At 61.0% G+C, this 56,521-nt stretch carries 52 protein-coding genes and 1 pseudogene; 25 read left to right on the top strand and 28 right to left on the bottom strand.

Annotation, left to right across the window (positions count from 1 at the left end; translation table 11 throughout):
- Positions 1-142: 142 nt before the first annotated feature.
- A complete protein-coding gene (gene tyrS / locus ACIPL0_RS29220; RefSeq protein WP_400602342.1) occupies positions 143-1,342 on the bottom strand; it encodes a tyrosine--tRNA ligase in 1,200 nt (399 codons plus the stop codon).
- A 210-nt stretch (positions 1,343-1,552) separates the two neighbouring features.
- Between tyrS and ACIPL0_RS29215 the strand changes: the two genes are divergently transcribed.
- A complete protein-coding gene (locus tag ACIPL0_RS29215) occupies positions 1,553-2,998 on the top strand; it encodes a peptidoglycan DD-metalloendopeptidase family protein (RefSeq protein WP_400602224.1) in 1,446 nt (481 codons plus the stop codon).
- A 3-nt stretch (positions 2,999-3,001) separates the two neighbouring features.
- Positions 3,002-4,093, top strand: coding sequence for an anhydro-N-acetylmuramic acid kinase (locus ACIPL0_RS29210; protein WP_400602226.1), 1,092 nt, complete (start codon positions 3,002-3,004; stop codon positions 4,091-4,093).
- 64 nt (positions 4,094-4,157) lie between these two features.
- Here ACIPL0_RS29210 and erpA read toward each other — a convergent pair whose 3' ends face one another.
- On the bottom strand, positions 4,158-4,508 hold the full coding sequence (gene erpA, locus ACIPL0_RS29205) for an iron-sulfur cluster insertion protein ErpA (protein ID WP_400602228.1): 351 nt from the start codon (positions 4,506-4,508) through the stop codon (positions 4,158-4,160).
- Between the two features lie 179 nt (positions 4,509-4,687).
- Entirely contained in the window at positions 4,688-5,722 is a 1,035-nt protein-coding gene (argC, locus tag ACIPL0_RS29200; RefSeq protein WP_400602230.1) for an N-acetyl-gamma-glutamyl-phosphate reductase, read from the bottom strand.
- A 133-nt stretch (positions 5,723-5,855) separates the two neighbouring features.
- Here argC and hemJ point away from each other — a divergent pair, with 133 nt between their 5' ends.
- From hemJ to coq7, 5 genes are all read left to right on the top strand, one after another.
- A complete protein-coding gene (gene hemJ, locus ACIPL0_RS29195; RefSeq protein WP_400602232.1) occupies positions 5,856-6,278 on the top strand; it encodes a protoporphyrinogen oxidase HemJ in 423 nt (140 codons plus the stop codon).
- 46 nt (positions 6,279-6,324) lie between these two features.
- The gene (locus ACIPL0_RS29190; RefSeq protein ID WP_400602234.1) at positions 6,325-7,227 is read left to right on the top strand and encodes a DUF805 domain-containing protein; all 903 of its coding nucleotides are present in this window, start codon (positions 6,325-6,327) and stop codon (positions 7,225-7,227) included.
- Positions 7,228-7,284: 57 nt separating this feature from the next.
- Entirely contained in the window at positions 7,285-8,070 is a 786-nt protein-coding gene (locus tag ACIPL0_RS29185) for an SDR family NAD(P)-dependent oxidoreductase (RefSeq protein ID WP_400602236.1), read from the top strand.
- Between the two features lie 89 nt (positions 8,071-8,159).
- On the top strand, positions 8,160-8,498 hold the full coding sequence (locus ACIPL0_RS29180; RefSeq protein WP_166595575.1) for a histidine triad nucleotide-binding protein: 339 nt from the start codon (positions 8,160-8,162) through the stop codon (positions 8,496-8,498).
- A 126-nt stretch (positions 8,499-8,624) separates the two neighbouring features.
- Positions 8,625-9,272, top strand: coding sequence for a 2-polyprenyl-3-methyl-6-methoxy-1,4-benzoquinone monooxygenase (coq7, locus tag ACIPL0_RS29175; RefSeq protein ID WP_400602238.1), 648 nt, complete (start codon positions 8,625-8,627; stop codon positions 9,270-9,272).
- Between the two features lie 75 nt (positions 9,273-9,347).
- On the opposite strand, the gene ACIPL0_RS29170 is transcribed toward coq7, so the two are convergent.
- A complete protein-coding gene (locus tag ACIPL0_RS29170; protein WP_108239979.1) occupies positions 9,348-9,770 on the bottom strand; it encodes an OsmC family protein in 423 nt (140 codons plus the stop codon).
- A gap of 207 nt (positions 9,771-9,977) precedes the next feature.
- Here ACIPL0_RS29170 and crp point away from each other — a divergent pair, with 207 nt between their 5' ends.
- On the top strand, positions 9,978-10,622 hold the full coding sequence (gene crp / locus ACIPL0_RS29165) for a cAMP-activated global transcriptional regulator CRP (RefSeq protein WP_400602241.1): 645 nt from the start codon (positions 9,978-9,980) through the stop codon (positions 10,620-10,622).
- Positions 10,623-10,634: 12 nt separating this feature from the next.
- Here the strand turns inward: crp and ACIPL0_RS29160 are convergent, their stop codons facing one another.
- From ACIPL0_RS29160 to ACIPL0_RS29140, 5 genes are all read right to left on the bottom strand, one after another.
- The gene (locus tag ACIPL0_RS29160) at positions 10,635-11,330 is read right to left on the bottom strand and encodes a biotin/lipoate A/B protein ligase family protein (protein WP_400602243.1); all 696 of its coding nucleotides are present in this window, start codon (positions 11,328-11,330) and stop codon (positions 10,635-10,637) included.
- A gap of 210 nt (positions 11,331-11,540) precedes the next feature.
- Positions 11,541-12,377, bottom strand: a complete 837-nt coding sequence (trpC, locus tag ACIPL0_RS29155) for an indole-3-glycerol phosphate synthase TrpC (protein ID WP_400602245.1) — start codon at positions 12,375-12,377, stop codon at positions 11,541-11,543.
- A complete protein-coding gene (gene trpD, locus ACIPL0_RS29150) occupies positions 12,374-13,423 on the bottom strand; it encodes an anthranilate phosphoribosyltransferase (RefSeq protein WP_400602344.1) in 1,050 nt (349 codons plus the stop codon). The genes trpC and trpD overlap by 4 nt, the downstream gene beginning before the upstream one ends.
- A gap of 18 nt (positions 13,424-13,441) precedes the next feature.
- On the bottom strand, positions 13,442-14,041 hold the full coding sequence (locus ACIPL0_RS29145) for an aminodeoxychorismate/anthranilate synthase component II (protein ID WP_400602247.1): 600 nt from the start codon (positions 14,039-14,041) through the stop codon (positions 13,442-13,444).
- Between the two features lie 520 nt (positions 14,042-14,561).
- On the bottom strand, positions 14,562-15,455 hold the full coding sequence (locus tag ACIPL0_RS29140; RefSeq protein WP_400602249.1) for a LysR family transcriptional regulator: 894 nt from the start codon (positions 15,453-15,455) through the stop codon (positions 14,562-14,564).
- Positions 15,456-15,614: 159 nt separating this feature from the next.
- On the opposite strand from ACIPL0_RS29140, the gene ACIPL0_RS29135 reads away from it, so the two are divergent.
- Positions 15,615-16,832 carry an MFS transporter gene (locus ACIPL0_RS29135; protein WP_400602251.1) on the top strand — a complete coding sequence of 406 codons (1,218 nt, stop codon included), beginning with the start codon at positions 15,615-15,617 and terminating at the stop codon, positions 16,830-16,832.
- A 72-nt stretch (positions 16,833-16,904) separates the two neighbouring features.
- Here ACIPL0_RS29135 and ACIPL0_RS29130 read toward each other — a convergent pair whose 3' ends face one another.
- From ACIPL0_RS29130 to ACIPL0_RS29070, 13 genes are all read right to left on the bottom strand, one after another.
- On the bottom strand, positions 16,905-17,447 hold the full coding sequence (locus ACIPL0_RS29130; RefSeq protein ID WP_400602253.1) for a carboxymuconolactone decarboxylase family protein: 543 nt from the start codon (positions 17,445-17,447) through the stop codon (positions 16,905-16,907).
- A gap of 217 nt (positions 17,448-17,664) precedes the next feature.
- Entirely contained in the window at positions 17,665-19,146 is a 1,482-nt protein-coding gene (gene trpE, locus ACIPL0_RS29125) for an anthranilate synthase component I (RefSeq protein ID WP_400602256.1), read from the bottom strand.
- A 70-nt stretch (positions 19,147-19,216) separates the two neighbouring features.
- Entirely contained in the window at positions 19,217-20,050 is an 834-nt protein-coding gene (locus tag ACIPL0_RS29120) for a phosphoglycolate phosphatase (RefSeq protein WP_400602258.1), read from the bottom strand.
- Complete coding sequence (gene rpe, locus ACIPL0_RS29115) at positions 20,050-20,721, bottom strand: ribulose-phosphate 3-epimerase (protein ID WP_400602260.1); 672 nt, start codon at positions 20,719-20,721, stop codon at positions 20,050-20,052. The genes ACIPL0_RS29120 and rpe overlap by 1 nt, the downstream gene beginning before the upstream one ends.
- A gap of 222 nt (positions 20,722-20,943) precedes the next feature.
- Entirely contained in the window at positions 20,944-22,368 is a 1,425-nt protein-coding gene (locus ACIPL0_RS29110) for a hypothetical protein (protein WP_400602262.1), read from the bottom strand.
- Positions 22,369-22,453: 85 nt separating this feature from the next.
- Complete coding sequence (locus ACIPL0_RS29105) at positions 22,454-23,602, bottom strand: iron-containing alcohol dehydrogenase (protein ID WP_400602264.1); 1,149 nt, start codon at positions 23,600-23,602, stop codon at positions 22,454-22,456.
- Positions 23,603-23,745: 143 nt separating this feature from the next.
- A complete protein-coding gene (locus tag ACIPL0_RS29100) occupies positions 23,746-25,158 on the bottom strand; it encodes a sigma-54 interaction domain-containing protein (RefSeq protein WP_400602266.1) in 1,413 nt (470 codons plus the stop codon).
- Between the two features lie 255 nt (positions 25,159-25,413).
- The gene (locus tag ACIPL0_RS29095; protein ID WP_400602268.1) at positions 25,414-26,238 is read right to left on the bottom strand and encodes an ABC transporter permease; all 825 of its coding nucleotides are present in this window, start codon (positions 26,236-26,238) and stop codon (positions 25,414-25,416) included.
- An 11-nt stretch (positions 26,239-26,249) separates the two neighbouring features.
- Positions 26,250-27,497, bottom strand: a complete 1,248-nt coding sequence (locus ACIPL0_RS29090) for an ABC transporter permease (RefSeq protein ID WP_400602269.1) — start codon at positions 27,495-27,497, stop codon at positions 26,250-26,252.
- Between the two features lie 222 nt (positions 27,498-27,719).
- Complete coding sequence (locus ACIPL0_RS29085; RefSeq protein ID WP_400602270.1) at positions 27,720-28,751, bottom strand: polyamine ABC transporter substrate-binding protein; 1,032 nt, start codon at positions 28,749-28,751, stop codon at positions 27,720-27,722.
- 90 nt (positions 28,752-28,841) lie between these two features.
- Positions 28,842-29,966 (bottom strand): ABC transporter ATP-binding protein, encoded by a 1,125-nt coding sequence (locus ACIPL0_RS29080; protein ID WP_400602271.1) that lies wholly within the window; start codon positions 29,964-29,966, stop codon positions 28,842-28,844.
- Positions 29,967-30,257: 291 nt separating this feature from the next.
- Positions 30,258-30,887 (bottom strand): response regulator, encoded by a 630-nt coding sequence (locus ACIPL0_RS29075; protein ID WP_400602272.1) that lies wholly within the window; start codon positions 30,885-30,887, stop codon positions 30,258-30,260.
- A complete protein-coding gene (locus ACIPL0_RS29070; protein WP_400602274.1) occupies positions 30,884-32,899 on the bottom strand; it encodes a histidine kinase in 2,016 nt (671 codons plus the stop codon). Before ACIPL0_RS29070 ends, ACIPL0_RS29075 begins: the two co-directional genes overlap by 4 nt.
- Before the next feature lie 183 nt (positions 32,900-33,082).
- Between ACIPL0_RS29070 and ACIPL0_RS29065 the strand changes: the two genes are divergently transcribed.
- Positions 33,083-34,054 carry an alpha/beta hydrolase family protein gene (locus tag ACIPL0_RS29065; protein WP_400602276.1) on the top strand — a complete coding sequence of 324 codons (972 nt, stop codon included), beginning with the start codon at positions 33,083-33,085 and terminating at the stop codon, positions 34,052-34,054.
- Positions 34,055-34,232: 178 nt separating this feature from the next.
- Here the strand turns inward: ACIPL0_RS29065 and ACIPL0_RS29060 are convergent, their stop codons facing one another.
- From ACIPL0_RS29060 to ACIPL0_RS29050, 3 genes are read right to left on the bottom strand one after another with little or no spacing between them, the layout of a single operon-like run.
- Positions 34,233-35,003: a DnaJ domain-containing protein gene (locus ACIPL0_RS29060; protein WP_400602278.1), complete on the bottom strand. Its 771-nt coding sequence runs from the start codon at positions 35,001-35,003 to the stop codon at positions 34,233-34,235.
- Positions 35,004-35,672, bottom strand: a complete 669-nt coding sequence (gene murU / locus ACIPL0_RS29055) for an N-acetylmuramate alpha-1-phosphate uridylyltransferase MurU (protein WP_400602280.1) — start codon at positions 35,670-35,672, stop codon at positions 35,004-35,006.
- Between the two features lie 36 nt (positions 35,673-35,708).
- Positions 35,709-36,737 (bottom strand): aminoglycoside phosphotransferase family protein, encoded by a 1,029-nt coding sequence (locus ACIPL0_RS29050; protein ID WP_400602282.1) that lies wholly within the window; start codon positions 36,735-36,737, stop codon positions 35,709-35,711.
- Between the two features lie 129 nt (positions 36,738-36,866).
- On the opposite strand from ACIPL0_RS29050, the gene ACIPL0_RS29045 reads away from it, so the two are divergent.
- The 11 genes from ACIPL0_RS29045 to ACIPL0_RS28995 all read left to right on the top strand — a co-directional run bounded on the left by ACIPL0_RS29045 (position 36,867) and on the right by ACIPL0_RS28995 (position 50,942).
- Positions 36,867-39,650 (top strand): LPS-assembly protein LptD, encoded by a 2,784-nt coding sequence (locus ACIPL0_RS29045; RefSeq protein WP_400602284.1) that lies wholly within the window; start codon positions 36,867-36,869, stop codon positions 39,648-39,650.
- Positions 39,631-40,953, top strand: a complete 1,323-nt coding sequence (locus ACIPL0_RS29040) for a peptidylprolyl isomerase (RefSeq protein ID WP_400602286.1) — start codon at positions 39,631-39,633, stop codon at positions 40,951-40,953. Before ACIPL0_RS29045 ends, ACIPL0_RS29040 begins: the two co-directional genes overlap by 20 nt.
- Positions 40,950-41,939: a 4-hydroxythreonine-4-phosphate dehydrogenase PdxA gene (gene pdxA / locus ACIPL0_RS29035; RefSeq protein ID WP_400602288.1), complete on the top strand. Its 990-nt coding sequence runs from the start codon at positions 40,950-40,952 to the stop codon at positions 41,937-41,939. The genes ACIPL0_RS29040 and pdxA overlap by 4 nt, the downstream gene beginning before the upstream one ends.
- Entirely contained in the window at positions 41,936-42,742 is an 807-nt protein-coding gene (rsmA, locus tag ACIPL0_RS29030) for a 16S rRNA (adenine(1518)-N(6)/adenine(1519)-N(6))-dimethyltransferase RsmA (RefSeq protein WP_400602290.1), read from the top strand. Before pdxA ends, rsmA begins: the two co-directional genes overlap by 4 nt.
- Before the next feature lie 115 nt (positions 42,743-42,857).
- Complete coding sequence (gene apaG / locus ACIPL0_RS29025; RefSeq protein ID WP_400602292.1) at positions 42,858-43,238, top strand: Co2+/Mg2+ efflux protein ApaG; 381 nt, start codon at positions 42,858-42,860, stop codon at positions 43,236-43,238.
- Positions 43,238-44,107, top strand: coding sequence for a symmetrical bis(5'-nucleosyl)-tetraphosphatase (locus ACIPL0_RS29020; RefSeq protein WP_400602294.1), 870 nt, complete (start codon positions 43,238-43,240; stop codon positions 44,105-44,107). Before apaG ends, ACIPL0_RS29020 begins: the two co-directional genes overlap by 1 nt.
- Before the next feature lie 54 nt (positions 44,108-44,161).
- A complete protein-coding gene (glpE, locus tag ACIPL0_RS29015) occupies positions 44,162-44,482 on the top strand; it encodes a thiosulfate sulfurtransferase GlpE (RefSeq protein ID WP_400731750.1) in 321 nt (106 codons plus the stop codon).
- 288 nt (positions 44,483-44,770) lie between these two features.
- Complete coding sequence (locus ACIPL0_RS29010) at positions 44,771-46,693, top strand: PrkA family serine protein kinase (protein WP_400602298.1); 1,923 nt, start codon at positions 44,771-44,773, stop codon at positions 46,691-46,693.
- Between the two features lie 111 nt (positions 46,694-46,804).
- Positions 46,805-48,076 carry a YeaH/YhbH family protein gene (locus ACIPL0_RS29005; protein WP_400602300.1) on the top strand — a complete coding sequence of 424 codons (1,272 nt, stop codon included), beginning with the start codon at positions 46,805-46,807 and terminating at the stop codon, positions 48,074-48,076.
- The gene (locus ACIPL0_RS29000) at positions 48,073-49,635 is read left to right on the top strand and encodes a SpoVR family protein (protein WP_400602302.1); all 1,563 of its coding nucleotides are present in this window, start codon (positions 48,073-48,075) and stop codon (positions 49,633-49,635) included. Before ACIPL0_RS29005 ends, ACIPL0_RS29000 begins: the two co-directional genes overlap by 4 nt.
- A gap of 77 nt (positions 49,636-49,712) precedes the next feature.
- Positions 49,713-50,942, top strand: a complete 1,230-nt coding sequence (locus ACIPL0_RS28995) for a multifunctional CCA addition/repair protein (RefSeq protein ID WP_400602304.1) — start codon at positions 49,713-49,715, stop codon at positions 50,940-50,942.
- 140 nt (positions 50,943-51,082) lie between these two features.
- Here ACIPL0_RS28995 and folK read toward each other — a convergent pair whose 3' ends face one another.
- A complete protein-coding gene (gene folK / locus ACIPL0_RS28990; RefSeq protein ID WP_400602306.1) occupies positions 51,083-51,616 on the bottom strand; it encodes a 2-amino-4-hydroxy-6-hydroxymethyldihydropteridine diphosphokinase in 534 nt (177 codons plus the stop codon).
- Complete coding sequence (folB, locus tag ACIPL0_RS28985) at positions 51,607-51,960, bottom strand: dihydroneopterin aldolase (RefSeq protein WP_400602307.1); 354 nt, start codon at positions 51,958-51,960, stop codon at positions 51,607-51,609. The genes folK and folB overlap by 10 nt, the downstream gene beginning before the upstream one ends.
- 74 nt (positions 51,961-52,034) lie before the next feature.
- Between folB and plsY the strand changes: the two genes are divergently transcribed.
- A complete protein-coding gene (plsY, locus tag ACIPL0_RS28980; RefSeq protein ID WP_400602309.1) occupies positions 52,035-52,604 on the top strand; it encodes a glycerol-3-phosphate 1-O-acyltransferase PlsY in 570 nt (189 codons plus the stop codon).
- 54 nt (positions 52,605-52,658) lie between these two features.
- Here the strand turns inward: plsY and tsaD are convergent, their stop codons facing one another.
- Positions 52,659-53,684, bottom strand: coding sequence for a tRNA (adenosine(37)-N6)-threonylcarbamoyltransferase complex transferase subunit TsaD (gene tsaD, locus ACIPL0_RS28975; RefSeq protein WP_400602311.1), 1,026 nt, complete (start codon positions 53,682-53,684; stop codon positions 52,659-52,661).
- Positions 53,685-53,880: 196 nt separating this feature from the next.
- On the opposite strand from tsaD, the gene rpsU reads away from it, so the two are divergent.
- The 3 genes and pseudogenes from rpsU to ACIPL0_RS28960 all read left to right on the top strand — a co-directional run.
- Positions 53,881-54,096 carry a 30S ribosomal protein S21 gene (gene rpsU, locus ACIPL0_RS28970; protein WP_002551877.1) on the top strand — a complete coding sequence of 72 codons (216 nt, stop codon included), beginning with the start codon at positions 53,881-53,883 and terminating at the stop codon, positions 54,094-54,096.
- 245 nt (positions 54,097-54,341) lie between these two features.
- A complete protein-coding gene (gene dnaG / locus ACIPL0_RS28965) occupies positions 54,342-56,318 on the top strand; it encodes a DNA primase (RefSeq protein WP_400602313.1) in 1,977 nt (658 codons plus the stop codon).
- Between the two features lie 67 nt (positions 56,319-56,385).
- Positions 56,386-56,499 (top strand): annotated as a pseudogene (locus tag ACIPL0_RS28960) (RNA polymerase sigma factor region1.1 domain-containing protein); the annotation flags it as partial.
- Positions 56,500-56,521 lie beyond the last annotated feature (22 nt).

Here is a 56,521-nt window from a genome sequence, read left to right as displayed (position 1 = left end):
ATTCGAACATCTAAACCGAAGCACTTCCTCGCTGACTTATCGTCTAACTCGTTGATACTCAAGGAGTTTTCCGTTCCGTCTGCGCCGGAAGTGGGCCGAATTATAGAGACATCCGCAGGCGCGTCAAGCACTTATTTCAAATTCATTCCAAATTCAAAGTAACGCGCCCGAAAGCCTTCTTGCCGGCCTGGCAAACATGGGTCGCACCCACCTTAAAGATGAAGCTGCGATCAACCACCTCACCATCGACACGCACGCCACCGGACGCCAGCAGATCGCGAGCGACCGCCGCGTTCTTCACCAGGCCTGCTTTATTAAGGATGGCGCCGATCGGCATATCCTCAGCAGCCGACACAGTGATCTCTGGCAGATCTTCAGGAAGCTCGCCTTCCTTCATACGGTTGCCAGCCGAACGATGGGCCGAAGCCGCAGCCTCCTCACCATGGAAGCGGGCAACGATTTCTTCAGCCAGCTTGATCTTGATGTCACGCGGGTTGGCACCAGCCTCGCAATCAGCCTTGAAGCCATTGATCTCTTCCATGGAGCGGAAGCTCAGCAGCTCGAAGTAACGCCACATCAGCGAATCCGGGATCGACACCAGCTTGCTATACATAATGCCAGGCGCTTCCTGGATACCGACGTAGTTACCCAGCGACTTGGACATCTTCTTGACGCCATCCAGCCCTTCCAGCAACGGCATGGTCAGTACGCACTGCGCTTCCTGACCATAAGCACGCTGAAGCTCACGCCCCATCAGCAGGTTGAACTTCTGGTCGGTACCACCCAGCTCGACATCAGCACGCAACGCCACGGAGTCATAACCCTGAACCAGCGGGTAAAGAAACTCATGGATAGCGATGGACTGGTTCGACTTGTAGCGCTTGTCGAAGTCATCGCGCTCAAGCATGCGCGCGACGGTGTATTGCGAAGACAGACGAATGAAATCGGCAGGACTCATCTGATCCATCCAGGTGGAGTTGAACGCCACCTCGGTTTTTTCCGGATCGAGAATCTTGAAGACCTGAGACTTGTAGGTCTCGGCATAGTCCAGAACCTGCTGACGAGTCAGCGGCGGACGAGTAGCGCTCTTGCCGCTCGGGTCACCGATCATGCCGGTGAAGTCACCAATCAGGAAGATGACCTGATGCCCCAGCTCCTGGAACTGGCGCAGCTTATTAATAAGCACCGTATGCCCAAGGTGCAGGTCCGGCGCCGTCGGGTCGAAACCGGCCTTGATGCGCAGTGGCTGACCACGCTTGAGCTTCGCGACCAGCTCGGACTCTACCAGGAGTTCATCTGCGCCGCGCTTGATCAGCGCCAGCTGCTCTTCAACCGACTTCATACCCGCCTCGTAATGCCTTATTTCAAAGGGAAACAACCATACAAGATCACCGCCCAAACACAAGCTCTGACAAAAGAAGCCCGACGAATCAGGGAACGATCCGCGCGCAGACTTGCCTCAGGTGGGATTTGGTTATATTTTATACAGTTATTTCATCTTCATCATGTCATTCATCTTTTCCATTTCATCTTTTCAAAGTCAAAGTCACCTATGAACGACACTCCGCCTAAAGCGCCCCCGCTTTATCCGAAGAGCCATCTGCTTGCAGCCAGCGGTATCGCCGCCCTGCTCAGCCTGGCACTTCTGGTCTTTCCATCCAGCGATGTCGAAGCCAAGAAAACCAATCTGACCCTTGATCTGGAGACCCCGGTCGAGCAGTTCAAGCAAGAACAAGACGCTCAGGATCAGACTCAGGCCACAGAAACCTCTTCCGAATCACCGTTCGCGCAAATCGACAACGCTGACGACGACACTCAGGACACCGCAGAATCCAAGCCGGAAACCAAACCCGAGGCCAAGCCGAAAGCCGCCGCCGTGGCCGATGCCAAGGGGGCGACCCACAGAGAAGTCGTCGTTTCCAAGGGCGATACGCTTTCCACGCTGTTCGAAAAGGTCGGCCTGCCGCCGGCCACTGTTCACGAAGTGATCGCCAGCGACAAACAGGCCAAGCAGTTCAGCCAGTTGAAGAACGGCCAGGTCCTGCAATTCGAGCTGTCCCCTGAAGGCAACCTCAAGCAGCTGCACAGCAAACTGAACGATCTGGAAAGCATCAGCCTGTCCAGGACCGACAAGGGCTACACGTTCACTCGCGATGTCAGCAAGCCAAACGTCCGTACAGCGTACGTCCACGGCGTCATCAACAGCTCGCTGTCACAGTCGGCCCAACGTGCCGGCCTGAATCACAGCATGACCATGGATATGGCCAATATCTTCGGCTATGACGTCGACTTCGCTCAGGACATCCGCAAGGGCGACGAATTCGACGTGATCTATGAGCAGAAAGTCGTCAACGGCAAGACGGTAGGTACCGGCAATATCCTTTCCGCGCGCTTCACCAACCGCGGCAAGACCTACACCGCCGTGCGTTACACCAACAAGCAAGGCAACACCAATTACTACACAGCTGACGGCAACAGCATGCGCAAGGCGTTCATCCGCACGCCAGTGGAATACGCACGCATCAGTTCGCTGTTCTCCATGGGCCGCAAGCATCCGATTCTGAACAAGATTCGCGCCCATAAAGGGATCGACTATGCTGCACCTCGCGGCACACCGATCAAGGCAACTGGTGACGGCAAGGTGATTCTGGCCGGCCGCCGTGGCGGCTACGGCAATACCGTGATCATTCAGCATGGCGAGACTTACCGCACGCTGTATGGCCACATGCAGGGCTTTGCCAAAGGCATCCAGAACGGCAGCGTCGTCAAGCAGGGCCAGGTCATTGGCTATATTGGTACCACCGGCCTGTCGACAGGTCCGCATGTGCATTACGAGTTCCAGGTAAACGGCGTTCACGTCGACCCGCTGGGTCAGAAGCTGCCGATGGCAGATCCGATCGCCAAATCCGAAAAACAGCGGTTCATGCAGGAAAGCCAGCCATTGATGGCGCGCATGGACCAGGAAAAGGCCACCATGCTGGCCTCGAGTAAGCGCTGACTCATGACTTTATATGTAGGTGTAATGTCCGGAAGCAGTCTCGATGGACTCGACTTCGCGCTCGTAGAACAGGATGACCGGCCGCGTCTGCTCGGCACCCATTACATTCCCATGCCGGATGAACTGCGTGCCGAGCTGCTGGGCCTGTGCGCCAGCGGCCCGGACGAGCTGGCTCGCGCCGGCATCGCCGAGCAGAAGTGGGTGCACCTGGCCGCCCAAGGCGTCGCTGCCCTGCTCAAGCAGCAAAACGTGTCTGCCGGCGAGATCCGCGCCATCGGCAGTCATGGCCAGACCATCCGCCACGAGCCGGCCCGCGGCTTCACCGTGCAGATCGGCAACCCGGCGCTGCTGGCCGAGCTGACCGGCATCACCGTCGTCAGCGACTTCCGCAAGCGTGATATCGCTGCAGGCGGTCAGGGCGCGCCTTTGGTGCCCGCGTTCCATGAAGCGCTGTTCGACGACAACAAGGATTACCGTGCCGTTCTCAACGTCGGCGGCTTCAGCAACCTGAGCCTGATCGAGATCGACAAGCCGGTATCTGGCTTCGACTCCGGTCCGGGTAACGTGCTGCTCGATGCCTGGATTCAGGCACAGCGTGGCCTGAGTTACGATCGCGACGGTGCCTGGGGCGCCAGCGGCACGGTCAATCCCGACTTGCTGAAGTCGATGCTCAGTGACCAGTTCTTCCAGACCAAGGGTCCGAAGAGCACTGGCCGCGAAGTGTTCAACCTCGGCTGGGTGCAGCACCACATGTTCCAGTTGCCGACCCTGAAGCCTGAAGACGTGCAGGCCACGTTGCTGGAAGTGACTGCGCTGAGCATCACCGAGTCGCTGCAGTCGGCTCAGGCACAGACCAAGGAACTGCTGGTTTGCGGCGGCGGCGCCCATAACAAGGCACTGATGGCACGCCTGGCTACCCTGCTACCACAGACCAAGGTCTCCAGCACCGCGGAATTCGGTGTCGACCCTGACTGGGTTGAAGCGATGGCCTTTGCCTGGCTGGCGCATTGCGCACTGGAAAGCGTTCCGGCGAACCGTCCAAGCGTGACCGGCGCCAAAGGCCTGCGCGTACTGGGCGCCATTTACCCGGCCTGATCGCAAACGCCAGACAGCAAAACGCCGCGCATCAAGCGCGGCGTTTTTGTTTGCAGCCAGCGAATCAGATCGAGAACGACGATCCGCAACCACAGGTCGTGGCCGCATTCGGGTTCTTGATCACGAAGCGAGAACCTTCCAGACCTTCCTGGTAATCCACTTCGGCGCCTGCCAGATACTGGAAGCTCATTGGATCGACGACCAGGCTGACGCCCTCGCGCTCGACGACGGTATCGTCTTCGGCGACATCTTCATCGAAAGTAAAACCGTACTGAAAACCGGAACAGCCACCGCCCGTCACGAACACACGCAACTTGAGGCGATCATTGCCCTCTTCATCGACCAGGGTTTTCACTTTGTGGGCTGCGCCCTGCGTGAATTCCAGAGCCGTAGGAGTGAAGGATTCGACGCTCATGCTCAAAATCTCCCGGCGCTAAGCCGTCATAATGCGTAATGCCGCGCATTATCCGCTTCTCCTAGAAAACTGGTCAACTATTCTGCGAGCGGCGGCAAGCTTCAAGCGACAAGCTGTGAGCGAAATGCACGCGATCCGGCTTTCTCTTGAAGCCTGTTGCCTGGCGCTTGAAGCTGCCCTCAGGGCAGCATGCCGGCGTGGGACAGGCCCATGCGCTCATCCAGTTCGAACATGATGTTCATGTTTTGGACAGCCTGACCCGATGCGCCTTTGACCAGGTTGTCGATAACCGACAGCACGACCACCAGATCGCCATCCTGTGGACGGTGAACCGCAATACGGCAGACGTTGGCGCCGCGCACACTGCGAGTTTCCGGATGGCTGCCCGCTGGCATCACATCGACGAACGGCTCGTTGGCGTAGCGCTTCTCGAACAGCGCCTGCAGGTCCACCGACCGGTCGACCACGGTCGAATACAAGGTAGCGTGAATGCCGCGAATCATCGGCGTCAGGTGCGGCACGAACGTCAGACCGATATCGCTACCTGCCGCACGACGCAGACCCTGGCTGATTTCCGGCAGGTGACGGTGACCTTTGACGGCGTAGGCCTTGAAGCTTTCGCTGGTTTCGGCATACAGCGAACCAACGCTGGCACCACGACCGGCGCCGCTGATACCGGACTTGCAGTCGGCGATCAGGCGGGTCGGATCGGCCAGGCCAGCTTCCAGCAGCGGCAGGAAGCCCAGCTGGGTGGCGGTTGGATAGCAACCCGGTACAGCGATCAGGCGAGCGCCCTTGATCTTGTCGCGGTTGACTTCCGGCAGGCCGTAGACGGCTTCGTTCAGCAGCTCCGGTGCGCCATGTGGCTGGTTGTACCACTTGGCCCACTCGACCGGGTCCTGCAGACGGAAGTCTGCCGACAGGTCGATGACTTTGGTTCCGGCCGCCAGCAGTTCGCCGGCCAGCGCATGGGCGACGCCGTGTGGGGTCGCGAAGAAGACCACATCGCAGGCCCCCAGCACTTTCACGTCCGGCACACTGAACGCCAGGCCGTCGTAATGACCGCGCAGGTTCGGGTACATGTCGGCGACCGGCGTGCCAGCCTCCGAGCGGGAAGTGATTGCAGCCACCTCTGCCTGTGGATGCTGTGCCAGAAGACGCAGCAACTCGACGCCGGTGTAACCCGTACCACCGACGATACCGACCTTGACCATAACCTGCCCCTCAACGAAACCACTGGAAAGCCGCTGATGATATGAGCCAGACGCTTGCGTAACAACCGTGAACGTGACGTACGGGCGTGCGAGCCACTACTATTTGCGCCACCGTGATTCTGGAAAAACCAAAATGTACTTGTGGATAAAGGCACTGCACATCGTTTCCATCGTCTGCTGGTTCGCCGGCCTGTTCTACCTGCCCCGCCTGTTCGTCTACCACGCCATGAGCGAAGACAGCGTCAGCCGCGAGCGTTTCTGCACCATGGAGCGCAAGCTGTACCGCGGCATCATGGGGCCAGCAATGATCGCCACACTGGTGTTCGGCATCTGGCTGATTACACTCACTCCAGGATTTCTCCAGCAGGGCTGGCTCCATGCCAAGCTGACGCTGGTTGTACTGCTGATCGGCTATCACCACGTCTGCGGTGCGCAGGTCAAACGCTTCGCCCGCGGCGAAAACGGCCGCAGCCATGTGTTTTACCGCTGGTTCAACGAAATCCCTGTATTGATCCTGCTGGCTATCGTCATTCTGGTGGTCGTCAAACCGTTCTGACTTCAGCCGTGCGAGACGCAATTAACTCAAGACAAGGAAGCCGGGGATGGCCGAACACTTCAAGATCGTTTTCGAAGGGCAGCTACGGTTCGGGGTGGAGCTGGAAACTGCGCGCCTGAATCTGGCGCAGTTGTTCAAAAGCGATGTGTCCAACATTGACCGGCTGTTCACCGGCAAGCCGATGACCGTGAAGCGCGGCCTGACCCGTGACGACGCGCAGCGTTATCTCAAGGCACTCAACGATGCCGGCGTCGAGGCGCGTATCGAGCCCGAAGAACCGGTCAAGTTGAGCCTTGAGGAAATCAGCGAAACCAGACCGCAACCGGCCACCTTCGACCCGGCCTCTCCTTACGCACCGCCCCGCGCGACGCTGACCCATGACTGGCCCGCCGTCGGTGAACTCAATGTGTTTACCGTACAAGGGCGAATCGGACGCTTGCGCTATCTGGCCTGGAGCCTGGTCCTGGTGGCCGTGGCCATGGTCGTCGGCCTGCTGTGTGTCGGCGTCATGGGCGTGTCGCTGGTCGCCGGCGGATTGCTCGCCGCAATCGGCTTTGTCGCGCTGGTGGTGATCAGCATTCAGATCGGTGCACAGCGCCTGCATGACGCCGGCTGGTCGGCCTGGCTGCTGCTGCTCAATCTGGTGCCGGTGGTGGGCAGCTTCTTTCCGATCCTGATGATCGTGGTACCCGGGAACAGCGGGACAAATCAGTACGGCCCACCTCCACCTGCCAACGGCAAGGCGGTTAAACTGCTCGCCGCATTGTGGCTGGTATTTCTCGCCTTGGTGTTCGTCGGCGCCTTGATGGGCGGACTGGACGCCTTCCAGGAAGAAGTAGAAGCCACCACCAGCGAATACGAACAAGCCTTGCCCTACGACGATGACTCCGACGATGCCGCGCAACCTGCGGACCCGGCCGACTCATCCGACAGCGCCCAAGACCAATGACCGTCTGGTAGCAGGGACGCTGCCTCAATACCCGCAACACCCTCACTGGAGAATTGCATGACCCGTTACGCCCTGGTCACCGGCGCATCCAGCGGCCTTGGCCTGGCCCTGGCCGAAGCCCTCGCCCGCCGTGGCCGCAACCTGATTCTGGTGGCTCGCCACAGGGACATGCTGGAAAGCATCGCGCTGGAGTTCACTCAACGCTTCGGCGTGGAAGTGCTGTTCCGCGCCTGCGATCTGGGTGAGCCGTTGCGGCTGTCGGGTTTTCTGCTGGAGCTCGAAGAAGGCGAACGGCAGATCGACCTGCTGGTGAACTGTGCCGGTATCGGCAATGCCGGCTCGTTTCTCGCCCAGGAGTGGGCACAGGAACAGGACCTGCTCGACCTCAACGTACTGGCGCTGACGCGTCTGTGCCACACCGTCGGCAACCTGATGGCTGTGCAGGGTGGCGGGCAGATTCTCAATGTCGCGTCGACCATGGGCTTCCAGCCCGGCCCGTGGATGAGCACTTACGCAGCGAGCAAGGCCTTCGTGTTGCATTTGTCCGAAGGGCTGCGCGAAGAGTTGAAGAAAACCGGCGTGAAGATCTCCGTGCTCTGTCCCGGCCCGACCCGCACGGCATTTTTCCGCACCGCACAACTGAATGCCGACAAGTTCGTCCATGACAACAGCATGAGCCCCGAAGAGATCGCGCTCTATACCGTCCGCGCCCTCGACAAGAACCGCACGGTGATCATCCCCGGCTGGCGCAACCGCCTGTTGGTTCGCGTACCGCGCCTGGTCGGACGCTGGACGACACGCAAGCTCTGGGGCTCGATGCTGAAATCTCGGACATCGGTATAAGCCAACAAGCGACAAGAAACGGCTGGGCGTGCCCGACCACGCTCAGTACACTCGGGGCATTCCCCCCCTCGAAACGGAGAAACAAGGCAGTGGAAACTCTGTTCACCAAGATCATCAACCGGGAAATTCCGGCGAAGATCATCTATGAAGATGATCAAGTGCTGGCCTTCCACGACATCGCCCCCCAGGCGCCGGTGCATTTTCTGGTCATCCCGAAAAAGCCGATCGCAACCCTCAACGACGTGACCGAAGAGGACAAGGGGCTGCTGGGCCACATCCTGTTCACCGCTCAACGCCTGGCCAAAGAGCAAGGCTGCGAAGATGGCTTCCGCGTGGTCATGAACACCAATGAGAAAGGCGGCCAGACCGTTTATCACATTCACATGCACGTGCTGGGCAAGCGTCAGATGACCTGGCCGCCGGGCTGAGTCGTCATTTCAACGACTTGCACACCCGCCGACCGTCTATCACGCGCCTCGGCGGGTTGACGCAGCACAAGCCTCGTCACATTGATTGAGGTAGACTGGCCGCCGTGGATTTATCCGGAGGTGCCCATGGCTACCGAACGTCACTACTCCCCTATCGACCGATTCCTTCTGCAGGCCGATGCCGCCATGCGCACGCTGCTGCCTTCCAGCGCGCACGCTCACCGGCCGTCGCCAGCCATCGTCCAGCCCGAGACGAAGATGAGCGAAAGCGACACGAAACATGTCGCCGGCCTCATGCGTATCAACCACACCGGCGAAGTCTGTGCCCAGGCGCTGTATCAGGGTCAGGCCCTGACCGCCAAGCTGCCGCATGTGCGCAAGGCCATGGAACACGCCGCCGAAGAAGAAATCGATCATCTGGTCTGGTGCGAACAGCGCATCCGTCAACTCGGCAGCCACACCAGCGTGTTGAACCCGCTGTTTTACGGTATGTCGTTCGGCATTGGCGCCGTCGCCGGCCTGATCAGCGACAAGGTCAGCCTGGGTTTTGTCGCCGCCACCGAAGATCAGGTATGCAAGCACCTCAACGAACATCTGGAACAACTGCCGATCGAGGATGAAAAATCCCGGGCAATTCTTGAGCAGATGCGCGTGGATGAAGAGCAGCACGCCGACGGCGCCATCGAAGCCGGCGGTTTCCGCTTCCCGGCCCCGGTGAAGTTCGGCATGAGCATGCTGGCCAAGGTCATGACCAAGAGCACCTACCGCATCTGACGCTCAGCCGTTGAAGCAGTGTGGAGCGAATTCATTCGCTCCCACTGCCATCAGGCATGTGACCTGCCTGAAAAATCAGCCCAGCTCGATGATTTCGTAGTCGTGGGTGATTTCCACGCCCGCAGCGCCCAGCATGATCGACGCCGAGCAGTATTTCTCGGCCGACAGCTCGATGGCGCGCTTGACCTGGGCTTCTTTCAAGCCACGGCCTTTGACCACGAAGTGCAGGTGGATCTTGGTGAAGACTTTCGGGTCTTCAGTCGCGCGCTCGGCTTCCAGGAACGCCTCACAGCTTTCCACGGGCTGACGAGCCTTTTTGAGGATGCTGACGACGTCGAAGTTGCTGCAGCCGCCCAGACCGATCAGCACCATCTCCATAGGGCGTACGCCAAGGTTGCGACCGCCGCTTTCGGGCGGGCCATCCATCACCACCACGTGACCGCTGCCGGACTCGCCGAGGAACATGGCTTCCCCCGCCCATTGAATACGCGCTTTCATCCCCAGGACTCCACTGCTAGAAAAAAGGCGGCCAGCTTAGCACAGGGCCATGATGTCGCCGCGCCGACCGGAAATGCCGAAACGCGACAAAAATGTAGGAAATATCTGAAAAAATGGCGATTTGCCGCTGAAGAACTGTGTCAAATCGGAAATACTGCCGATACCTATAAGAATGCCTCAGGGCGCAGTTTTTTACGGGACATGCACATGGTTGCCTTGCCGCTTCCGAACAAGCTCAAAATCGCCGACAAACTTCTCCCCTACGCCCAGCGAAGGCGCTGCGCGGCCAAGAGCAACATCATCTGCGCAGGTGAACAATCCGAATCGCTGTTTCTGATCATCAAGGGCTCGGTGACGATCCTGATCGAGGACAACGAAGGCCGGGAGATGATCGTGGCCTACCTCAACAGCGGCGATTTCTTCGGCGAACTGGGCCTGTTTCAACCCAACAGCAGCGGCCCTCAGCGCAGCGCGTGGGTTCGCGCCAAGACCGAATGTGAGGTCGCCGAGATCACCTATGCCAAGTTCCGCGAACTGAGCCAGAACGACCCGGAGCTGATGTACGCCATTGGCGGGCAGATGGCCGAGCGTCTGCGCAACACCACGCGCAAAGTCGGCGATCTGGCCTTTCTCGACGTCACCGGTCGCGTTGCCCGCAGCCTGCTGGACCTGTGCAAGCAGCCCGACGCGATGACCCATCCCGACGGCATGCAGATCAAGGTCACCCGCCAGGAGATCGGTCGCATCGTCGGTTGTTCGCGGGAAATGGTCGGACGCGTGCTCAAGTCGCTGGAAGAACAGAAGCTGATTCACGTGCGCGGCAAGACCATGGTGGTCTTCGGCACGCGCTGACGCCGGCTGCGATTACAGCCGGGCGATCATGTCGGCGTAACGCTCACCGAGGCGCGCCAGAAAATCCGGCGCTTCGAACAATTCATGCAGAGCGATGTGGCTGTCGGCGCGGCAGCGCTGCTCCAGTTCGCACATTTCGTTGAAACGGTTCACGGCGTTGACCATCTCGAACCGTTCGTTATCCAGCAGCATGGCACCGTGGGCCAGCACCACCGGACGCTTGCCGCCCTGACTCTGGCGCCAGCGCTGGGCCGTGCCGACCATCTTGCGGCCATCCAGGTTGACGTTGTAGCGCCCGTCGCAGAAAGCGCCTTCGACTTCACCGAGGCTGGCAGCGCCGCCGAGTTCGACCAGTGTGTCCAGCATGGGCTGGCACAGACGCAGATAGGCTTTTTCGATGCGGTCGCGGTCGTGATCGGAAGCGGGCTGAACGTAGACCAGTGCGACATTGACCGTGGCCGACGACTGCGGCACCGGCTCACCGCCGCTTTCGCGCAGCAGCACCGGCCAACCGAGGTCGTTCAGGGTTTCACTGGCTTCGGTAAAGCCACCCAGGCGACTGAGGCGACGAGGCATGACCAGCGCATGGTCGTTGGGACGCCAGAACAACAAGCCGTGATCGGCATCGCCGGCACAGATCGATGCCAGTAGATCCTGTTCGGCCTGAAGGCCGGCTTCCACGCAGATATCCAGAACTTGAGCGGTCACGCTGACTCCTCAACGCCGAGAATCGTTGTGTTGATGGTTATGGCACGATCCTGCAGATGTTGCGATTACCTGTAGGCGCTGGCTCGTCCTGCGACCTGCCGGAAACCGGCAGCAAACCCGACACTGCGGTGTGCCGGGCAGATCGTGTTCGCTGATCTTACGACTGCTGCGCAGCCGGTCGCGGGACAAACCACACTCCTACAGGGTGAATCAATCCAGCGTATTGGTCTTGATCGCCGTGCCCTTCTCCGGGAAGAACAGCCGCTGCAGTTCCACGCCAGGTTGCTCGGCGCGCATGAAGGCTTCGCCGACCAGGAAAGAATAGACCTCGTTGATCTCCATCAGCTCGACATCGGCACGGTTGAGGATGCCGCTTTCGGTGATCACCAGGCGATCACGCGGAATGCGTGGCAGCAGGTCCAGCGTGGTTTCCAGGCTGACATCGAAGGTGTGCAGGTTGCGGTTGTTGATGCCGACCAGAGGTGTGTCGAGGGTTTTCAGCGCACGTTCCAGCTCGTCGCCGTCGTGCACTTCGACCAGCACGTCGAGACCGACACCTTTGGCGACGGAGGCCAGTTCGGCCATCTTCACGTCGTCCAGCGCCGACACGATCAGCAGGATGCAGTCAGCACCCAGGGCGCGGGCTTCGACCACCTGATACGGATCGATCATGAAATCCTTGCGGATCACCGGCAGTGCACAGGCCGCGCGCGCTTCCTTGAGGTAGGCGTCAGCGCCCTGGAAGAAGTCGATATCGGTGAGCACCGACAGGCAGGTTGCGCCGCCAGCTTCATAGCTCTTGGCAATTTCCGCCGGCTGGAAGTTTTCGCGAATCACGCCCTTGCTCGGCGACGCCTTCTTGATTTCGGCAATCACCGCCGGCTGCTTGCGCTTGGCCTGCTCGATCAGCGCGCGGGCAAAGCCACGTGGCGCGTCGACGCTGGACACCAGCGTTTCCAGCTCCGACAGGCTGACGCTGGCGCGGCGTGCCGCAACCTCTTCGGCCTTACGGGCGAGAATCTTCTCCAGTACCGTCGGCACACTCATCCTTCATTCTCCTGTTTGAATACCGCAGTGAAGGCGCCCAACTCCTCCAGTTTTTCCCGGGCAAGGCCAGTGTGCAGCGCATCATGGGCCAGTTCCACGCCTTCTTTCAGCGACGAAGCGTGGTCCGCGGCATACAGCGCGGCACCGGCATTGAGCACGATCATTTCGGCGGCTTTCTGGCCGTTTTCGGTCTTGCGCCGTCCCAGCGCGTCACGAATCAGCTCCAGCGACTGCGCCGGGCTATCGACCACCAGGCCGTACAGGCTCTGGCTCTTGATGCCCAGATCTTCCGGCTGCACCCAGTATTCGCTGATCTCGCCATTCTTCAATTCGGCGACGTAGGTCGGCGCGGCGAGGCTGAACTCGTCCAGACCGTCCTGAGAATGCACCACCAGCACGTGCTTGCTGCCCAGACGCAGCAGCACTTCGGCCAGCGGACGGCACAGGGCCTGATTGAACACACCGACCACCTGGTGTTTGACACCAGCCGGGTTGGTCAGCGGGCCGAGCATATTGAACAGCGTGCGCAGACCCAGCTCTTTACGCGGGCCAGCGGCATGTTTCATGGCGCCATGGTGAGTCTGGGCGAACATGAAACCGATGCCGACGCTGTCGATGCAACGGGCGACCTGCACCGGCGTCAGGTTCAGGTAGACGCCGGCGGCTTCCAGCAGGTCGGCACTGCCGCTCTTGCCCGACACCGCACGGTTGCCGTGCTTGGCGACCGTGCAACCGGCCGCCGCGATGACGAAAGATGCCGCCGTGGACACGTTGAAGATGTTCGCGCCGTCACCGCCGGTGCCGACGATGTCGACCACGCCGTCGAGGGTCTTGAGTTCGACCTTGTCCGCCAGCTCACGCATGACCGACACCGCGCCGACGATTTCGTCGATGCTCTCACTCTTCATGCGCATGGCCATGAGGAACGCACCGATCTGCGCCTGAGTGCACTGGCCGGTCATGATCTCGCGCACGACGTCGCGCATTTCTTCGGTGCTCAGGTCCAGTTGGTTCACAACCCGGCCCAGCGCCGTCTTGATATCCATTGCCATAACGAAGTGTCCTTAAGCCTGACGAGTGCCGCCGGTCTGTTTGAGGAAGTTGGCGAACAGCTCATGGCCCTGCTCGGAAAGAATCGACTCAGGGTGGAACTGCACCCCCTCGACATTCAGTGTCTTGTGGCGCACGCCCATAATCTCGTCCACAGAACCGTCTTCCAATTGGGTCCATGCGGTCACTTCCAGGCAATCCGGCAGGGTTTCGCGCTTGACCACCAGCGAGTGGTAGCGGGTCACGGTCAACGGGTGTTTGAGGCCGGCGAAAACGCCCTTGTCTTCGTGGGCCAGGTCGCTGGTCTTGCCGTGCATGACCTGACGGGCACGCACCACATCGCCACCGAATGCCTGGCCGATGGACTGATGGCCCAGGCACACGCCCAACACCGGCACCTTGCCGGCAAAGTGCTTGATCACGTCGATGGAAACGCCCGCCTCGTTCGGCGTGCACGGGCCCGGCGAAACCACGATGCGCTCGGGGTTCAGGGCTTCGATTTCGGCAACGGTCATTTCGTCGTTGCGGATCACTTTAACGTCGGCGCCCAGCTCGCCCAGGTACTGCACGACGTTATAGGTAAAGGAGTCGTAGTTATCGATCATCAGCAGCATGATGTGCTTAACCTCTTGAATTCACTGACTTTGCGTTGCCTAAGGCGCGACGATCATGCGGATGCCAGGGGTTCGGTCGGTGCTGAACGCTCGACTGACGGCACGGGTCGCGGTTTGCAGGCAGGGATGACGGCGCCGGTTCAACCGGCAGAGAGAAGAGTCAGGCGCGCCAACGCCAGCGGGCGTGGGCCTTGATAACGCGCATCAAGAGTTTGCTGACAGTCGTCACGGGAGGGGTCTCGTCTAAACGTTTCGGGACATTAGCGTACCGAGTCACACGGTGCAATATCATTCTACGATAGAAAAATACATGTGGATGCAATCAGAATCATGTGTTCCGGCCGGATCAGACCGACGTATCACCACGGGTTGTAAGCGCCGTCACGCGGCCGTGTAGGAGCTGGCTTGTCCTGCGACCGGCGACGGAGTCGTCGTAAACCCGGTAAACGCGGAGTGACAGACAAACCGCATCCGCAGATTTCACGACGGCTTCCCCGCCGCTCGCAGGGCAAGCCAGCTCCTACAAGGGGCGCGACAGGTGGGAAATACGCTGGCGCAGGCGCGGCATCACGAAATCCAGAAAGGCACGCAGCTTGATCGGCAACGGCGTCTGCCCCTTGTGTACCAGGCTCACCGGCAGAGCCGCCGACTCGAACGACTCCAGCACCACACGCAACTGATCTTGCGCCACGGCATCCGCGACCTGATAGGACAGCACCCGGATCAGCCCGGCATCCAGTGTCGCCGCCGTGATTGCAGCTTCTGCAGTATTGAGCGTCAACCGTGAATGAACCGGCACCGACACCGCCGACTTGCCCTCCCCGAATACCCAGGCCCGCTTGGACGCCAGCACTTCGAAGGTGATGCAGTCATGTCCGGCCAGCTCGTTGGGCGTTTCCGGTACGCCGCGCCGGGACAGGTAAGCCGGGCTGGCGCATACGACCCGACGCACCTTGCCCACTTCGCTGGCGACCAGTGTGCTGTCGGGCAACTCGCCGATACGTACCGCGACATCGCCATGCTCTTCCATCAGATGCACGACGCGGTCTGTGAGCATCAGACTGACATTGATCTGCGGGTATTGCGCAAGAAACTCCGCCACCACCGGCACCACATGCAGGCGCCCGAACACCACGGGCGCGGTGACCACCAACTCCCCCTTCGGCTCGGCGAACTCCCCCGTCGCCGCACGCTCGGCCTCACCGACATCTTCCAGAATGCGTCGGCAGGCAGCGACGTAAGAACTGCCAGCTTCGGTCAGCGCCAACTGCCGCGTGGTGCGATGCAACAGGCGGGTTTTCAGGTGCGCCTCCAATTCCGCCACCTTGCGGCTGACCGTGGCCAGTGGAATGCCGAGACGTCGCGCGGCAGCGGACAGACTGCCCTCATCGGCAACGGTGACCAGGATGGACATGGACTCCAGCCTATTCATGAAACTCTCTCGAATATTGGAAGGATGATTCCCGATCTTAGGGAATTCTCTTCATAAATACGACTGCGTAAGGTGAACGTAACCCCCGGTCCATGGCACCCCGCCATACAACCGAACAACTTCACCTCATAGGAGGGTGCCATGAGCGGCCTGCCTGATACGTCCAACAGCCCCGCGATAGCGTCGCGCGGCAAGATCGTCATGATGGCGATCATCGCCGGCGCGGTGATCACCAACCTTTATTGCGTCCAGCCGATCCTGCCGCTGATTGCCGCCAGCCTGGAGATCGACCAGACCACGGTCGACATCGTCGCCGGCATGGCATTGCTCGGTTTCGCTTTCGGCCTGGCGTTGCTGCTGCCGCTGGGCGACCGTTTTGACCGACGCAAACTGGTGCTCGGGCAGATCGTCGTGGCTATCGTTTTCGCGCTGGCAGCCGCTGCATCGCCCAGTGTCTGGACGTTGATCGCTGCGTCTTTCGGCTTGGGGATGGTCGCCTGCGTACCACAGCAGTTGGTGCCGTTCGCCGCCGTGATGTCGCTGCCCAGCGAACGTGGGCGGTCGGTCGGTACCGTGGTCAGCGGCATCATGGTCGGCATCCTGCTGGGCCGCACCCTCGCCGGGGTCGTCGGTGCGGCGTATGGCTGGCGCACGGTGTACGTCGTCGAAGCGGCATTCATGGTTCCGGTGTTCATCGCCGCTGCCTCGCTGCTGCCCAAGGGTGTGCCGAGCACCCAGCTGTCCTACGGCAAATTGCTGGCGTCGTTGTGGCCGCTGGTGCGCGACAACAAGCCGATCCGTGAGTCGATGATCATCCAGGCATTGTTGTGGAGTTGCTTCAACGCATTCTGGGTCAACCTTGCCGTGCTGCTGAGCGATGGTCCGCTGCATCTGGGCAGTGGCTGGGCCGGCGCTTTTGGCTTGATCGGCGCTGCCGGCGCCTTCGCCGCCTCGACAGCCGGTCGAGGCTCCGACAAGTTCGGCACCCGTGCGGTGATCGCTGCCAGCATCGGCATCGTGCTGCTGTCCTACCTGCTGCTGGCCGGTGCCGGGTCGTCGTTGATCTGGTTGGTCCTGGGCGTGATCGTGCTCGACATTGGCGTGCAGGCCGGTCTGGTCTCCAATCAGGCCCGCGCCTTTGCCGTCGATCCAAAAGCCCAGGGCAGGATCAACAGCCTGTACATGACCGGTACATTCTTTGGCGGTGCGGTGGGTACGGTCATCAGCGGCTGGCTGATGGCGCGGTTCGGCTGGTCGGGGGTGGTGCTGTTCTGTCTGGGTCTGTGCCTGCTGGCCGCCTTGCTGCACTGGCTCGGCAACCCGCGTCAGGCGCAACAACGGCTGAGTCCGGGTGCCTGACAGCCGACAGAATCGGCAGCTCAATAAAAAGCGGGCACTGCATGCAGTGCCCGTCTTTTCGTTTACGGTGACTCAGAGGGCTGGCAGCGCCGGGAAGTCAATGGTGGTGTCGTTGATGCGGTTGAACAGGTTGGTGAACATGATCACCGAAATCGCCAGGCTGATCTCAGCCAGTTGCGCATCGGTATAACCAGCAGCCTTGATCGCGGCGAATTGCGCGTCGGTCAGGGTACCGCGAGTGGTCACCAGAACGTTGACGAAGCTGATCAGCGCATCACGCTTCGCATCGCCAGTGCTGCGGCCGGCGCGGATGTTCTGCAGGACTTCGACGCTCAGGCCGGTCATCTTGCCGATCATGAAATGCGCGGTTTCGCAGTAGTCGCAACCGGTCAGGTTGCTGACCAGCAGTTTGATGACTTCCTGATCCTGCTTGCTCAGCGAGCCAGCAGCCAGCGCGCCGTCAGCACCCAGTACGGCGCCGAGGCCAGCCGGGTTCAGTGCGCCGAGCGCAGCGTAGGTGTTAGGGACGGCGCCAACGGCTTTCTTGATGTTGGCGTACAGTTCGGCGGTAGCGCCGGTGGCAGTGCTGACAGCTGGGACTTGAATGCGGCTCATGGTGTTGACTCCTGATTGAAGCGTTGGTGTGTGTGCCGCTACTTTAAGAAAGGGCAACAATACCCGTAAGCTCGCAAACAATCAAAAACAACCTCATTCGTCTCATCATGAATGACTAGTGATTCAGGCTTGTCGCCGCACAGTGGCGCGAACATCAGGTTTGACGGGCATAAAAAAACGGCGCCGAGGGCGCCGTTTGTTTGAGAGACCAGCCGGATCAGGCGTCCGGGGTCTGCTCGGCCAGCGCCACCGCGCGGAACATCGCACGGCGTTTGTTCAGGGTCTCTTCCCATTCCAGCGCCGGCACCGAATCGGCAACGATGCCGCCACCGGCCTGAACGTGCAGTTCGCCGTCCTTGATCACCGCCGTGCGGATGGCAATGGCAGTGTCCATGTTGCCGTTCCACGCCAGGTAACCGACTGCACCGCCGTAGACGCCACGCTTGACCGGCTCCAGCTCGTCGATGATTTCCATCGCGCGGATCTTCGGCGCGCCGGACAGCGTGCCCGCCGGCAGGATCGCCCGCAGGGCGTCCATCGCCGTCAGCCCGCTTTTCAGCTCGCCGGTGACGTTGGAGACGATGTGCATCACGTTGGAGTAGCGCTCGATGACCATTTTCTCGGTCAGCTTCACCGAACCGATCTCCGAAACTCGGCCAGTGTCGTTACGGCCCAGGTCGATGAGCATCAGGTGCTCGGCGATTTCCTTGTCGTCGGAGAGCAGGTCCACTTCCAGCGCATGGTCGGCTTCCTCGGTGGCGCCGCGTGGGCGGGTGCCGGCAATCGGGCGCACGGTGATCAGGTTGTCTTCGACCCGCACCAGCACTTCCGGCGAACTGCCGACGACGTGGAAGTCGCCGAAGTTGAAGAAGTACATGTACGGCGTCGGGTTGAAGCAGCGCAGCGCGCGGTACAGGTCGATCGGCGCGGCCTTGAAGTCGATGGACATGCGCTGCGACGGCACCACCTGCATGCAGTCGCCCGCCAGGATGTATTCCTTGATGGTGTCGACGGCTTTTTCGTAGTCGTGCTGGGTGAAGCTGGAGCGGAACACCGGATCGGCGGCCTGCGGACGGGTCAGGTCCAGACCGCGACGCGGGGTGATCGGCTGACGCAGTTTTTCCATCAACTGCTCCAGACGCGCCCGGCCATTTTCAAAGGCTTCTGGCTGGGCCGGATCGGCCAGCACGATGGCGTGCATTTTGCCGGCCAGGTTGTCGAACACCACCACGGCATCAGACACCATCAGCAGGATGTCCGGCACGCCCAGTGGATCGGGGTTCGGGCACACGCCCAGACGCGGCTCGACATAACGCACGCAGTCGTAACCGAAATAACCGACCAGACCGCCGTTGAAGCGCGGCAGACCGGCGATGGTCGGCACGTTGTAGCGCGCCTTGAAGGTTTCGACGAAGGCCAGCGGATCTTCCACCTCGGCACGTTCGGTCTCGACGCCATCGGTGCTCACGCTGATGGTGTGGCCGTAGACGCGCAGCACGGTGCGGCACGGCAGGCCGATGATCGAGTACCGGCCCCACTTCTCGCCGCCCTGCACCGACTCCAGCAGATAGGAGTTCGGCTCATCGGCCAGTTTCAGGTAGATCGACAGCGGGGTATCGAAGTCGGCCAGGGTTTCGTGGGCCAACGGAATGCGGTTGTAGCCTTCAGCGGCCAAACGCAGGAATTCTTCACGGATCATGATCAGCCTCGTGGTCTGAGGGAAAAACGGTCAGGTATGCAAACGCGCCGGAGGACCGGCCAGATTCAAGTCAGGCGCGCCAACGCCAACGGGCCAGGGCCTTGATGACTTTCATCCAGAGTTTGCGAGTGACCACCACGATGGATTCTCTAAAGGAGGGGGCTTTGACGTTGGGCAACGTTATCTCAGCCTCCTGCTCCAGGCAACAAAAAGCAGAGCAACCCGGAATCAGCTTGCGCAAATCATCGATGACCAGCGCCGGCGATTCCTCGGCAATCGGTCGACCGTGGTTGTAGCCATAACTCATTGCCACACAGGCAACGCCAGCAGCCCTGGCCGCCAGCACGTCGTTGCGCGAGTCGCCCACGAACAGCGATTGCGACCCCGGAATGCCCGACATTTTCATGACGAAGAACAGCGCCGCCGGATCGGGCTTCTGTTGTGGCAGGGTGTCGCCGCCGACGATCCAGCGGAAGAAGCGGCCCAGCTTCATTTCATCCAGCAGCGGCGCGACGAAGCGCTCCGGCTTGTTGGTGATCAGGGCCATTTCCACGCCGTTCTTCTGCAGCCACTTGAGCGTCTCACGCACGCCGGGATAGACCACGGTCAGCGCGTGGTTGTCGCCATAGGCTTCCATGAAAATCGCCAGCGCTTCTTCGGTCGATGCCTCGTCGACCGACGCGTGATCCATGTCATTGGCCAGCGCGCGGCGCACCAGCACGCGCACGCCGTTGCCGATCCAGTCACGCACCCGCTCGATACCGGCCGGCGCGCGGCCGAGCTGAATCAGCGTCTTGTCCACAGCTGCAGCCAGGTCCGGCACCGAGTCGACCAGCGTGCCGTCGAGATCGAACATGATCAACTTGGGCAGGCGACCCGGGAACAGCTGTTCAAAGCCGCTCATTAGCAGGCCAACGCCAGTTCTGCACGCATTTTTTCAATGACCTCTTTGTAGTCCGGCGCATTGAAGATAGCCGAGCCTGCAACAAAGGTGTCGGCGCCGGCAGCGGCGATTTCACGGATATTGTTGACGTTGACGCCGCCGTCGATTTCCAGGCGGATGTCACGGCCGGACGCATCGATCAGCGCACGGGCTTCGCGCAGCTTGTTAAGCGTGCCGGGGATGAACTTCTGCCCACCGAAGCCCGGGTTGACGCTCATGAGCAGGATCATGTCGACCTTGTCCATGACGTATTCCAGCAGGTTCAGCGGCGTGGCCGGGTTGAACACCAGACCGGATTTGCAGCCCGCTTCGCGGATCAGCTGCAGGGAGCGGTCGACGTGCTGGGAAGCTTCCGGGTGGAAGGTGATATAGGTGGCACCGGCCTCGACGAAGTCGCCGATGATGCGATCCACCGGGCTGACCATCAGGTGCACGTCGATCGGTGCAGTGATGCCGTACTTGCGCAGTGCCGAGCAGACCATCGGGCCGATGGTCAGGTTGGGCACGTAGTGGTTGTCCATGACGTCGAAGTGGACGATGTCGGCGCCAGCGGCCAGAACATTGTCGACTTCCTGACCCAGGCGGGCGAAATCGGCGGACAGAATCGACGGAGCAATAGCGAAGGGCTGCATGACGCACCTTTTTTGAGCGAAATCACGGTGGCGCGCATTGTACTCCAAGCCGTTCGAGCGTGGGTTGGATGGCAGATGAATGCGTGCACGTAGCAAAAACGCACCTTGTGGGAGGGAGCCCTGCTCGCGAAAGCGTCCGGTCTCAGCACCGTGTCGAATGCAATGACGCGTTCGCGAGCAGGGCTCCCTCCCACAAAAACGATGTTCACACAGGCTGAATGATCAATCCGCCAGCGCTTCTTCCTTCACACGCTCGGTCTTGGCGGCTGGCGCTGCATCCACTGCTTTCACGTCCTTGGCAAAGGTGCCATCCACTTCGCCCTTGAAGAAGTTGCGGCCGTAGATCAGCAGGCACAGCACCACGCCGATACCGAACGCCCAGCTGGCGCCCTTGATCGCCAGCACCGCGCCGATCACCCCGGCGATACCGAGGTCACGCTGGCTGCGCGCTTCAAGAATACCCAGACGCACACTCACATAGCCCTGAATCAACAAGGTCAGCGACAGCGCCACACCAAGGATCGGCTGCACCAGGGTCACCACCGGCAACAGCAACAGGCCGGTGTTGGTGCCCCAGCGGAACGAGCCGACGCCGCCGATGATCGATTGCATGGCCTTCGGTCCGCCCTTGAAGCGTTCGATGACTACCACCAGCATCGCCGCCCATTTCGGACCGCACATGGCGACGTCCGGGCCGAAGATGCTCATGAAGGCATTGCGCGCGCCAAAGATCAGGTGGGCGCGGTCCGGGTTGTAGTCGACGACCTCATCGGTACGTACGGTTTCCGCTTCGTCCAGCAGCGATTTCGCACTCAGCACGTCGCCAAACACGATGATGTACACCGCCAGCATGGTTGGCAGCGCCGAGAGGAACATCGACAGCGGCGGCATGCCCAGACCGAACACGGTGTAGTTGTTCCACAGCCCGGCGAAGTCCGGCTTGCTGATGCCCCACTGGATGGTCGGCCACGGCGCTTCGCCGAACAGCGGCGCGATCACCACCGCCAGCAGAATGATCGGCAGGATGCCGAGCTTGGCGAAGTTCCACCAGAAACGATTGCGCTGTTTCAGCTCGTTGAAGTGCTGGGAGAAGATCAGATAGAAGGCGATGCCCACCGCGATGGAGATGGTCCACGGCAGCACGTTGAATTTGCCACCCACCTGAAACACCGCGATCACCGCACTCAGACCGGCGCCGACGATGATCCCCGACTTGATCGCCGGCGGCACGTATTCGACCACTTTCTTCGCCATACCGGTCGCCCCGAGGGCAATGGAGAACACCCCCAGCATCAACTGGAAGGCAATCAAGGCGTGGACACGCTCCGGGCCCACGGGGAATTGTGCGCAATAGGCCATCAGCAGCGGCACCGCCGGGGTGATCCAGCCCGGTACGGTCGGGTCGCCCAGCAGATGGTGAGTGAGGTACAGCAGGCCGTTGAGCATCACCACCGCCAGCGCCACCTCGAACGGCATGCCCAGCAGTTCGATCATCAGCGGGATGGCCGCCAGGTCCACCGCACACATCAGCAGGCCTTGCAGGTAATCCGGCATTTCGAATTTGTAGTGAATGAACGGCAACCGCACCTTGAACGGACCGAGCGGGATGTACGGGCTTTCGCTCCGCTGTTGGGGAGTGTGGGACATGGTGTTTACCTGTTTTATTGGTCTTATTTCTTGGTCTTGTCGCGGCATGCGCCCGGACCGCAGGACCGGGCGTCGTGTTTCGGAATCAGTAGGCGGCGCGGTAGATCTTCTCGATGTCGGCAGCGGTCAGCTTGCGCGGGTTGTTGCGCATCAGGCGTTCGATCTTGCTGGCCTCCTCGGCCATCGCCGGGATCGCGTCTTCCGGCACATTGAAGCTGCGCATGCCGGTCGGAATGTCCACGGCTGCGCACAGCTCGGCCATGGCCTTGACCGCCAGATCGGCCGCGTCCTTGTCGCTCAGGTCAGCGACGCGCACGCCCATGGCTTCGGCGATATCGCGGAAGCGCTCGACGCAGGCCATCTTGTTCCACTCCATCACGTAGGGCAGCAGCAAGGCATTGCTGACGCCGTGGGCGATGTTGAAGCGCCCGCCCAGCGGATAGGCCAGCGCGTGGACCGCACCGACACCAGCGTTGCCGAACGACATGCCGGCCATCAGGCTGGCGGTGGCCATGTCTTCGCGGGCCTGCAGGTTGGAGGGGTTGGCATAGGCCTTGGGCAAGGCCTTGGCGATCAGCTTGATCGCGCCGAGGGCAATGGCGTCGGTGATCGGCGAGGCATTGACCGACAGGTACGACTCGACCGCATGCACCAGCGCATCGACGCCACTGGCGGCGGTCACACTGCGCGGACAGGTCAGGGTCATCACCGGGCTGACCAGCGCCACGTCAGGCAGCAGATAATCGCTGACGATGCCCTTCTTCAGCTGCGCTTGCTTGTCGGAGAAGATCGCCACATTGGTCACTTCCGAACCGGTGCCGGCCGTGGTCGGAATGGCAATCAGCGCCGGGCCTTTGCGCTTGACCTGATCGACACCGAACAGCTCGGCCAGCGGACCTTCATGGCCGGCGAACGCGGCAACACCCTTGGCGATGTCGATGGCACTGCCGCCACCCAGGCCGATCAGGCCGTCATGGCCGCCTTCGCGGTAGGCACGGGTGCAGTCCTCGACGATGGCGATTTCCGGCTCGGGTTTGACCTGATCGAAAATGCCGTAGCGACGGCCGCCCAGTTGCGCCAGCGCCAGGTCAACGGTGCCGGACTTGACCAGAATGGCGTCGGTGACAATCAGCGGGTTATGGACATTGAGGCGGGTCAGTTCGGCCGACAGCTGCTCGATGGCGGCCTGACCGGTGATGAGTTTGTTGGCGATTTTGAATGCAGAGATGCTCATCGGCTCGTCCTGTGTGCATTGTTTTAGTGGAAGACGTGCCGGATGAGATAGCGAAAGCTGTGCCAACGGGCGCAAAGCCTTGTGCCAGAAGGGTTTGCGTTAATCACGCAGGGTTTTGAGGGCTTTTGACCGGTCAGTCTTGATCAGGTTTCTGATCGATTTACCGGCGACTGATTGAAATCCTGATCAGAACGTTCCCAGCGTTTCATCTTCTGCACCACCGTCGCCTGACTCACGCCGAGCGCCTTGGCCGCCTGACGGGTGGTCTTGTGTACGCGCAGCGCCGCACGGATCGCCGAGCGCTCGGCGTTCTCCAGCACCTTGCGCAGCGGCAGACGGCTGTCGTCGATGTTGGCCGGGTCGAGATTGAGGATCTCCTCCGGCAGATCCAGCGCCTCCACGGTGCCGCTCTGGTTGGTCACCACCAGCCGCTCGACGATGTTGATCAGTTCGCGGATGTTGCCGGGCCAGGCGTATTCGCACATCAGGTCCAGCGCTTCGAGACTCCACTGCACCTGACGCTGATAGCGAGTGTTAAAGCTGTCGAGGTAGTAATGCAGCAGCGGCGGGATTTCCTCGCTGCGTTCGCGCAGCGCCGGAATGCTGATCGGCACTACGTTGAGTCGGTAATAGAGGTCGGCGCGGAATTTTCCTTCGGCCACCCGCTGCTTCAGGTCATGGTGGGTGGCGCTGATGATGCGCACGTCGACTTCCTTGAGCTCCAGGCCACCGACCGGGATGAAGCGGTTTTCTTCGATGACCTTGAGCAGCTTCACCTGCACCGGCAGCGGCAAGTCACCGATCTCGTCGAGAAACAAAGTGCCGTGATGGGCCAGCTCCAGCAGGCCGCGCTTGCCTTTCGGCCCAGCGCCGGTAAACGCGCCTGGGGCATAGCCGAACAGCTCGGCTTCGATCAGGTTCTCAGGCAGCGCCCCGCAGTTCAGCGCCAGAAACGGTTCGCTGGCACGTGGGCTGGCATTGTGGATGAACTGCGCGACCAGGGTCTTGCCGACGCCGGTCTCCCCCTGCAGCAGCACTTTGACCGGACTGCTGGCGACCTGCCGGGCCAGAGCGAAGACCCGCCCGGAAACTTCCTGATCGGCCATCAGTGGTGAATGCAACAGGCTGTCGCGTTCCCCGGCGTGCAGGCGGGCGGTGCTCTGGCGCAGTTGCTTGAGTTGTTGCAGCTCGTCGCGCTCGTGCTTCATGCGCAGCAACTCGGTCATGTCGCGCACGGTGCTGACGATGTAAGAAATGCGGTGATCGACGTCGAAGATCGGCGTGGCGCTGACCAGCAATTTCTTGCCTTGGCTGAGGCTCTGCATCACCGACACCGGGCGGCCTTCCTGCAACACGCGCAAGGACGCCGACTGCGAGATCACCCCGGCCTTGACCAGCTCCTGCATGGAACGGCCGATCAACTCGGCGGCGCTCAGACCGGTCAGCCGCTCATAGGCGTGGTTGACCTTGAGCGTCGTGCCCTGGCCATCGGTGATGTACACGCCATCATGCAAAGCGTTGAGCAGTTCTTCGAAACTGGCGTCGTTGACGTTCACCGAGGGGCTCCGTGGCGGGATCAGGAGCGGTGAAGTTTAAACGGTGGTCGCACGGTGCACACGATTCTGTAGGAGCCGGCTTGCTGGCGAACCAGACGACGCGGCGTATCTGACACACAGCTTTCTCCAGCAGGAGTGAGCTTGCTCGCGATAGCGGTGTATCAGGCAACGGATTCGTTGCAGACATTGCCCGATCGCGAGCAAGCTCACTCCTACAAAGAGCGCGTGCAGCCATGAAAACGCGCTTAAAGCTGATTACTCCGCCGCAGTACGCAGCTTCTCACTGCGCCCACGCAGCCATTCCAGCGCCAGCAGCAGCACCACCGAGAAGCCGATCAGCAGGGTCGCGGCGGCGGCGATGGTCGGGCTGAGGTTTTCGCGGATGCCGCTGAACATCTGCCGTGGCAGGGTCGCTTGTTCAGGGCCGGCGAGGAACAGGGTCACCACCACTTCGTCGAACGAGGTGGCGAAGGCGAACAGCGCACCGGAAATCACCCCCGGCGCAATCAGCGGCAAGGTCACCCGGCGGAACGCGGTCACCGGCGAAGCACCGAGGCTGGCCGCCGCACGCACCAGGTTGTAATTGAAGCCCTGCAGGGTCGCCGACACGGTGATGATCACGAACGGCACACCCAGCACCGCATGCACCAGGATCAGCGAGGTGTAGCTGTTGCCCAGACCCAGCGGGGCGAAGAACAGGTAACTCGCCACACCGACGATCACCACCGGCACCACCATCGGCGAGATCACCAGCGCCATCACCAGCGACTTGCCGGGGAAGTTGCTGCGGGTCAGGCCGATGGCCGCCAGCGTGCCGAACACCATCGCCAGTAAGGTGGCTGCCGGGGCGACGATCAGGCTGTTTTTCAGCGAACGCATCCACTCGGCCGAGCCGAAGAAGTCCTGATACCAGTGCAGCGAGAAGCCCTGCAGCGGGTAGACCAGAAAGCTGCCGGAGTTGAACGACAGCGGCACGATGACTAGCACCGGCAACACGAGGAACAGCAGGATCAGCCCGCACAGAATGCGCAGGGTGTAATACCAGACCCGTTCTGCGGGCGAGGAATAAGGGCTCAACATGATCAGTCTCCTCAGCTCAGACGCAGGCGGCTGGCGCCGACCAGCCAGCTATAGGCCAGGTACAGCACGACGGTGGCCAGCAACAGCAGGCCGCCCAGCGCGGTGGCCATGCCCCAGTTGATGCTGGTGTTGGTGTAGAAGGCCACGAAGTAACTGACCATCTGATCGTTCGGGCTGCCGAGCAGCGCCGGGGTGATGTAGTAGCCAATGGCGAGGATGAACACCAGCAGGCAACCGGCGCCGACACCGGCGTAGGTCTGCGGGAAATACACCCGCCAGAAGCTGGCGAACGGGTTGCAGCCCAGGGAAATCGCGGCACGCATGTAGGTCGGCGAGATGCCCTTCATCACGCTGTAGATCGGCAGGATCATGAACGGCAGCATGATGTGGACCATCGAGATGTACACGCCGACCCGGTTGAACACCAGTTCCAGTGGTTTATCGATGATGCCCATGGCCATCAGCGCACCATTGATCAGACCGCTCGATTGCAGCAGCACGATCCACGCAGCGACGCGTACCAGAATCGAGGTCCAGAACGGCAGCAGCACCAGAATCATCAGCAGGTTGCTCTGCCGCGCCGGTAGGTTCGCCAGCAGGTAAGCCAATGGATAGGCCAGAAACAGGCAGATCACGGTGATCACCAGGCCCATCCAGAAGGTACGGGCGAAGATGTCGAGGTAGATCGCCTGATCGGGGGTCGCCGGTGCCACTTCACCGAGGTCATCGATGCGATGGTCGACGGCGGCCAACAGGTAATAAGGGGTGAAGCTTGAGGTATTGCGACGGATCGCCTGCCAGTACGCAGGATCGCCCCAACGCTCGTCGACGCCTTCCAGCGCCTCTTTGTACGAGGCAGGTTCTTCCTTGAACGGCACCGCGCGGGCAGTTTTTGCCAACAGGCTGCGGTAGCCGGCCAGTTCCTGGTTCAGACGTTTGGAGACGTCACCCAGGGTCTGATTCTTGCGGCTTTCGGCCAGGTCCTGGCTCAGCGCCTTGTACACCGCTTCCGGTGGCAGGCCCTTGCCGTCCCATTTGGACACTTCCGTCACGGTGAGCGGCAGACCGCCGACCACTTCAGGGTTGTTCACGCTCTTGTAGAGCAGTGCCGCGATCGGCACGAGAAAGACCAGCAGCAGGAAAATCGCCAATGGTGCAATCAACGCCTGAGCCTTCCAGCGGTTGACGCGCTCGGCACGGGCCAGGCGTTGCTTCAAGGTCGGGCTGGCGCCTTCAGTCAGGGGCACGGCGGTGGCCATAGCGAACTCCGAAAAACTTTCTACAAAGGATGCGGCTGTTCATTCGATGAGAAAAAACAGACACATCCGGGTCTGACGCAAAATGGATGGGCGAAAACCGGTCTGTGGGAACCAGCTTGTTACGGGCGGCGTTCCGACGAAAGCGTCAGACCAGACACCACGAGGTTGAATGATCTCCCGCATTCGCCAGCAAGCCGGCTCCCACACGTTCGGTCCTACTGCTTACTTGGCAGCCCAGGCGTTGAAGCGCTGTTCCAGGTTCTCGCCGAAGTCGGCCCAGAATTTCACGTCGATCTGCACCTGATCCTTGATGTTCTCAGGGGTGGTCGGCATGTTTTTCAGGGTCTCGGCGCTCAGCAGAGAAACGGCCTGAGTGTTGGCTGGACCGTAGGCGATGTTCTCGGAGTAGGTCTTCTGCTGTTCAGGCTTGAGCGAGAAGGCGATGAACTTCTTGGCTTCCTCGGCGTTTTTCGCGCCCTTCGGAATGGCCCAGGCGTCGAAGTCGTACACGCCGCCGGTCCACACTACCTTCAGGTTGCTTTCTTTCTGCACGGCAGCGATCCGGCCGTTGTAGGCCGAGCTCATGACCACGTCACCCGATTGCAGGTACTGCGGCGGCTGGGCGCCGGCTTCCCACCACTGAATGCTTGGCTTGAGCTTGTCGAGCATCTTGAATGCGCGGTCCTGTCCTTCTTTCGTGGCCAGCACTTTGTACACGTCCTTCGGCGCCACGCCGTCGGCCATCAGGGCGAATTCCAGGGTGTATTTGGCGCCCTTGCGCAGGCCGCGCTTGCCCGGGAATTTCTCGGTGTTCCAGAAATCGGCCCAGCCGGTCGGTGCGGATTTCAGCTTGTCGGCGTTGTAGGCCAGCACGGTCGACCAGACGAAGAAACCGACGCCGCAGGTCTGGATCGCACCCGGTACGTAGTCTTCTTTCTTGCCCAGCATGGCCGGGTCGAGCTCTTCGAACATGTCTTCGTCGCAGCCACGGGACAGCTCCGGCGATTCGACTTCCACCAGATCCCAGGTCACGCTCTTGGTGTCGACCATGGCTTTGACCTTGGCCATTTCACCGTTGTACTCGCCCGCAATGATCTTGCCGCTGCCTGCTTTTTCCCAGGGTGCGTAGAACGCCTTTTCCTGAGCGGCCTTGTTGGCGCCGCCGAAGGAAATGACGGTCAGGTCGGCCGCCATGGCTTGTGCCGCGCCCAGCATGCCCAGCGATAAGGCGGTGAGCTTCAATGTCTTGAGCATTTGTTTTTCTCTCCACGAACAATGTTGGTTAAGCGTATGGGGCGATGGTCTCGCCTCTGGGTGCTTCGGGTAACGCCTGCTGCGGTTGAATCAATGTGCTTCCAGCACCGGGTCCAGCGCGCGCGCGTGCTCGACCTGCCATCCAATGGGCACAACGTCGCCAACGCTTAAGGCCGGATCGAGTTCGGCGATCGGCTGCTTGACGAAGAAATCGGTTTTACCGGCGACTTCCAGACGGACCCGGACGTGGTCGCCCAGGTAAATGAATTCGGCGACGCGGCCGGAGAAGCGGTTGACGCAACTCTCGCTGCGACCGTTGAGGTTCACGCGCTCGGGGCGGATCGACAGCGTCACCGGACTGCCGGCAGGGCCGACATTGATGGCCAGCGCCTCGACTTTCTCGCCACGGGCCAGGCCGACCAGGCAGCGGTCACCGGTCTGGCTGAGCAGGGTGCCGCTGATGCGGTTGTTCTCGCCGATGAAGTTGGCGACAAAGGTGTTCTTCGGCTCTTCGTAGAGGGTGCGCGGCGGCGCGATCTGCTGGATTTCGCCCTGATGGAACACCGCCACGCGGTCGGACATGGTCAGCGCTTCGCCCTGATCGTGGGTCACGTAGACCACAGTCACGCCCAGGCGTTGGTGCAGGTGCTTGATCTCCATCTGCATGTGTTCGCGCAGTTGCTTGTCGAGGGCGCCCAGCGGCTCGTCCATCAGCACCAGTTGCGGTTCGAATACCAGCGCGCGGGCCAGGGCCACACGCTGCTGCTGACCACCGGACATCTGCGCCGGATAGCGATGGGAAAGCGAACCGAGCTGGACCATGTCCAGAGCGCGCTTGACCTTCTCGGTCACGTCGGTCTTGCTCATGCCGCGCACCGACAGCGGGAACGCCAGGTTCTCGGCCACCGTCATGTGCGGGAACAGCGCGTAGTTCTGGAACACCATGCCGATGTCACGCTTGTGCGGCGGCACGTTGTTGATCGAGCGACCGGCCAGCAGGATCTCGCCTGCGGTCGGCGTTTCGAAACCGGCAAGCATCATCAGGCTGGTGGTCTTGCCCGAACCGGACGGCCCGAGCAGGGTGAGGAACTCGCCCTTGCGAATGTCCAGGTTGAGGTCCTTGACGATCAGGGCTTCGCCGTCGTAGCTCTTCTGCACACCACGAAAGCTGACCAGAACATCATTCGCCCCAGCGCTTGAATCGACGTTGCTCATTACCCACACCTTTGTTTAATCAACCGTGGGGAACAAGCCTAGATTAGCCTGCAGACCGCGCAAATCGGGGCGCAGGAGAGATTGTCCTAGGCGCGCTGGAAGGCTTGGGGTAGGGATTGCCCTACACGGATGGCGGGGATAGATATGTGGCCCAGGAGAGATTTTTCGCCTGTCCCGACGCTATCGCGAGCAAGCTCACTCCTACAGGGAGATCGCCGTGACTTGTAGGAGTGAGCTTGCTCGCGATAGCGATTTACAGAGCACCACCAAAGGTCGTTTTTAGATACGGACCTAGACCAGCTTGTGCTCCATCGCGTACTTCACCAGCTCGGCCAGCGAGGTGATGTTGAGCTTCTGCATCAACCGCGCCTTGTGGGTGCTGATGGTCTTGCTGCTCAGGGCCAGTTGCTGGGCGATTTCGTTGACGTTGGCGCCCTGGGCCAAGCGCTCGAACACGGAAAACTCACGCTCGGACAACAGCGAATGCAGCGGCCGGCTGTCCGTCAGACCGACCTCGAACACCATGCGGTCGGCCAGCTCCGGGTCGATATAACGCCCGCCGGACGCCACGCGACGAATGGCCGTCAGCAGCAACGCCGGATCACTGTCCTTGGTCGCATAACCGGAGGCGCCAGCCTTCAGCGCGCGTGCCGCCATCTGCGCTTCGTCGTGCATCGACAGCACCAGAATCGCCGGCGGGTTGTTCAAGGCGCGAATCCGCGGGATCGCTTCCAGACCGTTGACGCCGGGCATGGAGATGTCCAGCAGCACGACTTCGCACTCGATATGGCGCAAGGCCTCCAACAACTGCTCGCCATTGCAGGCTTCGCCAGCGACCTGCAGGTCCTTGGCCAGGCCGATCAATTGCTTGATGCCCTCACGGACGATGGTGTGGTCTTCGGCAACCAATACACGAATCACTGCACTTGCTCCTGCGCGACCTGTTCCAGCGGAATGTAGACACGCAAGGTTGTGCCCTCACCCAGCGTGCTGTCCAGATGCAATCGTCCGCCCATGATCAATACCCGCTCGCGCATGCCCACCAGACCGAAGGACGCCGGCCTCTCCGCGCCCGTCTCGAAACCCTTGCCGTCGTCGGCCACGCTCATGCACAGCACGCCGTTGCTCAGACTCAGATTCAGCTCGACGGTGTGCGCTTCGGCGTGGCGCATGACGTTGGTCAGCGACTCCTGAAGAATGCGGAACAGGCCAATGGCCGTCGCGTCTGCCAGCCTCGGCAGATTATCCGGCACCTGCACCAGACACGGAATCTGCGTGCGCGCCTCGAAACGCCGGGCCTGCCATTCAATGGCTGAAGCAATGCCGGCATCGAGAATCGGCGGACGCAAGGCGGTCGCGACATCGCGCACCAACTGGAACAACTGCGCGATCAGACGCTTCATGCTGTTCAGCCGGTCGCGCAGGCCGGGATCGAGATCGGCATAGGCCAGCTCGCACATGGACGTTTCCAGCTTGAGCACGGTCAACATCTGACCCAGCTCGTCGTGAACTTCCCGGGCGATCCGCGCCTTTTCCTCTTCCCGCACGGTCTCCAGGTGGGCCGACAGCTCGCGCAGTTGTTCTGCCAGCACCTGCAAACGGGATTCACTTTCCTGCAAGGCGGCCAGCGAGCGGCGGCGCTCGGTGACGTCGTTGATGAACACCACCAGGTATTCGGCATCGCGAAAGCGCAGAAAGCTCAGCGAGACATCCGCCGGCAATATGCTGCCATCCGCACGTACGCAATTGCTTTCAAAGTTCTGCGGCCCCTCCTCGCTGGAGCGGGCGATCTTCCACAGGTTGAGCCAGCGGTCCATGGTCAGGCCGGGTTCGAAATCGATCAACGGCCGGTCGACCACGCCGCCGGAGCCATAGCCAAGCATGCTTTCCGCCGCACGGTTGGCATAACGCACGTGGCTGTCCCAGTTGACCCAGAGAATGCCCACCGTGCTCTGGTCGATGGAAAACTGCGCCAGGCGCAACGCCTCTTCGCCGGCCAGACGGCGGTTGATGTCGTCCCGCGCCGCCAGCAGTTCACTTTCCAGTTCCTGCTGCTGTCGCCGCTGCCAGACCACAATGGCCGCGCTGGCCATGAACAGCACCAGCAACAACAGCGCGATGTTTTTCCACAGCCCCGGCGACTCGCTGATCTGCGGGTACTTCGGCGCCAGCCATTGCGCATGCAATTGCTCCAGGTCTTTCGGCGCAATCGCGCTCAACGCCTGGCTGATGATGTCGGCCAGTTCCGGCGCATCACGCCGCGACGCCACCCGCAGCAATTGCGGAAAACCGATATCGCCGACCACGGCCAGCCCGGCGAACTCACCTTCGCGGGACAGACGACTGAGTTGCGCCTCGTCGATCACCGCGTAGCGCGCCTGCTGGCTGAGCAGCAATTGCAGGGCCTGGCGCTCAAGCGGCACACCTTGCAGATTCAGGTGGGTGTAGTTGGCGCGCAGATAGTCGGCGGTCACGCTGGGCATGCGCACGGCGACACGCACCTGGCTGTCGAGCTTTTCCAGGTCCACCACGCCGGTGCCGTCACGCTCGCCGACCACCAGCTGCGGTACGCGCATGTAGGGGTCGGAATACAGCCACAGGCGCAGACCGGCGGGTGTCTGGGTAAGGCCCGGAGCGAAATCGACCTGGCCGTCGGCCAGTGCTTTCTCCAGTTCGGCCTGATCATTGAAGCTGTGCCACAGCAGGTCCACCTGCAAGGTCTTCGTCATCAGGTTGACCAGGTCGACGTTGGCGCCGGACAACTGCTGGGCACGTCGGTCCAGCTGCGCATAGGGCGCCTGCAACACCAGGCCGACCCGCAACTGGCCGCGCTGGGTCAGCCAGTCACGCTGGGTGCTGCTCAGAACATCCGTTGGCGCACTTGCCGCCCCCGCCTGCACACTCAACGAAGCGGCGATCAGCAACCACCCCATCAAGAGCACTGGCGAACAGCCGATAACCCGACGACACAGCACACGCACGCTCAAACCGATGTCCCCATTTCCCTGAATCCTTTGCAAGCGGTGCGATGTCTGGCGCGTTCATGGCAGGCAGCCTGACAAACCGTCATCAACCCATTAGTCTGCCGAAACTGTTTTCGGCCTTTGGAATATTCGATGCCCTACACACTTCGCGCAATGTTTCCTGCGCTATGTCTGGCGCTGATCCTACCTTGCTCGTCGGTACTGGCGGCTGATCCTGCGCAAGACAAAGACGCCAAACCGGCGGAAACCCCGGCCGAGCGCGCGGCACTGCCGTCGCGCAGCCAGGAAGACGCCACCGCGCTGGAGCGCCGCGTACCCGCTGCCGAACAGCAGCAGTTGCAAGCTGGCGACGAGCATTTTCTCGCCCTGTGGAAACCGGCCAACAGTGACGACCCAAAAGGCGCCGTGATCATTGTGCCGGGTTCCGACGAATCACCCGACTGGCCGATTGCCGTGGGGCCGTTGCGGCAGAAACTGCCGGACGTCGCCTGGGCCAGCCTGAGCATCAGCATGCCGGATGCGGAAAACGACGGCGTGTTTGCCCGCAGCGCCGACGCCCCCGCCGCCGATGAAAAGCCGGCCGCCGACAAGGACAAAGCCAAGGACGCTGCCGATCCCGCGGCCAGCGCCGAAGCTGAAGCCGCTGCCACGGCGGCCCAGGCTGCTGCGCTGGCTGAACAGGCCAAGTCCCGTGCCGACAGGATCTTCGCCCGCATCGACAGCGCGGTGGCCTACGCCCAGGAAAACAAGGCACGCAGCATCGTGCTGCTGGGCCACGGCACCGGCGCCTATTGGGCCGCACGCTACATGAGCGACCGACCTTCGCCGGCAGTGCAGCGTCTGGTGATGGTCACTGCGGTGGACAGCGGCCGGGATCTGCCGTCGTTGCTGGATGTGCTGCCGACACTGAAAGTGGCGACAGCCGACTTCGTCAACAAGGACCGCGCCACCTCGCGTCAGCGCGCACAGGAACGCCTGGATGCCAGCAAACGCCTGAAGAACCTGCACTTCACCCAGGTCGGCCTGAGTGCGATTCCGGGGAATCCGGCGATGGAACAGGATCAGCTGTTTCGCCGGGTGAGAGGTTGGTTGGAGAGCGAGTGAAATCTCCGGAACACCCTCTCCTGTAGGAGCTGGCTTGCCCTGCGAGCGGCTGCGAAGCAGTCGTAAATCCGGTAGATGCGGTGCACCTGAAACGGCCAATGCGAATGGATTTACGACGGGTTCCCCGCCGCTCGCAGGACAAGCCAGCTCCTACAGGTGACGGCATCAAGGCTGACCTTCAACGAAACCCGCGCCGATCCCGGATCACTGCATAGGCGTTGTGTAGTTCGCGGGTGCGCTCGGTGGCGTCGCGCACCTGCAACTGGGTCGCGCCGCTGCCGGCCACTTTGTCCGGATGATGGCGGCTGAGCAGGCGCCGGTAGGCACGCTTGATCTGCGCCGGCTCCGCATCGGCGCTGACGCCCAGCAGACGCAACGCTTCCTGATACTCACCGCCGCTGCCTACCGGCGCACGGGCGCGTTGCTCATCTTCGCCCGCCGACAGCGCTTCGATCTTCTCCGTCGTCCAGCCCAGCCACTTGCCCCACAGCACGATCAGCTCACGCTCGGTGCGTGACGCCTTGCCGTCGGCCCATGCCATGCGCCAGCAGGCGCGCAGCAGTCCTTCGGCAGCATGGGGCTGGGTTTTCAGGCGCGTCAGGTGTACGCGCAGATTGTCACGGCCGTCCTTGCCGCGATTGAACGCCTGAATCGCACGGCGCTGCGCCGGCTCGCTCAAATCCAGTCGGCGCATTTCCACCCGCGCCTGCTGGATATGACCATCGACTACGCGCCCATCGCTTTTCGCCAGACGCCCAAGCAGGATGAAGATCAACTCGTCATCCCGTGGCACGCTACGCCCGGCCAGCCGCTCACGCAGTTCGGCCAGGCTCTGCACATGCAGGCGCCGGTCCAGCGCCTGACCAAGCAAGGCGCCGAGCATCGCCCCGGGAATGCTGGCGACCGCATACCCGGCGCCACCGCCGATCAGTGTGAATGGCCAGAGCATCTAGGATTTCACCGCAAGGATCTGCTCGACTTCCGCCAACCGTTCGTGAGTGCCCACGTCCACCCAGCGCCCGGTGAAATGCTCACCGGTCACCTGCCCTGCGGCCATTGCCTCGCGCAGCAGCGGCGCCAGCTTGAACGCCCCCGCCGTGCAGCCGGCAAACAGCTGCGGATGAAGGACCGCGATGCCGCTGTAGGTCAGGCGCGACAGACTGGCGTCGTCACGCACCTCACCGCCGACCAGAGCGAAATCGCCGTCGGGGTGATGCAGCGGGTTATCCACCAGCACCAGATGCGCCAGGCCTTTGATCGGTCCGTTCAAGGCCGTGAAGTCGCAGTCGGTCCAGATGTCGCCGTTGACCACCAGAAAAGGTTCGTCGCCCAGCAGCGGCAGCGCACGGAAAATACCGCCACCGGTTTCCAGCGGCTCACCCTCGGGGGAATAACGGATGCTCAGGCCGAAACGCTGACCGTCACCCAGGTGATCCTCGATCTGCTGACCCAGCCACGCGTGGTTGATCACGATCTCGCTGAAACCTGCGGCCTTGAGCGCTCGCAGGTGGTATTCGATCAACGGCACACCGGCGGCACGCACCAACGGCTTGGGCGTGTGCAGGGTCAGCGGACGCAGGCGCTCGCCCTTGCCTGCCGCCAGAATCATCGCTTTCATGCGTCCCTCTTCAAGACAGTCTTCACATCCATACCTTCAAACGACGGCTTCTTGTTTTGGCTGACCCAGGCTGGTCAGCAGATTGCTCAGCTCGACCAACTCGGGCCGACGTGCCAGCACCGCCTCTATATAAGAGAAGAAGCGCGGAACATCGGCCAGGTAGCGCGGCTTGCCGTCACGGTGACAGATGCGCGCAAAAATGCCGATCACCTTAAGGTGTCGCTGCACGCCCATCAAATCACTGGCGCGACGAAATTCATCGAAATCATCCTGCACCGGGATGCCGACGGTAGCGGCCTTTTCCCAGTACGCCTTCAACCAGCCTGCAACGCGCTCCTCGGGCCAGCTGAGGAAAGCATCCTTGAACAGGCAGGTGATGTCGTAGGTCACCGGACCGTAAACCGCATCCTGGAAATCCAGCACGCCGGGATTCGGCTCGCTGAGCATCAGGTTGCGCGGCATATAGTCGCGATGGACCAGCACTTTCGGCTGCGCCAGGGCACTGTCGATCAGCAGTTCGCTGACCCGTTGCCAACTGGCCTGTTGCGCCTGATCGAACTCGACGCCCAGGTGCCGTTTGACGTACCACTCCGGAAACAGCTCCAGTTCGCGGCGCAACAGCGCGACGTCATAACTGGGCAACGGCGCGTCCATCGGCAGCTGCTGATAGGCCAGCAAGGCATCGATGGCATCGGCGAACAGTGCATCGGCGCTGTCCGCGTCGATAACGTCGAGGTAGGTCTTGCGCCCCAGATCGTTCAGCAACAGGAAACCTTGACTCAGGTCTTCGGCATAAATTTTCGGAACATTAATGCCCGAGCCACTCAATAAATGAGCGATATCCACGAAGGGTTTGCAGTTTTCCTGGGGCGGTGGCGCGTCCATGACAACAAAAGTACGGCCCTCACCCTCCCAGCGGAAATAACGGCGGAAACTGGCGTCGCTGCTGGCCGCAGTCAACGTGGCCGGGGGTACGGCGCCCCAGCCTTGAGCGGCGAACAGGGCTGGCAGTTGCTCATCGAGCCAAACTTTCAGGTGTTGCAGGCGTACATCTTGATCTGGCATTGCAAGGGTCTCCGACGGCGCTAGCCGTCAAGCGGGTCATGCTTTATTATCCGACATCTTTTTCAGCCCATCGAGAGGCGTGCGGCCCCCCCGCGGGCAGATGGCGCGCAGGAAGCCCGGACTAATAAGATGGCATTGAAATCCCCCGCGTTTCGTAAAAAATTCCCGTTGCTCGTGACCGGCGGTTTGCTGGCGATGCAACCTCTGGCCTCCCAGTTTGTGGTCGCAGCCGAGCAATATGACTGCTCGGTGTCGGCAGGCGGTTCCTGGGATTGCTCCCCGAAAACCAATGCAGCCCAGTTGCCACCACGCCCTGTACACGATGCCAACAGCGTATCGTCCAACAGCAGCGGAGCGCCAACCGAAGCCACCACTACGACCGCCGACGGCGAAGTCGTGCCCAAGACCATGCTGGTCACCGAGGCCAAGGGCCGCGGCCTGAGATCGCGTAGCGCAGACTACAGCCATCTGGACTGGGTGCCTCGCGAGAAGCTGACCGCCGCGCAACTGGCTGAAACCGGCCCTTATTGCTCCGGTGCCTACATCGAGCCGATTCGTCCGGGCATGGACGACAAGACGCCGAAAAGCGATGCGCCGACCTTCATCGGTGCCAAGGCTTCGCGCTATCAGCAGGAAGAACAGATTGCCACGCTGGCCGGTGACGTCGTCATGCGTCAGGGCAGCATGCAGGTAGAGGCCGACGAGGCCAGTCTGCACCAGGCGGAAAACCGTGGCGAGCTGAACGGCGATGTCCGTCTGCGCGACAACGGCGCCCTGATCGTCGGCGACCACGCCGAGCTGCAACTGGACACCGGCGAAGCGAAAGTCGACAACGCCGAATACGTGCTGCACAAGTCCAACGTGCGCGGTAACGCGCTGTACGCCCGTCGTGCAGAGAACGCGATCATCCGCCTCAAGGACGGTACGTACACCACGTGCGAACCGAACAGCAACGCCTGGACGGTGAAGGGCAACAACATCACCCTGAACCCGGCCACCGGCTTCGGTACCGCGACCAACGCCACGCTGCGGGTCAAGGACATCCCGATCCTGTACACGCCGTACATCTACTTCCCGATCGACGACCGTCGCCAGTCCGGCTTCCTGCCACCGACCATCGGTGCCAGCAGCGACACAGGCTTCTCGTTGCTCACCCCGTACTACTTCAACCTGGCGCCGAACTACGACGCCACGTTGTACCCGACCTACATGGCCAAACGCGGCCTGTTGCTCGAAGGCGAGTTCCGTTACCTGACCAAGACCAGCGAAGGTCAGTTCGGTGCGGCCTACCTGAACGACGACAACGACGATCGCAAGTTGGAGTCCGATTCCAAGGACACCCGCTGGATGATCAACTGGCAGGACAGAAGCGGTCTGGATTCTCGCCTGTCCTCCAAGGTCGACTACACCAAGGTCAGCGATCCTTACTACTTCAAGGACCTGAAAACCGGTCAGGATGGCGTGAGCACTCACGACTACCTCAACCAACAAGGTGCTCTGTTCTACCGTGGTGACGACTACACCGCCACGCTCAACGTACAGAAGTACCAGCTGACGACCATCACCCAGATCACGCCGTATGGCCGTCTGCCGCAACTGACCCTGAACGGCACGCTGCCATTCAATCCGGGCGGCCTGAAGTTCGGTTACGAGACCGAACTGGTCCGCTTCGACCGCGATCTGCGTACCGGCAACTTCTCTGACGAAGACGGCATCATCAGCTCGCGCCTGGACAACAACGTCTCCGGCCTTGCCCGTGCCAACGGCAACCGTCTGAACCTGGCGCCTTCGATCAGCCTGCCGCTGACGGCGTCCTACGGTTTCGTCACGCCGAAACTGAAATACGTCTACACCAAGTACGACCTGGATCTGGACGGTGCCGGCAAGGCAACGCTGCTGCCTGACGAGAAATTCAAGAGCTCGGAAGACCGTGGCATTCCGGTCTTCAGCGTGGACAGCGGCCTGTACTTCGACCGCAACACCAACTGGTTCGGCAAAGACTACCGTCAGACGCTGGAACCGCGTCTGTACTACCTCTACGTCCCTTACAAGGACCAGAGCGACATCCCGATTTTCGACACGGGTGAAACCACGTTCGACTACGCCTCGCTGTTCCGCGACAACCGCTTCGTCGGCTCCGACCGCATCGGTGACGAGAACAAGCTGTCGCTGGGCGTGACCAACCGCTGGATCGAAGACAACGGCTTCGAACGTCAGCGCTTCAGCATCGGTCAGGCGCTGTACTTCAAGGACCGCAAGGTTCAACTGCCGGGCATCGCCTTTGAAGACCGCAAGGACGCACAGTCCGACGTGTCGCCGTATGCGCTGGAGTACGAGTACCGCTTCAACCGCGACTGGCGTGCGACGTCGACCTTCAACTGGGATCCGGACAGCCGCAGCACCCGCTCCGGCAGCGCCATGTTCCATTACCAGCCTGAAGACAACCCGGGCAAGATCATCAACGCCGGTTACCGCTATCGCAACGACCAGGTTCGCTACGACCAGACAACAGGTCGCTGGAGCGTGGGTGGCGGCGACGCCGTCCTGCCGGATGGTTCGATCATCAAGGACTACTACAAGATCCAGCAGCACGACTTCTCGGTCATCTGGCCTGTGGCACCGCAATGGAGCGCCATTGCTCGCTGGCAATATGACTACAACCGCGACCGTACTCTCGAAGCCTTTGGTGGTTTTGAATATGACAACTGCTGCTGGAAGCTGCGTCTGATCAACCGTTACTGGGTCGACTACGACGAGTCCACTCAAGAGGTTGCGCAAAACGAGAAAGGCGACCGCGGCATTTTCCTGCAAATCGTGTTGAAGGGGCTTGGTGGCGTAGTTGGCCAAAAAGTTGAAGGCTTCCTCGACAAAGGCATCCAAGGTTATCGTGAACGTGAAGACCAAGCTTTCTGATTGTCTGCGCCCGCTGATGCTGGGCGCGCTGCTCATCGGTACCGTAGCGCACGCTGAAGTGCGCTCCATCGACAAGGTTGTAGCCATCGTCGACAACGACGTGGTCATGCAAAGCCAGCTCGACCAGCGCACCCGTGAAGTTCAGCAAACCATCGCCAAGCGCGGCCAGGGCGTTCCCCCGGCCAGCGCGCTGGAATCTCAGGTGCTTGATCGTCTGATTCTGGAAAACCTGCAGCTGCAGATCGGTGAACGCTCCGGCATCCGCATCACCGACGAAGAACTGAATCAGGCCGTTGGCACCATCGCTCAGCGCAACAACATGAGCATCGACCAGTTCAAGGCCGCTCTGGCCCACGACGGTCTGTCGTACCAGAGTGCCCGTGAGCAGATCCGCCGCGAGATGGTCATCAGCCGTGTGCGTCAGCGCCGCGTGGCCGAGCGTATTCAGGTGTCGGAACAGGAAGTGAAGAACTTCCTCGCATCGGACCTGGGCAAGGCGCAGTTCTCCGAGGAATTCCACCTGGCGAACATCCTGATTCCGACACCGGACAGCGCGACGTCTGATCAGATTCAGGCCGCAGCAGCCAAGGCCAAGGACATCTACGGCAAGCTGCAGCAAGGTGCGAACTTCGAGCAGATGGCGATTTCGTCGTCGGCCAGCGAAAGCGCCCTGGACGGCGGTGACATGGGCTGGCGTAAAGCCGCTCAACTGCCACCTCCGTTCGGCGACATGCTGTCCACCATGAACCCGGGCGAAGTGACGCCTCCTGCGCGTACGCCAGGCGGCTTCATCATCCTCAAGCTGGTGGACAAGCGCGGTGGCGAAACCCAGACCCAGATGCGCGACGAAGTTCACGTGCGTCACATCCTGATCAAGCCGAGCGAGATTCGCAGCGAAGCGGAAACCAAGATGCTGGCTCAGCGCATCTACGACCGCATCCAGAACGGCGAAGACTTTGCCGAACTGGCGAAGAGCTTCTCGGAAGATCCGGGCTCGGCGCTCAACGGCGGCGACATGAACTGGGTCGACCCGCGCTCGCTGGTGCCGGAATTCCGCGACGTCATGAGCGAAACGCCGCAAGGTGTGGTGTCCAAGCCGTTCCAGACCCAATACGGCTGGCACGTACTGGAAGTCCTGGGCCGTCGTTCTACCGACAGCACCAACCAGGCTCGCGAGCAACAGGCCATGACCGTTCTGCGTAACCGCAAGTACGACGAAGAGCTGCAGACCTGGCTGCGTCAGATCCGCGACGAAGCCTACGTCGAAATCAAGCTGCCTGGCGCCGACCAGGCTGCCAAGTGAAACCCCAGCGTTTCGCCCTGACACCCGGCGAGCCCGCCGGCATCGGTCCCGACCTTTGCCTGCTGCTCGCCGCGCAGTCCCAGCCCCATCCCCTGATTGCCATCACCAGTTGCGACCTGCTCCGCGAGCGGGCCGCGCAACTGGGTGTGGCCGTCAGCCTGATCGCCGTCACGCCGGACAACTGGCCTGACAGCCCTGCCCCGGCCGGCAGCCTGTACGTATGGGACACCCCGTTGCAGGGGCCGGTGGTGGCCGGGCAATTGAACAAGGCCAACGGCCCTTTCGTGCTGGAAACCCTGACCCGCGCCGGACAAGGCTGCCTCGACGGCGACTTCGCCGGAATGATCACCGCCCCCGTACACAAGGGTGTGATCAACGAGAGCGGCATCGCCTTTTCCGGCCACACCGAATTTCTCGCTGAACTGACGCAGACCGAACAGGTGGTGATGATGCTTGCCACCGGCGATCTGCGCGTGGCGCTGGTGACCACTCACCTGCCCCTGCGCGACATCGCCGACGCGATCACGGCCGAGCGACTGGAACGGGTCACGCGCATCCTGCACGCCGATCTGGTCAACAAGTTCGGCATCGCCCGGCCGCGCATACTGGTCTGCGGACTCAACCCGCACGCTGGCGAAGGCGGTCACCTGGGCCGCGAAGAAATCGACATCATCGAACCTACCCTGGAGCGTCTGCGCAGCGAAGGCCTGGATTTGCGTGGCCCGCTGCCCGCCGACACTCTGTTTACCCCAAAATATCTGGAGCACTGCGATGCAGTGCTGGCGATGTACCACGACCAGGGCCTGCCCGTACTCAAGTACAAGGGCTTCGGCGCCGCCGTCAACGTCACTCTGGGCCTGCCAATCATCCGCACGTCGGTGGATCACGGCACTGCACTGGACCTGGCCGGCAGCGGCAAGATCGACACCGGCAGCCTCAAGGTCGCTCTGGAAACCGCCTATCAGATGGCCGAGACCCATTCATGACCGAGCAATACCAACACAAGGCGCGCAAGCGCTTCGGCCAGAACTTCCTGCATGACGCCGGCGTGATCGACAAGATCCTGCGCTCCATCCGTGCCAAGGCCGAAGACCGCATGCTGGAAATCGGCCCTGGCCAGGGCGCCCTCACCGAGGGTCTGCTGGGCAGCGGCGCGCAACTGGACGTCGTCGAGCTGGACAAGGATCTGGTGCCGATCCTGATGCACCAGTTCCGCGACAAGCCGAACTTCAACCTGCATCAGGGCGACGCGCTGAAGTTCGACTTCAGCAGCCTCAACGCAGCACCCAACAGCCTGCGTGTGGTCGGCAACCTGCCGTACAACATTTCCACGCCGCTGATCTTTCACCTGCTGGAAAGCGCCCACCTGATCCGCGACATGCATTTCATGCTGCAGAAGGAAGTGGTCGAGCGCCTTGCCGCAGGTCCGGGCGGTGGCGACTGGGGTCGCCTGTCGATCATGGTTCAGTACCACTGCCGCGTGGAGCACCTGTTCAACGTCGGTCCGGGCGCTTTCAACCCGCCGCCGAAAGTCGATTCGGCGATCGTTCGCCTGGTGCCCCACGAAACGCTGCCGTTCCCGGCCAAGGATCATCGCCTGCTCGAACGCATCGTCCGCGAAGCCTTCAACCAGCGCCGCAAGACCCTGCGCAACACACTTAAAGCCCTGCTCAGCAGCGACGACATTGCTGAGGCTGGCGTCGATGGCAGCCTGCGTCCGGAGCAACTGGACCTGGCCGCATTCGTCCGCCTCGCCGACAAACTCAGCGAAAAACCCGTCGTCAGCTGACCGCCGGGACATGTCGGGGTAACGCCGTCATTGGTTTTTTACCCGCGACATGTCCTAGACTGATTCTCCACCGGGCTCTTCCGGCTTTTCCGCTTTCGCTTTTAAGGCCTCTTGCATGTCTGATCCTCGTTATCAGGTCGACGTCAGCGTCGTGACCCGCTTCCTTGCAGAACAATCGCAGCCTGAGCAAAACCGCTTTGCCTTCGCCTATACCGTCACCGTCCAGAACAACGGCGAGCTGCCAGCCAAGCTGCTGTCCCGCCACTGGATCATCACCGACGGCGACGGCCACGTCGAAGAAGTGCGCGGTGAGGGTGTCGTCGGCCAACAGCCACTGATTCAGGCCGGACAAAGCCACACCTACAGCAGCGGCACCGTGATGACCACCAAGGTCGGCAACATGCAGGGCAGCTATCAGATGCTCGCCGACGACGGCAAACGTTTCGACGCCATCATCGCGCCATTCCGGCTGGCGGTGCCGGGGGCGCTGCACTGATGACGGTTTATGCAGTCGGCGACCTGCAAGGTTGCCTGGAACCTTTGAAGTGCCTGCTTCAGCGTGTCGCATTCGAGCCCGGCAAGGACAAACTCTGGCTGGTAGGAGACTTGGTCAATCGCGGCCCGCAGTCCCTGGAAACCCTTCGCTTTCTCTACGCCATGCGCGACTCCGTCGTCTGCGTGCTGGGCAACCATGACCTGCACCTGCTCGCGGCCTGGCGCAACATCGAGCGCCTGAAGAAAGGCGACACCCTGCGCGAGATCATCGAAGCGCCGGATGCCAATGATCTGTTCGACTGGCTGCGTCAGCAGAAGCTTCTGCATTACGACGCCGAGCGCGACATTGCGCTGGTACATGCTGGCATCCCGCCGCAGTGGACACTGAAAAAGGCCCTGCGCTGTGCCGAAGAAGTGGAAGAGGCCCTGCGCGACGACAACCTGTTCGAGCCGTTCCTCGACGGCATGTACGGCAACGAGCCGGCCAAGTGGGACAAGGATCTGCACGGCGTCACCCGGTTACGCGTCATCACCAATTACTTCACCCGCATGCGTTTCTGCACCGCCGACGGCAAGCTCGATCTGAAGAGCAAGGAAGGCCTCGACAGCGCACCGACTGGCTACGCGCCCTGGTTCAAACACAAGGAGCGCAAGACCAAAGGCCTGAACATCATCTTCGGCCACTGGGCAGCGCTTGAAGGTCAGTGTGACGAACCGGGTGTGTACGCACTCGACACCGGCTGTGTCTGGGGCGGCGCGATGACCATGCTCAACGTCGACACCCGTGAACTGTACCGCTGCGAGTGCGACGATCGCGGCAATCTGCAGAAGCCGGCCACTACTACCCCACCGGCCAGCGGCTCGCGGTAAGATGCGTTTTTTCGCTCCCGACCGCTCGGGAGCCCTGCCTCAGGAGCCTACGCCATGACCGAATTCAAACGCATCCCGCCGGAGCAGGCCCACGTCCTGCGCGAACAAGGCGCGGTGCTGGTCGACGTGCGCGATGCACAGACATTCGCCAGCAATCACATCCCCGACTCGCACCACCTGGACAACCACTCGGTCGCCGAATTCATCCGCAGCGCCGACCTCGACAAACCGTTGGTCGTCGTCTGCTATCACGGCAACTCCAGCCAGAGCGCAGCAGCCTATCTTGTAGGACAGGGCTTCTCGGAGGTCTACAGCATGGACGGTGGATTCGAGTTGTGGAAAAACACTTACCCGGATGAAACCGCGCAAGGCTGACCAAAAAATATTTTTTATGTGCGCGACCCCGCGTTCTACGAGGGCTCGCGCCCTCAACTGACGAATGGTCACCCCACCTTCACACGCATTCCTTCTTTGTGTGGACGAATCCGATCTATCCTTAGCCTCAGGCCATCCGAATCAGGGGAGAGCCGGTACACCGGCGCGTGGGTCATCGGTAGCTACTTTTATGGTGTTTGGGGGGTAAATGGCTGCTGAGTGATCAGCTGTCATCCAGCATCGACTGACGATCCGCCGCCGGCTCCACGTATCGAGCGAGGTGACGTCATGAGTATTTTTAGCCACTTCCAACAACGCTTTGAATCGACCCGCCAGGAAGAGCTCTCGCTACAGGAGTACTTGGAGCTCTGCAAAACCGACCGCAGTGCATACGCCTCAGCCGCAGAACGTCTTCTGATGGCGATCGGCGAGCCCGAGCTGTTCGACACATCGACCAACTCGCGGCTGTCCAGAATCTTCTCCAACAAGGTCATCCGGCGCTATCCGGCGTTTGAAGACTTCCACGGCATGGAAGACTGCATCGAGCAGATCGTCTCGTATTTCCGTCATGCCGCTCAGGGCCTGGAAGAGAAGAAACAGATCCTTTACCTGCTCGGCCCTGTAGGCGGCGGCAAGTCGTCCCTGGCTGAAAAACTCAAACAGCTCGTTGAAAAAATACCGTTCTACGCCATCAAGGGGTCGCCTGTTTTCGAATCCCCTCTGGGCCTGTTCAAACCGACCGAAGACGGGACGATCCTCGAAGAGGACTACGGCATCCCGCGCCGCTACCTGAACACCATCATGTCGCCATGGGCGACCAAACGTCTGGCCGAGTTCGGGGGCGACATCAGCCAGTTCAAGGTGGTGAAACTCTATCCGTCGATCCTCAACCAGATCGCCGTGGCGAAAACCGAGCCGGGCGACGAGAACAACCAGGACATTTCGGCGCTGGTGGGCAAGGTCGACATCCGCAAGCTCGAAGAATATCCACAGAACGACGCCGACGCTTACAGCTATTCGGGCGCGCTGTGCCGGGCCAACCAGGGCCTGATGGAATTCGTGGAGATGTTCAAGGCACCGATCAAGGTCCTGCACCCACTGCTCACCGCCACTCAGGAAGGTAACTACAACAGTACCGAAGGCCTGGGCGCGATCCCGTTCACCGGTATCCTGCTGGCCCACTCCAACGAATCGGAATGGCACAGCTTCCGCAACAACAAGAACAACGAGGCGTTCATCGACCGGATCTACATCGTCAAGGTGCCGTACTGCCTGCGCGTCAGCGACGAGATCAAGATCTACGACAAACTGCTCTTCAACAGCTCGCTGGCCAAGGCCCACTGCGCACCCGACACCCTGAAGATGCTGGCGCAGTTCACCGTGCTGTCCCGTCTCAAGGAGCCGGAAAACTCGAATATCTATTCGAAGATGCGCGTCTATGACGGGGAGAACCTCAAGGACACCGATCCGAAGGCCAAATCGATTCAGGAATACCGCGATGCCGCGGGCGTCGACGAAGGCATGAACGGTCTGTCGACCCGCTTCGCCTTCAAGATCCTGTCGAAAGTCTTCAACTTCGACCCTCACGAAGTAGCGGCCAACCCGGTTCACCTGCTGTATGTGCTGGAACAGCAGATCGAGCAGGAACAATTCCAGGCAGAAACCCGCGAGCGCTACCTGCGCTTCATCAAGGAGTACCTGGCACCGCGCTACATCGAGTTCATCGGCAAGGAAATCCAGACTGCCTACCTGGAGTCCTACAGCGAGTACGGCCAGAACATCTTCGACCGCTACGTGCTGTACGCAGACTTCTGGATTCAGGATCAGGAATACCGCGATCCGGAAACCGGCGAAATCCTCAACCGCGTCGCCCTCAACGAAGAACTGGAGAAAATCGAGAAACCGGCCGGCATCAGCAACCCGAAAGACTTCCGCAACGAGATCGTCAACTTCGTGTTGCGCGCCCGCGCCAACAACAACGGCAAGAATCCGACCTGGCTCAGCTACGAGAAGCTGCGCGTCGTGATCGAGAAGAAAATGTTCTCCAACACCGAGGACCTTCTGCCGGTCATCAGCTTCAACGCCAAGGCGAGCAAGGAAGATCAACAGAAACACAATGACTTTGTCACCCGGATGGTCGAGCGGGGTTACACCGATAAACAGGTGAGATTGCTTTCCGAATGGTATCTGCGAGTCAGGAAGTCGCAGTGAAGCAGCGGTAAGCCACAAGCTGCAAGCGGCAAGCTGGAGCGACCGGACTGTCCGGTCGCCCTCAGCCTGCGGCGTGTAGCTGCTTTTTACTTGCAGCTGCCCGGAGGGCCTATGAGCTATGTGATCGACCGACGTCTCAATGGCAAGAACAAGAGCACGGTAAATCGTCAGCGCTTCCTGCGCCGCTACCGTGACCACATCAAGAAAGCAGTCGAAGAGGCCGTCAGTCGCCGTTCCATCACCGACATGGAACATGGCGAGCAGATCAGCATTCCCGGTCGCGACATCGATGAACCGGTATTGCACCACGGACGCGGCGGCAAACAGACCGTCGTCCACCCCGGCAACAAGGAATTTACTACCGGCGAACATATCGCCCGTCCACAGGGCGGCGGCGCCGGCAAAGGGCCTGGCAAGGCGAGCAACTCCGGCGAAGGCATGGACGAGTTCGTGTTCCAGATCACTCAGGAAGAATTTCTCGAATTCATGTTCGAAGACCTCGAACTGCCCAACCTGGTCAAACGCAACCTGACCGGCACCGACACCTTCAAGACCGTCCGCGCGGGCATCAGCAACGAAGGCAACCCGTCGCGCATCAATATCATCCGCACCCTGCGCTCGGCCCACGCGCGGCGTATCGCCCTGTCCGGCAGCAGCCGCGCCAAACTCAAGGAGGTGCTCGCCGAACTTGAGCGCCTGAAACGCGAAGAACCCGACAATTTCGGCGACATTCAGGAACTGGAAACCGAAGCCGAACGCCTGCAGGCGCGGATTCGTCGTGTCCCTTATCTGGACACGTTCGACCTCAAGTACAACCTGCTGGTCAAACAACCCAACCCCAGCTCCAAGGCCGTGATGTTCTGCCTGATGGACGTGTCCGGCTCCATGACTCAGGCGACCAAGGACATCGCCAAGCGCTTCTTCATCCTGTTGTACCTGTTCCTCAAGCGGAACTACGACAAGATCGAAGTCGTGTTCATCCGCCACCACACCAGCGCCCGCGAGGTCGACGAAGAGGAATTCTTCTATTCCCGCGAGACCGGCGGCACCATCGTCTCCAGCGCCCTGAAGCTGATGCAGGAGATCATGGCTGAGCGCTACCCCACCAACGAATGGAACATCTATGCCGCCCAGGCTTCGGACGGCGACAACTGGAACGACGATTCGCCGATCTGTCGCGACATCCTGATCAAGCAGATCATGCCATTCGTGCAGTACTACACTTACGTCGAAATTACCCCACGCGAGCATCAGGCCCTGTGGTTCGAATATGAGCGCATCGGCGAAGCCTTCGCCGACACGTTCGCCCAGCAACAGCTGGTTTCTGCCGGTGATATCTATCCGGTATTCCGTGAACTCTTCCAGCGCAGGTTAGTGACATGACCGCTAGAGAGCAGAAGCGCCAACCCCTTTCCACGGGTTCAGAGTGGACGTTCGAACTGATCCAGGCCTATGACCGGGAGATCAGCCGTATCGCCGAGCGTTATGCCCTGGACACTTATCCCAATCAGATCGAGGTGATCACGGCCGAGCAGATGATGGACGCCTATGCGTCCGTCGGCATGCCGCTGGGCTATCACCACTGGTCCTACGGCAAGCACTTCCTCAGCACGGAAAAATCCTACTCACGCGGCCAGATGGGGCTGGCCTACGAGATCGTCATCAACTCTGATCCCTGCATCGCCTATCTGATGGAGGAAAACACCATCTGCATGCAGGCGCTGGTGGTTGCCCACGCTTGTTATGGCCACAACAGCTTCTTCAAGGGCAATTACCTGTTCCGCACCTGGACCGACGCCAGTTCGATCATCGATTACCTGGTGTTCGCCAAGCAGTACATCATGCAGTGCGAAGAGCGCCACGGTATCGATGCCGTGGAGGACCTGCTCGACTCCTGCCATGCCCTGATGAACTACGGCGTCGACCGCTACAAGCGGCCCTACCCGATTTCTGCCGAGGAAGAACGGCGGCGGCAGAAGGATCGCGAAGAACACCTGCAGAAGCAGATCAACGACCTGTGGCGCACCATTCCGAAAAACGCCAGCAAGAACGACAAGGAGGATAACGCGCGCTTCCCCGCCGAACCGCAGGAAAACATCCTGTATTTCATCGAAAAGCACGCCCCTTTACTGGAGCCATGGCAGCGCGAAGTGGTGCGCATCGTGCGCAAGATCGCTCAGTATTTCTACCCACAGCGCCAGACCCAGGTGATGAACGAAGGCTGGGCCACGTTCTGGCACTACACGTTGATGAACGACCTGTACGACGAGGGTCTGGTCACCGACGGCTTCATGCTCGAATTCCTGCAATCCCACACCAGCGTGGTGTTCCAGCCAGGCTTCGACAGCCCTTACTACAGCGGCATCAACCCTTACACCCTGGGCTTCGCCATGTATCAGGACATCCGTCGCATGTGCGAACACCCGACCGAAGAGGACCGTCGCTGGTTCCCGGAACTGGCCGGCACCGACTGGCTGACCGCCGTGAAATTCGCCATGAGCAGTTTCAAGGACGAAAGCTTCATCCTGCAGTACCTGTCGCCGAAGGTGATCCGCGACCTGAAACTGTTCAGCATTCTCGACGACGATCAAAAGGACGATCTGATTGTTCCTGCCATCCACGACGAATCGGGCTACAAACTGATTCGTGAAACCCTGGCCGCCCAGTACAACCTCGGCAACCGCGAACCCAATGTGCAGATTTACAGCATCGACCGCCGTGGTGATCGCTCGCTGACCCTGCGCCACCAACAGCACGACCGCAAGCCACTGGGCGATTCCACCGAGGAAGTGCTCAAGCACCTGCATCGCCTGTGGGGCTTCGATATCCACCTGGAGACGCTGCAGGGCGATCAAATCATGAAAACCCACCACGTCCCGCCGAGAAGCGAACACGCTGACAGTGAATATCCCCGGCTCGACTTGGCCGTCGTTCATCTCTAGATCCCGACCATAGAGCAATTTCCACCTCCGCAAGCTCGACACAAGGTTTATCCTGTCGCGCTTACGGAGGTTTTCTTATGCAGATCTATAAAGTCGGCGGCGCCGTGCGTGACCGCCTGCTTGGCAAACCTGTCGCTGACACCGATTGGGTGGTGGTCGGCGCGACGACCGACGAAATGCTGATCAAGGGCTATCGTCCGGTCGGCACCGATTTCCCGGTCTTTCTGCATCCGCTCACCGGCGAGGAATATGCGCTGGCGCGCACCGAGCGCAAGACCGGTCGCGGCTACGGCGGCTTCGTGTTTCATGCCGATCCGGACGTGACGCTTGAAGAGGATCTGATCCGCCGCGACCTGACGGTCAATGCCATCGCTGAAGACAAGGATGGCCACCTGACCGATCCTTTCCATGGCCAGCGCGATCTTGAAGCCCGCATTTTGCGTCACGTTTCCCCGGCGTTCGCCGAAGATCCTCTGCGTGTTTTGCGTGTCGCCCGCTTTGCCGCGCGTTATGCGCCGGACGGTTTCAGCATCGCGCCGGAAACCCTGGAGCTGATGCGCCAGCTGAGCGCCTCGGGCGAACTGGAAGCGTTGACACCCGAGCGCAGCTGGAAGGAAATTTCTCGCGCACTGATGGAGCGCGAGCCGCAAGTGTTCATCAAGGTGCTGCGTGACTGCGGCGCACTGAAAGTGCTGATGCCGGAGGTGGACACACTCTTTGGCGTACCGCAGCCAGAGGCTCACCACCCGGAAATCGACACCGGCCTGCATGTATTGAGCGTGTTGCACCAGTCGGCCATTCACGAACAGCCACTGAGCGTGCGTTGGGCCTGTCTGCTGCACGACCTCGGCAAGGGCCTGACCCCGGAAGAGGAATGGCCACGGCACATCGCCCATGAACACAAGGGTCTCAAGGCCATCAAGGCGGTGAACCTGCGCTTCAAGGTGCCCAAGGATTGCCAGGAACTGGCCCTGCTGGTCGGCCAGTATCACACCCATGGCCATCGCGCCCTGGAACTGAAACCCTCGACCTTGCTCGACCTGTTGCAGAGCTTCGACGTCTACCGTCGCCCGCAGCGTTTCGAAGAGTTCATCGTCGCCTGCGAAATGGACGCCCGGGGCCGCAAAGGCTTCGAAGAGCGCAGTTACCCACAGGCCGATTACCTGCGTGGCGCCGCAGAAGCTGCACGTCAGGTGGCGGTACAACCGCTGCTGGACAAGGGGTATCAGGGACAGGAGCTGGGCGAAGCGCTGAAGAACGAACGGCTGGACACGCTGAAGGTGTACAAGGCGTCGTATCAAGGCTGACGCCTTACCTTGCAGGAGCGCGGCTTGTCCCGCGACCTGCCGGGAACCGGCAGTAAACCCGGAGAACGCGGTGCATCAGGCATACCGCGCTCCCCGACTTTACGACGGCTACGCAGCCGGTCGCGGGACAAGCCACGCTCCTACAAAGTGTTGCTCTGGAGCAACGTGCCGGGCGTCAGTTGTTGCCCACCCCACTCGAACGCAACGGGCCATAGCTGCTGGTCGATATTCGCCCCGGCCCACAGGCTCGCGAATGTCTCGCCAACACCAGGGTGCAAACGTTCCGGCGCGATCAGAGACAGCGGCCAGAGCACGAAAGCGTTCTTGAGAATTTCCGCACGCGGCAGGATCAGGCCATCGAAATTGCCGACCTGTTCGGCATACAGCAGCACGTCGATATCCAGCGGCAGACCCTTGCGGTCCGGCGCGTAGCGACCATTGTCGGCCTCGATGAACTTGAGACGGCGATCCAGTTCCATCAGCGGTAGATCGGTCAGCGCCGACACCACCAGATTGAAGAACGGCCCACTCTTGATGCCCACCGGATGACTTTCGAACACCGGCGAACAGCTCATGTCGGTGAGAAAACCGGACAATGCGTCCAGCCCCGCCCGCAGGTGTTGTTCCCGGTCGATATTGCTGCCCAGGCCGAGGAAAATCCGTGTCAGCGGCATCCGCGCTCGATCTCCACACCCACGCCTCTGGCCGCTGGCACGGCTCCCGGCTTGGTCAGTTTGAGGTGCAGCCAGGGAATGTTGAACTCGCTCATCAGCACTTCGGCCAGACGCTCGGCGAAGGTTTCCACCAGTTGATACTGCGCCGCTTCGGTAAAAGCCTGGATGCGGGCCGACACACTGGCGTAATCGAGGGCCTTGCTCAGGTCGTCGCCCGCTGCGGCAGGCCGATTGTCCCAGGCAAAACTCAGGTCCAGACGCAGGACCTGGCGGATGCCACGCTCCCAGTCGTAGGCGCCGATCACCGTGTCGACCTCCAGACCCTCAATGAAAACTCTGTCCAAGCCTTTTTCTCCGTTGCACGACAAGGGCGCGATGCGCCGTTAGAATCAGGGCATCCCCGCCCGGAATGGTTAGCATGTTTTGGTCACTGGCGATCTTCGCCTACCTGCTCGGCTCACTGTCCTTCGCCATCCTGCTCAGCCGCCTCAGCGGCACGCCGGACCCGCGCGCAAGCGGCTCGGGCAATGCCGGCGCCACCAACATGCTGCGCCTGGCCGGCAAGAAGCTCGCCGTTCTGACACTCACCGGCGACGTCTGCAAGGGGCTGATCCCGGTGCTGCTCGCCAGCGCTGCCGGACTCGATCCCCGCCAACAGGCCTGGATTGGTCTGTGGGCAGTCATCGGCCATATGTTTCCGCTGTACTTCCGCTTTCGCGGCGGCAAGGGCGTGGCCACGGCCGCCGGCATGCTGCTGGGTCTGTATTGGCCGGCCGCCCTGCTGGCAATCGCCGCTTGGCTGCTGACTTTCTACCTGACCCGTACCAGCTCGCTGGCATCACTGATCGCCACGCCGCTGACCCTGCCACTCCTGGCCTGGCAGCAACCTCACGCCTTGTTGCCCATGAGCCTGCTGACCCTGCTGATCGTCTGGCGTCATCGGGGCAATCTACGCGACCTGTTCGCCGGACGCGAACGGCATTTTTAGCCGCCCAAAGACAAAAGAGGCTCAACAGAGCCCCTTTCGTCCTATCCACCGCCTTTACAGCCCCGGCAACTGCTCCATCGGCCAGCGCGCCTGCACCGTGATGCTCAGATCTTCCTTCTGCCCGGCCTGCAAACGCTGACAGCCGGCGAAGGCGATCATGGCGCCGTTATCGGTACAGAACTGCGGACGAGCGTAGTAGACGTTGCCACCCAGGCTGCCGAGCATCTGTTCCAGCGATTCGCGCAATGACTTGTTGGCACTCACACCGCCGGCGATCACCAGACGCTTGAGACCGGTCTGCTTCAGCGCGCGCTTGCACTTGATGGTCAAAGTCTCCACCACCGCCTGCTGGAAGGCCAGTGCGATGTCGCAACGGGTCTGTTCGTTGTCGTCCCCAGCACTCTGGCACTGCTGCCAGGTGTTCAGGGCGAAGGTTTTCAGGCCACTGAAGCTGAAATCCAGACCCGGGCGGTCGGTCATCGGTCGCGGAAAGACAAAACGGTCAGGCACACCCTGCAACGCCAGACGGGAAATTTCCGGTCCGCCCGGATAATTCAGGCCCATCATCTTCGCGGTCTTGTCGAACGCTTCGCCGGCAGCGTCGTCCAGCGTCTCGCCCAACAGCTCGTATTGACCGATGCCGTCGACCCGAACCAGCTGGGTATGACCGCCGGATACCAACAAAGCGACGAACGGAAACTCAGGGGGTGTTTCTTCCAGCATCGGCGCCAGAAGATGGCCTTCCATATGGTGTACGCCGAGTGCCGGGATGTCCCAGGCGAATGCCAGTGCCTGGGCACAGGAAGCCCCCACCAGCAGCGCGCCGACCAGCCCGGGGCCGGCCGTGTAGGCGATGGCGTCGATCTCGGTGACAGCGCAATCGGCCTCGGCCACGACCTGCCGGATCAACGGCAGCATGCGTTTGACGTGATCGCGGGAGGCCAGCTCCGGCACGACACCACCGTAGACCCGGTGCAGGTCGATCTGACTGAACAATGCATCGGCGAGCAGGCCGCGCTCGCTGTCGTACAGCGCCACGCCGGTCTCGTCGCAGGAGGTTTCCAATCCCAGTACTAACATGGGTTACGCCTTGTGGAGGCCAAATTCGAAGGCGCGCATAATAGTCGCCGCTCGTGCCTGCGACTAGCGCTTTTCGATCAGAGGCTTTGCATTCCGCGCGGCGAGGGGTTAACATCCGCAACCCTTAAAAACCGACGTACTTTGTGCAAGCGTTGCACGAGGCGTTGACCCCGGTAATGAATGAAGGTAGCTCTGGATGCCAGCCGTCAAAGTTAAAGAGAACGAACCCTTCGACGTAGCTCTGCGTCGTTTCAAGCGCTCCTGCGAAAAAGCCGGTGTTCTGGCTGAAGTTCGTAGCCGCGAATTTTACGAGAAGCCGACTTCCGAGCGTAAGCGTAAGGCAGCTGCTGCTGTCAAACGTCACGCCAAGAAAGTTCAGCGCGAACAGCGCCGCGCCGTTCGTCTGTACTAATACAGACGTTCGTCGCAAGCTTCTGCCTCGCCCGGCCCTCAAAGCCGGGCTGCCGGCAGTTGTAGATTCAGCCTCACGCCGTACAGACAGAGGCTGTCGAAGCCGCAGACGCGACCGAGACAACCCCCGTCGAATTCTTCCAGCCTGATTCAGGCCGCTGACCGGTCTACACTGACCAGGCAACCGTCGTTACGCTTTGGATTCGCCACGAACTTTCTGGCGGGGCGCCTGATGATGAGAACGCCATGGCCGGACTGATCCCTCAAGGTTTTATTGACGACCTTCTGAACCGCACCGACATCGTCGACGTGGTCAGCACACGCGTTCAACTCAAGAAAACCGGCAAGAATTTCAGCGCCTGCTGTCCTTTCCACAAGGAAAAGACACCGTCGTTCAGCGTCAGCCCCGACAAACAGTTCTATTACTGCTTTGGCTGTGGCGCAGGCGGTAACGCTCTCGGCTTCATCATGGACCACGACAACCTGGATTTTCCCCAGGCCGTCGAGGAACTGGCCAAAGCCGCTGGCATGGAAGTCCCGCGCGAACAGGGTGTCCGCGGCCAAAAGCCGAGACAACCGACCGATTCGCCGCTGTATCCGTTGCTCACAGCCGCTGCCGAGTTTTATCGCGCCGCGCTGAAAAGCCATCCGACCCGCAAGTCCGCGGTGGATTACCTGAAAGGCCGTGGCCTGTCAGGAGAGATTGCCCGTGATTTCGGCCTGGGGTTCGCCCCGCCCGGCTGGGACAACCTCTACAAGCATCTGAGCAATGACACACTGCAGCAGAAGGCCATGATCGATGCCGGCCTGCTGATCGAGAACGCCGAAACCGGCAAGCGTTACGACCGCTTCCGTGATCGGGTGATGTTTCCGATCCGCGACTCTCGCGGGCGGGTCATTGCCTTCGGTGGTCGCGTACTGGGTGACGACAAGCCGAAATACCTGAACTCTCCGGAGACGCCGGTATTTCACAAGGGTCAGGAGCTGTACGGCCTGTTCGAGGCACGCAAGCACAATCGCAATCTCGACGAAATCATCGTCGTCGAAGGCTACATGGACGTCATCGCGCTGGCCCAGCAAGGCCTGCGCAACGCCGTGGCGACACTGGGCACGGCAACCAGCGAAGAGCACTTGAAGCGCCTGTATCGCGTGGTGCCGAACGTGTTGTTCTGTTTCGACGGCGACCAGGCAGGCCGCAACGCAGCATGGCGGGCACTGGAAGCGACGCTGTCCAGCCTGCAGGACGGACGCCGCGCACGGTTTCTGTTCCTGCCGGAAGGTGAAGACCCGGATACGCTGGTCCGCGCCGAAGGCACTGATGCGTTCAAGGCGCGGATCAACCAGCACGCACAACCGCTGGCGGATTACTTTTTCGAGCAACTGACCAAGGAGGCCGACCCGCGCTCCCTGGAAGGCAAGGCGCACATGGTGACGCTGGCCGCACCGCTGATCGAAAAAGTGCCTGGCGCCAACCTGCGCGAACTGATGCGTCGGCGGCTCAAAGAAATCACTGGCCTGGACACGGCGGCCGTTGCGCAGATCGCGCAGTCGGCCCCCGTGGAAGCACCACCGGCCTACGACCCCGGCTTCGATTACGACGCCGTGCCCGATTACGGCGATTACCAGCCGTATGAAGCGTACGAGCCGCAGCAGGAATGGACACCGCAGACAACGGGCGGCCAGCAGAAAAAGTGGGACGGCAAGAAGCCCTGGGACAAAGGCGGCAAGAAGTGGGACCGCAATGGCAAGGGCCGCGACTTCGAACCTCGCGCGCCACGCACGCCCGCTTCGGTGGAACCGCCGACCCTGACAGCCCTGCGGACCTTGCTGCACCATCCGGAGCTGTCGCAGAAAGTCGAGGATGCCAGCCACTTTGCGGCTGAAGACAACGTTTACTCGCAGTTGCTGGTGGCCCTGCTCGAAGCCTTGCAGAAAAACCCGAAGCTGCGTTCGCTGCAACTGATCGCTCGCTGGCACGGGACCGATCAGGGAAGACTGTTGCGACAGCTGGCCGAGAAGGAATGGCTCATCTCGGCCGATAACCTTGAACAACAGTTTTTCGACACTATAACTAGCTTGTCCGCCCGCCAACGCGAGCGAAGCCTGGATCAATTGATCAGGAAGGAACGGCAGACCGGGCTGAGTGCAGAAGAAAAAGTTCAGCTGCTCAGCCTGTTAAATCGCAAAGTTCCTGCACAAACCCCGACCTCAACTGGCGCGTGAGGTCCTAGCTCGGGTATAATCCCCGGCTTGTTTTTTGCCCGCCAAGACCTTCAGTGGATAGGGTGTTATGTCCGGAAAAGCGCAACAGCAGTCTCGTATCATTGAGTTGATCAAACTGGGCCGTGAGCAGAAGTATCTGACTTACGCCGAGGTCAACGACCACCTGCCCGAGGATATTGAATAACCGAAGAGGTTGAAATAAA

The organism is Pseudomonas sp. NPDC090208 (assembly GCF_044746785.1).
Taxonomy (GTDB): Bacteria; Pseudomonadota; Gammaproteobacteria; order Pseudomonadales; family Pseudomonadaceae; genus Aquipseudomonas.
The sequence above is the reverse complement of the archived record's forward strand: the minus strand, read 5'-3'. Positions and strand labels throughout refer to the sequence as shown.

What these genes read in the sequence shown, in the direction of transcription:
- ACIPL0_RS29145 (WP_400602247.1), bottom strand. Translation starts at nt 14,041, where the DNA reads ATGCTGCTGATGATCGATAACTACGACTCCTTTACCTATAACGTCGTG.
- ACIPL0_RS28995 (WP_400602304.1), top strand. Translation starts at nt 49,713, where the DNA reads ATGCAGATCTATAAAGTCGGCGGCGCCGTGCGTGACCGCCTGCTTGGC.
- ACIPL0_RS29135 (WP_400602251.1), top strand. Translation starts at nt 15,615, where the DNA reads ATGAGCGGCCTGCCTGATACGTCCAACAGCCCCGCGATAGCGTCGCGC.
- folK (WP_400602306.1), bottom strand. Translation starts at nt 51,616, where the DNA reads ATGCCGCTGACACGGATTTTCCTCGGCCTGGGCAGCAATATCGACCGG.
- ACIPL0_RS29170 (WP_108239979.1), bottom strand. Translation starts at nt 9,770, where the DNA reads ATGAAAGCGCGTATTCAATGGGCGGGGGAAGCCATGTTCCTCGGCGAG.
- glpE (WP_400731750.1), top strand. Translation starts at nt 44,162, where the DNA reads ATGACCGAATTCAAACGCATCCCGCCGGAGCAGGCCCACGTCCTGCGC.
- crp (WP_400602241.1), top strand. Translation starts at nt 9,978, where the DNA reads ATGGTTGCCTTGCCGCTTCCGAACAAGCTCAAAATCGCCGACAAACTT.
- ACIPL0_RS29110 (WP_400602262.1), bottom strand. Translation starts at nt 22,368, where the DNA reads ATGTCCCACACTCCCCAACAGCGGAGCGAAAGCCCGTACATCCCGCTC.
- ACIPL0_RS29190 (WP_400602234.1), top strand. Translation starts at nt 6,325, where the DNA reads ATGGCCGAACACTTCAAGATCGTTTTCGAAGGGCAGCTACGGTTCGGG.
- ACIPL0_RS29050 (WP_400602282.1), bottom strand. Translation starts at nt 36,737, where the DNA reads ATGCCAGATCAAGATGTACGCCTGCAACACCTGAAAGTTTGGCTCGAT.
- ACIPL0_RS29000 (WP_400602302.1), top strand. Translation starts at nt 48,073, where the DNA reads ATGACCGCTAGAGAGCAGAAGCGCCAACCCCTTTCCACGGGTTCAGAG.
- tyrS (WP_400602342.1), bottom strand. Translation starts at nt 1,342, where the DNA reads ATGAAGTCGGTTGAAGAGCAGCTGGCGCTGATCAAGCGCGGCGCAGAT.
- rpsU (WP_002551877.1), top strand. Translation starts at nt 53,881, where the DNA reads ATGCCAGCCGTCAAAGTTAAAGAGAACGAACCCTTCGACGTAGCTCTG.
- trpC (WP_400602245.1), bottom strand. Translation starts at nt 12,377, where the DNA reads ATGAGTGTGCCGACGGTACTGGAGAAGATTCTCGCCCGTAAGGCCGAA.
- ACIPL0_RS29065 (WP_400602276.1), top strand. Translation starts at nt 33,083, where the DNA reads ATGCCCTACACACTTCGCGCAATGTTTCCTGCGCTATGTCTGGCGCTG.
- ACIPL0_RS29095 (WP_400602268.1), bottom strand. Translation starts at nt 26,238, where the DNA reads ATGTTGAGCCCTTATTCCTCGCCCGCAGAACGGGTCTGGTATTACACC.
- plsY (WP_400602309.1), top strand. Translation starts at nt 52,035, where the DNA reads ATGTTTTGGTCACTGGCGATCTTCGCCTACCTGCTCGGCTCACTGTCC.
- hemJ (WP_400602232.1), top strand. Translation starts at nt 5,856, where the DNA reads ATGTACTTGTGGATAAAGGCACTGCACATCGTTTCCATCGTCTGCTGG.
- ACIPL0_RS29060 (WP_400602278.1), bottom strand. Translation starts at nt 35,003, where the DNA reads ATGCTCTGGCCATTCACACTGATCGGCGGTGGCGCCGGGTATGCGGTC.
- ACIPL0_RS29130 (WP_400602253.1), bottom strand. Translation starts at nt 17,447, where the DNA reads ATGAGCCGCATTCAAGTCCCAGCTGTCAGCACTGCCACCGGCGCTACC.
- rpe (WP_400602260.1), bottom strand. Translation starts at nt 20,721, where the DNA reads ATGCAGCCCTTCGCTATTGCTCCGTCGATTCTGTCCGCCGATTTCGCC.
- ACIPL0_RS29140 (WP_400602249.1), bottom strand. Translation starts at nt 15,455, where the DNA reads ATGTCCATCCTGGTCACCGTTGCCGATGAGGGCAGTCTGTCCGCTGCC.
- apaG (WP_400602292.1), top strand. Translation starts at nt 42,858, where the DNA reads ATGTCTGATCCTCGTTATCAGGTCGACGTCAGCGTCGTGACCCGCTTC.
- argC (WP_400602230.1), bottom strand. Translation starts at nt 5,722, where the DNA reads ATGGTCAAGGTCGGTATCGTCGGTGGTACGGGTTACACCGGCGTCGAG.
- ACIPL0_RS29080 (WP_400602271.1), bottom strand. Translation starts at nt 29,966, where the DNA reads ATGAGCAACGTCGATTCAAGCGCTGGGGCGAATGATGTTCTGGTCAGC.
- ACIPL0_RS29215 (WP_400602224.1), top strand. Translation starts at nt 1,553, where the DNA reads ATGAACGACACTCCGCCTAAAGCGCCCCCGCTTTATCCGAAGAGCCAT.
- ACIPL0_RS29005 (WP_400602300.1), top strand. Translation starts at nt 46,805, where the DNA reads ATGAGCTATGTGATCGACCGACGTCTCAATGGCAAGAACAAGAGCACG.
- ACIPL0_RS29090 (WP_400602269.1), bottom strand. Translation starts at nt 27,497, where the DNA reads ATGGCCACCGCCGTGCCCCTGACTGAAGGCGCCAGCCCGACCTTGAAG.
- rsmA (WP_400602290.1), top strand. Translation starts at nt 41,936, where the DNA reads ATGACCGAGCAATACCAACACAAGGCGCGCAAGCGCTTCGGCCAGAAC.
- trpE (WP_400602256.1), bottom strand. Translation starts at nt 19,146, where the DNA reads ATGATCCGTGAAGAATTCCTGCGTTTGGCCGCTGAAGGCTACAACCGC.
- erpA (WP_400602228.1), bottom strand. Translation starts at nt 4,508, where the DNA reads ATGAGCGTCGAATCCTTCACTCCTACGGCTCTGGAATTCACGCAGGGC.
- ACIPL0_RS29070 (WP_400602274.1), bottom strand. Translation starts at nt 32,899, where the DNA reads ATGGGGTGGTTGCTGATCGCCGCTTCGTTGAGTGTGCAGGCGGGGGCG.
- tsaD (WP_400602311.1), bottom strand. Translation starts at nt 53,684, where the DNA reads ATGTTAGTACTGGGATTGGAAACCTCCTGCGACGAGACCGGCGTGGCG.
- coq7 (WP_400602238.1), top strand. Translation starts at nt 8,625, where the DNA reads ATGGCTACCGAACGTCACTACTCCCCTATCGACCGATTCCTTCTGCAG.
- ACIPL0_RS29120 (WP_400602258.1), bottom strand. Translation starts at nt 20,050, where the DNA reads ATGAGCGGCTTTGAACAGCTGTTCCCGGGTCGCCTGCCCAAGTTGATC.
- ACIPL0_RS29210 (WP_400602226.1), top strand. Translation starts at nt 3,002, where the DNA reads ATGACTTTATATGTAGGTGTAATGTCCGGAAGCAGTCTCGATGGACTC.
- trpD (WP_400602344.1), bottom strand. Translation starts at nt 13,423, where the DNA reads ATGGATATCAAGACGGCGCTGGGCCGGGTTGTGAACCAACTGGACCTG.
- ACIPL0_RS29020 (WP_400602294.1), top strand. Translation starts at nt 43,238, where the DNA reads ATGACGGTTTATGCAGTCGGCGACCTGCAAGGTTGCCTGGAACCTTTG.
- ACIPL0_RS29045 (WP_400602284.1), top strand. Translation starts at nt 36,867, where the DNA reads ATGGCATTGAAATCCCCCGCGTTTCGTAAAAAATTCCCGTTGCTCGTG.
- dnaG (WP_400602313.1), top strand. Translation starts at nt 54,342, where the DNA reads ATGGCCGGACTGATCCCTCAAGGTTTTATTGACGACCTTCTGAACCGC.
- ACIPL0_RS29010 (WP_400602298.1), top strand. Translation starts at nt 44,771, where the DNA reads ATGAGTATTTTTAGCCACTTCCAACAACGCTTTGAATCGACCCGCCAG.
- ACIPL0_RS29085 (WP_400602270.1), bottom strand. Translation starts at nt 28,751, where the DNA reads ATGCTCAAGACATTGAAGCTCACCGCCTTATCGCTGGGCATGCTGGGC.
- ACIPL0_RS29185 (WP_400602236.1), top strand. Translation starts at nt 7,285, where the DNA reads ATGACCCGTTACGCCCTGGTCACCGGCGCATCCAGCGGCCTTGGCCTG.
- murU (WP_400602280.1), bottom strand. Translation starts at nt 35,672, where the DNA reads ATGAAAGCGATGATTCTGGCGGCAGGCAAGGGCGAGCGCCTGCGTCCG.
- ACIPL0_RS29105 (WP_400602264.1), bottom strand. Translation starts at nt 23,602, where the DNA reads ATGAGCATCTCTGCATTCAAAATCGCCAACAAACTCATCACCGGTCAG.